Consider the following 57,239-nt stretch of genomic DNA (forward strand, 5'->3'; position numbering starts at 1 on the left):
GTTTCGGGCGTTTCCATGATGCTGCCGACATGGGCATGCCGCCCTTTCGGCACGTCGCGGGTGAACTCGCGCACATAATCGTCGACCGGATTCAAGAGAATCTCTTCCGGCGTGCCGATCTGCACCACCATCCCGTCGCGCAGGATGGCAATGCGGTCGGCAATCTTCATCGCCTCGTCGATGTCATGGGTGATGAACACCGCGGTCTTTTTCAGATCGGCCTGAAGCCGCAGGAATTCATCCTGCAACTGGCGCTTGATCAGCGGGTCCAGCGCCGAAAAGGGTTCGTCCAGAAACCACAGGTCGGGGTTCACGGCCAGAGACCGGGCGATGCCGACGCGCTGCCGCTGCCCCCCCGACAGCTGGCGCGGATAGGCGCCCTCGCGGCCTTTCAGGCCCACCAGCTCCAGCACCTCCAGCGCGCGGGTCCGACGTTCGGCCGCAGGTTTGCCCTGCATCTTCAGGGGGAAGCTGACATTGTCGGTCACCGTCATGTGGGGAAACAGCCCGAAATGCTGGAACACCATGCCCAGCTTGTCACGCCGAAGCGCAATCAGGCGCTGGGGATCGGCGGCCAGGATATCCTCGCCGTCGATGCTGATCCTGCCCGCCGTGCCGTCGATCAGCCGCGACAGGGTGCGGATCAGGGTCGATTTCCCCGACCCGGACAGACCCATGATGACAAAGACCTCGCCCTCGCGCACGTCAAAGGTAACGTCCTGCACCGCGACGATCAGCCCGGCCGCCCGCAACAGCGCTGCCGCCCGGCGCGCATCGCCACCGGTGCTGGCCAAAGCCTCGGCCAGCCGTTCCGGAGCCTTGGCACCGAAAACCTGCCAGACGTTCTGGCAGGAAATCGCGGCAGAGGGGGAGAGGTCTGTTGCCATCGTCAGGGGTCTCACTTGGTTGCGGCCTCGACGACAGGGCGCCAGATGGCCTCATTTGCGGCCAGCCATGCGTCGGTCACCGCCCCCACATCCTTGCCGTCCACGTCGACCGCGCCCATCATCGGCTGCTGCATCTCGGTCGAAAGCGTCAGGTTCGACAGGATCTCATGCGCCGCCGGCCACTTGTCCTTGACCCCCGGCCAGGTCGCCTTGAACACACGAGTCGGCAGAAAGTCGCAGTCGCCGGTGACATCGGGGTTCGGGCCGGCCGCCGGATCGGCATAGCAGGCGTCGGTGCCTTCGGGCAAAGCCACGAAGTGCAGATCAAAGGCCGACATGGCCCAGTGCGGTTGCCAGAACACCGCAACCAAGGGCGTCTTGCGCTCGACCGAGGCACGGATCTCGGCAATCAGTGCGCCTTCGGAGCCGGCCGGAATGGCCTTGAAGCCCAGACCAAGCGCGGCAGAGCGGTCCGCCCCCGGCGTGCCCCATTCGCCCGGATAGTCCACCAGACGGCCCTCGGGCAGAGTTTCGGGCGTGGCAAACAGGGCTGCGCAGTCTTTCAGCGCCTCATAGGCTGGCAGGCCGGGGCACAGCTCGGCGACATGGGCGGGATAGACAAAGCCCTCCCGCGCTTCCAGCCCCAGTGCGCCGACATCCTCCAGCTTTCCGGCGTCGTGCAACTGGTGCCAGGTGTCCGGCACATTCGAGGCCCAGACCTCGACCGCGGCGTGCAGCTCGCCCTCGGCCATGGCTTCCCACATGTTCTGATAGCCCGCGGTGACGTATTCCACCTTGTAGCCCGCCGCCTCCAGCATCCGGCCCGCGATATGGGTGCTGATGTGCTGGCCGGTCCATTCGTTGATGGCCAGTTTGATGGGCTCATCCACGGCCCCAAGGTCGGCGGCACTGACCGAAGATGCCATCAGGCAAAGCGCGGTCGTGGCCAGAAATCTGCTGTGCAGTCCGGTCATTGTCGTCTCCGTGTCGGGTTGGTTGTTCTTGGTCCTGCGCAAAGTGTTGCAGGAAGCCCGGGCAAGATTTACAAATATTCGCCGCCTTTTTGCCCAAGATGGACCCATGCGCACTCCCAGCGACCAGATCATCCACCTGCTTGTCATCGTGACGCCCAACTTCAACCTGCTGGCCACGACGGGGCTGATCGACCCGCTGCGCGCCGCCAACTATCTGGACGGCACGGCGCGGTTTCGCTGGTCGGTCGCCTCTTCCGAGGGGGGAATGACCATGGCAAGCAATGGCTTGGGACTTGCCACCCAGCGCCTTGGCGATCTGGTGAACGAGCCCTTCGACATGGTTGTGGTGTCGTCAAGCTGGGCGCCAGAGGCACATGATTCTCCCGCGCTTCTGGCGGCGCTGCGCAAGTTTGCCCGCAACGGCTGTGCCATGGGCGCGCTGGATACCGGCGCGTTTCTTCTGGCCAAGGCGGGGCTTCTGGCGGGGCGGCGGGCCACGGTCCATTACGAACACATCGATTCCCTGCGCGAATTGCGCGAAGAAACCGACGTGACCGAAGACCTCTATGTCTTTGACGACAATCGCTTTACCTGCTGCGGTGGGACGGCCTCGGTCGATCTGGGCCTGCACATCCTGCGCGGCACCTGCGGCGATTCGCTGGCCAATGCCGCAGCGCGCTACATCTTCCATCCCGGCGCCCGCCCTCCCGGCACGCCGCAAAATCCTGCGGGGGTTGAACCCCTTGGCCATGCCACGCCTGATTCGGTGCGTCGGGTGATTGCCGAGATGGAACGGCATCTGGAAGAGCCGCTTACCATCCCGGAGCTGTGCGACAAGGCCAGGATCTCGCAGCGCCAGATCAACCGGCTGTTCACCCGTTATGTCGGCAAGACGCCGCAGCTTTACTATCGCGACATCCGGCTTGACCGGGCGCGCGGATTGGTCACGCAGACCGAACTGCCGATGTCGGAGATTGCGGTGGCCTCGGGCTTTGCCAGCCAGGCGCATTTCTCGAAGGCCTATCACGAACGCTTTGGCATCCAGCCCCGTGTTGACCGGGTGGAGGGCCGGATTCCCTTCGAATTCCGCGCCTGGCCCATGCACCGCAAGCCCGGCCAACAAGGGAAAACTGATGGCGAATAGGCGATAGTTGCCAGTCGGATTCTCCACGAACCTTTGGGCAGCGAACAGCACAGGCTGGGGTGATGCCCAACCGCGCTCATGGAGGTGCCGCGATGACCGAACTGCCAAGCCAAAAGGAATTCAAAGAGATTTCAAAGGGTTTCGACCCGAACCCCTCGCGCTCTCTGTCGCTGCGCAAAGAGGCCTATGTCGATCCGCGCTGGCATGGCGTCGATCTGGAGGCGATCATCGCCAAGACCTGGCAGTGGGTCTGCCATGTCGAGAAACTGCGCGAGCCGGGCGCCTATGTGACGATCGACATCGCGGGCAAGCCGATTGCCGTGGTGCGCGACAAGGAAGGCACGCTGCGCGCCTTCTACAACGTCTGCAAGCACCGCGCGCATGAGCTTTTGTCGGGCGAGGGCAACGTCAACCGCATCATGTGCCCCTACCATGCCTGGGTCTACAAGCTGGACGGCAAGCTGGTGCGCGCGCCCCACACCGAGACGCTGGAAGACTTCTCGACCGGCGACATCTGCCTTGACGAGGTGCAGGTCGAGGAATTTGCGGGCTTCGTCTATGTGAACCTTGACGGCAAGGCCGCATCGCTGAAGTCGCAGACCGGCAATCTGGAAACCGAAATCCGCCACTGGGCGCCGGATATCGAAAACCTGACCTTCGGCCATCGCTTGACCTATGACATCAAGTCGAACTGGAAGAACGTCGTCGACAATTTCCTTGAATGCTACCACTGCCCCACGGCGCACAAGGATTTCTGCACGCTGGTTGACATGGACACCTACAAGGTGACGACCTACGGCATCTATTCCAGCCATATGGCCGATGCGGGCACGTCGTCGAACAGCGCCTATGACGTATCGAATGCCACGGTGAAAACCCATGCCGTCTGGTGGCTGTGGCCCAATACCTGCCTGATGCGCTATCCGGGGCGGTCCTCGATGATCGTCCTGAACATCATCCCCGCCGGGCCGGACCGCACCTTTGAAACCTATGATTTCTTCCTTGAGACCAAGGAGGTGACCGAGGCGGAAAAGGAAACCATCCGTTATCTCGACGAGGTCTTGCAGGTCGAGGACATCGCCATCGTCGAAAGCGTGCAGAAGGGCATGAAGACGCCCGCCTTCCTGCAAGGCCGCATCGTCAATGACCCGGAAGGCTCGGGCAAGTCGGAGCATGCCGTGCATCACTTCCACGGTCTTGTGCTGGAGGCCTACGCCCGCGCCGCGGGTTGAGGCCTTGCGGCCGGTGCATGGCTCCCGCACCGGCGGCACATTTCGCTTCTGAAAGGATCACAGGATGAACGGCAGGTTGTCGGGCAAGATTGCCCTTGTGACGGGCGGGCGCGGCGGGATTGGCCGGGCGATCTGCGACCGGTTCCAGCGCGAAGGCGCCACAGTCTATGCCGCCGACCTTTCGGAAGGCGGCAGTCTGTCGGGCGCCGGCGCCGGCCGCTTCCTGCGGCTGGACGTCACCAGCGAGGACGAGACTCGCGCCGCAATGGACCGGGTCATGGGGGAAGAAGGGCGTCTCGACGTTCTGGTCAATGCCGCCGGGATCGAGATTGAACACACGATCGAACACACCAGCCTTGCCGACTGGAACCGCATCTTTGCGATCAATGTCACCGGCACCTTCCTGCCGTCGAAATACGCCCTGCCGCTGCTGCGGCGCGGCGCTGCGGCGGGCGGGAATGGGCAGGCCTCGATCATCAACTTCGGCTCTTATGACGGTTTCATTGCCGATCCCGGTCTGGCGGCCTATTGCGCGTCCAAGGGCGCTGTCCATGCCCTGACCCGCGCCATGGCCTGCGACCACGGGTCGGAAGGCATCCGGGTGAACGCGATCTGCCCCGGCTATGTCGACACGCCCATGCTGCGAAGTTTCTTCGGTGGGGCAGGGTCAGGCGCGGGCGGCGGAGCGCTGGACACGGTGTTGGATCAGGTCAAGGCCATTCACCCCACCCGCACCTGCGGCACGCCGGAAGACATCGCCAATCTGGTCAACTGGCTGGCCTCGGACGAGGCGCGCTATGCCTCGGGCCAGCTTTGGGTTCTCGACGGCGGTCTGTCCGCCCAAGTCCAGCAGATGAGGTTCTGAAGTGGCGAAGTCCGTCATCATCACCTGCGCGCCGACCGGCGGCATTCACACCCCCACGATGTCACCCCACCTGCCGATCACTCCGGCCGAAATCGCCACGGCCAGCATCGAGGCGGCCGACGCTGGGGCCTCGATCATCCACCTGCATGCGCGCGACCCAGAAACCGGCAAGCCCGACCCGCGGCCGGAGATTTTCGCGCAATTCCTGCCGGTCATCAAACAGGCCACCGATGCGGTCATCAACGTCTCGACCGGCGGGGGCTTGGGCATGACGATGGATCAGCGGCTCTTGGCAGCGACCACGGCCAGCCCGGAAATGGCCAGCCTGAACATGGGCTCGATGAACTTCGGCATCTTCCCGCTTTTGTCGAAATACACCGACTGGAAACACGACTGGGAGCCGAAATTCCTGGAGATGACGCGGGATTTCATCTTCCCCAACACTTTCGCCACCATCGAATATGCGCTGAAGACGCTGGGCGACGGGCATGGCACCAAGTTCGAATTCGAATGCTATGACCTGAGCCACCTCTACAACATCAAATGGTTCATCGACCAAGGGCTGATCAAGCCGCCGTTCTTCATCCAGATCGTGTTCGGCATTCTGGGCGGCGTCGGCGCCGACCTTGATAACCTCATGCACATGCACAAGGTCGCCGACCGGCTGTTCGGGGCCGAGAATTACGAATGGTCGGTGCTGGCCGCCGGACGCCACCAGATGCCCTTTGCCACGCAAAGCGCGCTTCTGGGCGGCAATCTGCGCGTCGGGCTGGAGGACAGCCTGTTCATCGGCAAGGGAGAGCTTGCGACCTCGAACGCGCAGCAGGTCCGCCGCATCCGCACCATCATCGAAAGCCTTGGCCTGACCGTCGCTACCCCCGCCGAAGCCCGCGAAAGGCTGGGGTTGAAGGGCGGCGACAAGGTGGCCTTCTGATGCAGACCAAGCTTCTCATCAATGGCGAGATGGTGGCGGGGGAGGGTGCGGCGCTGCCCATCCTGAACCCCGCAACCGGCGACGAGGTTGCCCGCGTGGCCGAGGCCAGCCCCGAACAGGTGGATAGCGCCATGCGGGCCGCCGATGCGGCGTTCGAAGAGTTTCGCACCGCCCCGCCATCGCGCCGGGCCGGTCTGCTTCAAGACATCGCCAATGTGATCGAGGCCCATGCCGAAGACCTGGCAAGTCTGGAAAGCCTTGATGTCGGCAAGCCCTGGCCCTCGGCGCTGAATGACGAGATGCCGCTGACCATCGACACCTTCCGCTTTTTCGCCGGTGCCGCGCGCACTATGGGCGGGCTGGCGGCGGGGGAATATGTGGCGGGCCATACTTCGATGATCCGGCGCGATCCGGTGGGGCCGGTGGCGGCGATTGCACCGTGGAACTATCCGCTGATGATGGCGGCCTGGAAGCTGGCCGCACCTCTGGCGGCGGGCTGCCCGGTGGTGCTGAAACCGTCGGAACTGACGCCGCTGTCCACTCTGCGGCTGGCCGAGCTTCTGGCCGATGTGGTGCCTGCGGGGCTGGTGCAGGTGCTGCACGGCCGCGGGCCGACCATCGGCGAGCGGATGATCAACGCCCCCGAGGTCGAGGCGATTTCCATCACCGGCTCTCCTGGCACCGGTCAGGTAGCAATGCGGGCGGCGGCGACCCAGATCCGCCATGTGCATCTGGAGCTGGGCGGCAAAGCGCCGGTGATCGTGTTCGACGATGCCGACCTTGAGACCCTGGTCGCCACCATCCGCGCGGGCGGCTTCTTCAACGCGGGGCAGGACTGCGCCCAACCCTGCCGCCTGCTAGTGCAAGCGGGCATCCATGACCGGCTGGTGGCCGATCTGGCGGCGGCGGTGTCCAGCATCCGCATCGGCGCCCCGCGCGCGGCGGGCACCGAGATGGGGCCGATCGTCTCGGCCGCGCAGCGCGACCGGGTGGCGGGCTTCGTCGACCGCGCCCGCGCTGTGGCCGAGGTGGTCGCGGGCGGCGAGGCCCCGGCTGGCGCCGGATACTTCTACCGCCCGACCGTGCTGGCGAATGTCGCCCATGATGCAGAAATCGCCCGGAATGAGGTCTTCGGCCCGGTCGTCACCGTTTCGCGCTTTGCCGATGCGGATGAGGCGCTGCGGATCGCCAACAAGGGGCGCTACGGCCTCGCCTCCTCGGTCTGGACCCGGGATACGGGGCGGGCGATGGCCATGACGTCGCGGCTGCGCTACGGCTTTACCTGGGTCAATACCCACGGGGTCGCCACCCCGGAAATGCCCTGGGCGGCGATGAAAGGCTCGGGCACCGGCTGCGACATGTCAGTCTTTGCGCTGGAAGCCTTTACGGCGGTGCGCCATGTCATGATGGCCCACGCATGACCCGCGCCATCATCACCGGCGGCTCGCGCGGGATCGGCCGCGCCATCGTGGACCGGCTTTTGGCCGACGGCGCGCAGGTGCTGACCTGCGGTCGCGGCGACAGACCGAGTGACCTGCCCGCCGCCGTGCTGTGGGCGCAGGCCGATGTCGCCAACCCCGCCGAGGCGGCGGCGCTGTTTGCCAAGGCACGGGCGGCGTTCGGCCCGGTCGATGTGCTGGTGAACAACGCAGGCGTGCAGATCGAAAAGACGGTTGCCGAGACCACCGATGCCGATTGGGACCAGCTGATCGGCATCAACTGCCGGGGCAGCTTCAACATGTGCCGGGCTTTCCTGAACCAACCGGATGCGCGCGGCGCCATCGTCAACATCGGTTCGATTTCCGGCGATGTGGCCGATCCTTCGATGGCAATCTACAATGCCTCGAAGGCCTTCGTGCATGGGCTGACCCGGTCTATCGCCGTCGATCACGGGCCGCATGTGCGCTGCAACGCCATCCGCCCCGGCTGGATTCAGACCGGGATGCTGGAGGCGGGGTTCGCGCTGGCCACCGATCCCGCCCGCGCGCGTGCCGATGCGCTGGCCCGCCATGCCGCCCGCCGTTTCGGCACGCCCGCAGACATCGCCAACACCGTGGCCTGGCTGGTCTCGGACCAGTCCGGCTTTGTCACCGGGCAATGCTTTACCATCGACGGCGGGCTGACCGCTGCCTCTCCGCTTCAACCGGGCCTCATCTTCAACCAGGACTAAGTGCATGACCGAATTTCCCAAAATCGCCGTAATCGGCGCCGGTGTCATCGGCGCCAGCTGGGCGGCGCTGTTTCTTGCCTCGGGCCGCGAGGTCGCGGTGCATGATCCGGTGGCGACCGAGGCTTCGGTGCGCGACTATATCGACCGCGCCTGGCCCACCCTGACCGAGCTGGGGCTGGTCAAGGGCAGGGGCGTGCTGACGTTCCACGCCACCACCGCCGAGGCCGTGCGCGACGCCGATTTCATTCAGGAAAGCGTGCCGGAACGCATCGCCCTCAAGCACGCGCTTTATGCCGAAATCGAACCGGCGCTGAAGCCGGGCGCGGTGGTGGCGTCGTCGGCTTCGGGCCTGACTCTGAGCGAGATGCAGGCCGGATGGCGCAACCCCGGCCCTCTCGTGCTGGGCCATCCGTTCAACCCGCCGCATCTGATCCCGCTGGTCGAGGTCATGGGCAATGCCCGGACCGCCGCCGGCATGGTCGAGGCTGCCGAGCGGTTCTACAAGGCGGTGGGCAAGGTCACGATCCGCGTCCACCGCGAGGTTCCCGGCCATGTGGCCAACCGCCTGCAAGCGGCGCTCTGGCGCGAGGCGATCCATCTGGTGCAAAGCGGCGTGGCCTCGGTCGAGGATGTGGATACCGCGGTCTGGGCCGGGCCGGGCCTGCGCTGGGCGGCCATGGGGCCGACGATGCTGTTCCATCTGGGCGCCGGCGAAGGCGGGCTGGCGGCCTTTTGCGACCGCTATGCCGACAGCTTCAACCGCTGGTGGGACGATCTGGGCAAGTTGCACCTGAACCCCGAACTGTCCTCGCGGCTGGTTGCGGGCGTGCAGGAGGCGACCGGTACCGTGCCGACGATCGAGCTGGCCGCCAAGCGCGATGCGCTGATCGCCGCCATGCAAAAGGCGGCAGCCGCCCTGCGAACGGCCTGACCCATCATGGCGCACCCCAAACCGACACCCGGCCCGATCATCATCATCGGGGCCGGACAGGCGGGTTTTTCCGCCGCCGACAAATTGCGCGATCTCGGCCATGCCGGCCCGATCACCCTGATTGGCGCCGAAGCCCAACTGCCCTACCAGCGCCCGCCCCTGTCGAAAGCCTATCTCCTGGGCGCGCTTGGCCGCGAACGGCTGTTTCTGCGACCGGCCGAGCATTTTGCCCGGCGCGAGATAGATCTCAGGCTTGGCGTCCGGGCGACGGCGATCCGGCCCGGCGCGCGTGCTGTCGTGCTGAGCGATGGCACCTCCGTGCCGTATGACCGCCTGTTGCTGGCCACCGGCGCCATGCCTCGGCGGCTGCCCGAGGCGATTGGCGGCACTCTGGCGGGCGTCATGACGATGCGCAATCTGGCCGATGCGGATGGCTTTGCCGCAGCTATCCGCGCGGCCCGGCGGTTGCTGGTGGTGGGCGGCGGCTATGTCGGTCTGGAAGCCGCGGCCAGCGCGCGCAAGCTGGGCGTGGCTGTCACCCTGATCGAAGCGGCGGACCGCATCCTCAAACGTGTGGCAGCGCCAGAAACCGCGGCCTATTTCCGCAAGCTGCATCAGGATCACGGCGTGGACCTTCGCGAAGGCGTGGCGCTGTCACGGCTTGAAGGACAGGGCGGGCGGGTCACCTCGGCGGTGCTGGGCGATGGCCAAAGGCTGGAGGCTGACCTCGTGCTGGTCGGGATCGGCGTCGAGCCGGAAACCGGGCTGGCCGAAGCGGCCGGGATTGCCGCCGACGGCGGAATTGTGGTCGATGCCTTCTGCGAGACCTCGCATGCAGGCATCTATGCCGCCGGTGATTGCGCCGCCTTTCCGTGGCAAGGTGAACGGCTGCGGCTGGAAAGCGTGGGCAATGCGATAGATCAGGCCGAGGTGGCCGCCGCCAACATGCTGGGTCACGCCGTGACCTATCAGGCCCGGCCGTGGTTCTGGTCGGACCAGTACGACACCAAATTGCAGATCGCCGGCCTGTCGCGACGCTTCGATCAGGTGGTGGTCCGGGCGGGTGGGTCGGAACAGGCCCGGTCCATCTGGTATTTTGCCGCCGGGAAGCTGCAGGCGGTCGACGCCATCAACAAACCACGGGTCTTCATGATCGCCAAGCGGCTGCTGGAAGGCGGCTTGCCGGTCGATCCCGCTGGCGTTGCCAAGCCCGGAACCGACCTGCGCGCGCTGCTGGCGGATCAAGGCGAAAAGGCGCCGGCGCACAACACGGATTCACGGGGCAGCGGCCTTGTGGCTGTGCCGGGCCGGCGCGGAACGAGTTGACGGAGCGGCCCGCATCGAATATGCCGCACCTGCGAAATCCGTCGTCCCGTCGTGCGCTTCCGACCCCCTCTGCCGAAGAAAGCTCCCCCATTGCTCGACCTGTCGCCGATGCGCGCCGAACTGGCGGCGCAATATGATCTGTCTCCCTCGCTTGACGCGGCCGAGGCAACCCGTTCGATCTGGGAAAAGGCGGCCCGCGTCATTCCCTTTGCCGAATGGGCGGTTCATGCCCCCTATGTCGTGGCCATCAACCGCCTTAAGCGTGAGCGTGACGCGGTGATCCTGGGCCATAACTACATGACACCCCAGGTGTTTCACGGGGTCTGCGACGTGGTGGGCGACAGTCTGCAGCTGGCGATGGCAGCGCGCGAGGTTGCCGCTTCGGTCATCGTGCAGGGCGGTGTGCATTTCATGGCGGAAACCTCGAAAGTCCTCAACCCGGGCAAGACCGTGTTGATGCCCGACATGGCGGCGGGGTGTTCGCTGGCGTCCTCGATCACCGCAGAGGGTGTTGCAGAGATGCGCCGTCGCTATCCCGGGGCGCCGGTGGTGGCTTATGTCAACACGTCGGCCGAGGTGAAGGCGGCGGCCGATGTCTGCTGCACCTCGGCCAATGCCGCGCAGATCGTGCGGGGGATGGACAGCGAAACCGTCATCATGCTGCCCGACAAGTATCTGGCGCAGAACGTCGCCCGGCAAGTGCCGGAAAAGCAGGTGGTCTGGTGGGATGGTGCCTGCATCGTGCATGAACAGTTCACCCCCGCCGACCTGCGCGAGTTCCGCAGCTTTCATCCCGGCACGCGGATCATCGCCCATCCCGAATGCCCGCCCGATGTGGTGGCCGAGGCGGATTTCACCGGCTCGACCGCCGGAATCATCGCCTATGTCGGGCAAGAGAAGCCGGCATCGGCGTTGCTAGTCACCGAATGTTCGATGGCCTCGAACATTGCCGATGCGCACCCGTCGGTAGAGTTTGTCGGCCCCTGCACCATGTGCCCCTACATGAAGATGATCACGCTGGAAAAGATCCTGTGGTCGCTGCACACCATGACCACCCCGGTCGAGGTTCCCGCCCATCTTGCCGAAGGCGCGCGCGCTTCGGTGCAGCGGATGATCGACCTGTCGGGCCGGCGCTGATGCAGGTTGCCCGGATGCAGACCGACCGCGTGCTGATCATCGGCGGCGGTATCGCGGCGCTTTATGCCGCGCTGGCGCTGGCCCCCCGCCCCGTACTGATCATCGCGCCAGAGCCGCTTGGCCATGGCGCCAGTTCAGCCTGGGCGCAGGGTGGGGTTGCGGCAGCGATGGGGCCGGGGGACCGGCCGTCGGATCATCTGGCCGATACGATCCGGGCGGGCGCGGGGCTGGTGGATGCGGCTGTGGCGGCCCGTATCACTGCCGAGGCCGCCGAGCATGTCGCCCGGTTGTCCGATCTGGGCGCCCCCTTCGACCGCGATCTGCATGGCAATTACCTGCTCTCGCGCGAGGCGGCCCATGGCGCGGCGCGGGTGGTGCGGGTTGGCGGTGACCGCGCGGGGCAGGCGATCATGGCAACGCTGATCCGCGCCGTGCAGGCAGCACCGCATATCCAGCTGCAGACCGCCCTGTCGGTCACCGGGCTGATCGTCGAGGCCGGGCAGGTGGTCGGCGTCGAGGTCGAGGGTGACGGGACGGGGGAAATCCGGGGCCCGGCCGTGCTGTTTGCCGGCGGTGGCGCGGCGGGGCTTTACGCAGTGACCACCAATCCGAACCGCATTCGCGGCCAGATGCTGGGAATGGCCGCGCGGGCCGGCGCCCTGATCCGTGATGCCGAGTTCGTGCAGTTCCACCCCACCGCCATCGACATCGGCGAAGACCCGGCGCCGCTTGCGACCGAGGCCTTGCGCGGCGAAGGCGCCGTTCTCATCAATGCCATGGGGACCCGCTTCATGCCGGCGCTTGCCCCCGAGGCCGAGCTTGCCCCGCGCGACATCGTTGCGCGCGGTGTCTTTGCCGAATGGCAGGCCGGTCGGCGGCCGATGCTTGATGCCCGCGCTCTGGGCGCGCAGATTGCCAGCCATTTTCCCACCGTTCATGCCGCCTGCCAGCGCGCCGGGATCGACCCGGCGCAAGAGCCGATTCCGGTGACGGCGGCGGCGCATTACCACATGGGCGGCATTGCCGTGTCGGCGGATGGGCGATGCAGCCTGCCCGGCCTTTGGGTGGCGGGCGAGGCGGCCTGCACGGGGCTGCACGGCGGCAACCGGCTGGCCTCGAACGGTCTGCTCGAAGCCCTTGTTACGGGCCGCGCCGCCGGTCTCGACATCGCTGCGGCGATGCCGACGGGCGCGGCGCCCGAGGCAAAGGTGGCACTCGCCGGCACGGCCCCGGTCGCCGACCCGGCCAAGGTCGCCCGGCTGCGCGGACTCATGACCACCCATGTCGGTGTCATCCGCGAGGAAACCGGGCTGCGTGCGGCACTGGCGGGCCTCGCTGATCTGGAACCCGATGCGCCCCCGGCATTGGCGAACATGCTGGCGGCGGCGCGGATGATTGCCACGGCGGCGCTCTTGCGGCGCGAAAGCCGCGGCGCGCATTGTCGCAGCGATTTCCCGGGCGAGCTGCCGCCAAAGCCCTCACACCTGACGCTGGCCGATGCCCTTGCCCTGAAGGAACCCGCATGACCGACCTGCCCGATTTCCTGCTCGAGCCGCTGGTTCGCGCTGCGCTGGCCGAAGATCTGGCGCCTTGGGGCGATGCGACGTCGCGCGCCGTGATTCCGTCTGGCACCCGCGGCGGTGTGGTGATGCGGTCACGCGGGGCTGGCCGGGTCTCGGGCATGCAGGCCGCGGCGATGGCCTTTCGGCTGATCGACGCGCAGCTTTCGGTTCAGACGCTGACCCCCGATGGCGCCGCCTGCGCCGCCGGTCAGGTGCTGATGCGGGTGTCGGGCGATATGGCGGCCATTCTGATGGCCGAGCGGGTGGCACTGAACTTTGCCGGACGGATGAGCGGCATTGCCACGTTGACGGCGGCCTTTGTGAACGCGGCGTCCGGCCGGGCGCAGATCACCTGCACCCGCAAGACCACGCCCGGGCTGCGGCTGGTCGAAAAGGCGGCCGTGCGCCATGGTGGCGGGGCCAATCACCGCTATGGCTTGGGCGATGCCATCCTGATCAAGGACAACCATATCGCCGCCGCAGGGGGCGTTCGCGCCGTGCTGGAGCGGGTCAAGGCTGCGCGGTCGCACATGATGCGGGTCGAGATCGAGGTGGACCGCCTGGATCAGCTTGCCGAGGTTCTGGCCACCGGCGGGGCGGATTGCGTCCTGCTCGACAACATGGACAACGCGACACTGACGCGCGCCGTCGAGATGGTGGCCGGGCGGCTGGTGACGGAAGCCTCGGGCAACATGAGCCTGCCGCGCATTCCCGAAGTCGCCGCCACGGGGGTCGATTACATCAGCGTCGGCGCCCTGACCCATTCCGCCCCGGTTCTGGACCTCGGGCTGGACTATGCCGACGCCTGAGGCTTTCGGTCACGCGGTCGGCTCTGCGGGGATGGTCTTGCCCAGAACCATGTCGATCATCCGGGCCACGACGCGCGGCAGAGACGAGCCCGCGCGGGTGATCAGACCAAAGGGCTCGACCTCGATGCCAAGGTCGATCGGCAGCGTCACATAGGGCGCGTCGGGGCCGTTGGCGAAGGTTTCGGCCACGGCGCGGGCGATGGGGGCGACGGCATTGGATTGCTGCATCATCGCCAGCGTCAGCAGGAAGGACGAGGTGGACAGCCGCTGCGGCGGCATCGGCAGGCCCAGTTCGGCCAGCCGTGCCTTCACCGCGCGGCCCAGAATGGCGTCCTGTCCCGGCATCACCCAGTCGAATTGCAGCAGATCTTCGGGCGTGATCTGCGGCAACCCCGCCAGATGATGCCCGCGCCGCACCAGCAGCGACACCGGCTCGGTTTCCAGCATGCGGATGGAAAACAGGTCCGCGCTTTGACCGGCGGGCAGGCGGCCGATGACGAAGTCCAGTCGTCCGTTCAGGAGTTGCTCGCACAGAAGGTCCGAGGGCGCGACATAAACCTCGGCGGTGACATCAGGCAGGGCCAGGCGGGCGTGACGCAGCACGGGCAGCACGCGATCCATCGCCGGGCCGGTCACCGAACCGATGCGGATATGGCCCCGCGTGCCGGTGGTGATGCCGGAAATCTCGCGCTCGGCATCGCGCAACTCGATCAGCACGCGGGCGGCGCGGCGGGCAAGGCTGGCTCCGACATCGGTCAGCGCAAGGCCACGGCCGACGCGCGCATGCACGCTGTGGCCAACGATGGCCTCGATCTCGACCAGAAGGCGCGAAGCGGCGGGCTGGGCAATGCCCAGTGCTTCGGCGCTGTGGCTCAGCTGCCCGGTTTCCTGCAGGCTGACCAAAAGCTGCAAATGGCGCAGTTTAAGCCCGCGCTTCAGGAAGGCGTCCATCATGACATCCCAAATATGTTATGAATAGTTCATATAACATTATTTGACCGATATGTAATGACCTGACAATCCTGTTTCTCGTCAGCCCGCCGGATGCGAACTCTGGCGAAGTGGCTGGTTAGACGCCGCCAAACTGCGGCCATGGGGAGGAAAACCATGAACCTTTCAAGACGCGCCCTTCTGGCGCTTGCTGCGGCCACGTCGATCATCGCGGCCCCGAATTTTGCGCTTGCCGAAGGCAAGGGCATGGTGGGCATCGCCATGCCGACGAAATCCTCGTCGCGCTGGATTTCGGACGGCGAATCGATGGTGAAGCAGTTCACCGAAGCCGGCTATGAAACCGACCTGCAATATGCCGAAGACGATATCCCGAACCAACTCGCCCAGATCGAGAACATGATCACCAAGGGCGCCAAGGTTCTGGTCATCGCGGCCATCGACGGCACCACCCTGTCGAACGCTTTGGACAACGCCGCCGCCGCCGGCATCAAGGTGATCGCCTATGACCGCCTGATCCGCGACTCGGGCAGCGTCGACTATTACGCCACCTTCGACAACTTCAAGGTCGGCGTGCTGCAGGCCAACAGCCTTGTGCAATGCCTGAAAGAGCGTTTCCCCGACCAGAAGCCCTTCAACGTCGAACTTTTCGGCGGCTCGCCCGACGACAACAACGCCTTCTTCTTCTACGACGGCGCGATGTCGGTGCTGCAACCGATGATCGACGCCGGCGAGATCGCCATCGGCTCGGGTCAGGTCGGCATGGACGTGGTCGGCACCCTGCGCTGGGATGGCGCCGTGGCGCAGGCCCGCATGGACAACCTTCTGTCGGCGAACTACGGCGACAAGGCCCTGCACGGCGCGCTCAGCCCCTATGACGGGTTGTCGATCGGCATTCTGTCCTCGGTCAAGGGCGTCGGCTATGGCTCGGGCGATCTGGCGATGCCCTGCGTTACCGGTCAGGACGCCGAAATCCCGAGCGTGAAGTCGATGATGGCGGGCGAGCAGTATTCGACCGTGTTCAAGGACACCCGCGCGCTGGCCGGCGTGACCGTGAAGATGGTGGACGCGATCATGCAGGGCGCCGAGCCCGAGATCAACGACACCGCCACCTACAACAATGGCGTCAAGGTCGTGCCGTCCTACCTCCTGGAGCCGAACGCGCTGGGCGTGAACGACATCCAGTCGATGCTGGTGGATTCCGGCTACTATACTGCCGACCAGCTCAAGTAAGCTGACGGCAATCGGGCCCGCCCCGGAGACGCGGGGCGGGCTTGTTCATCCGGGGGAGGGATGATGACAGTGCTTCTGGAAATGAGGGGGATCGGCAAGTCCTTTCCCGGTGTGCGCGCGCTGGATCAGGTGAACCTGACGGTTGAGGCGGGCGAAATTCATGCGATCTGCGGCGAGAACGGGGCGGGCAAGTCGACGCTGATGAAGGTGCTTTCGGGGGTCTACCCGGCGGGCAGCTACGAGGGCGAGATCCGCTATGACGGCGCCGTGCTGGAGAACCGCTCGATCCGCGACAGCGAGGCCAAGGGCATCATCATCATCCATCAGGAACTGGCGCTGGTGCCGCTTCTGTCGATCGCCGAGAACCTGTTCATCGGCAACGAGATTGCCCGGCGCGGCGTGATCAACTGGCAGGCGGCCTTCAAGAAGACCGAGGGCCTGCTGAAGAAGGTCGGGCTGAACGAGGCCCCCGGCACGCAGGTCGGCAAGCTGGGCGTCGGCAAGCAGCAACTGATTGAAATTGCGAAAGCCTTGGCCAAGGACGTGCGGCTGCTGATCCTTGATGAGCCGACGGCGGCCTTGCAGGAGAACGACAGCCAGAAGCTTCTGGACCTGATGCTGGAGCTGAAAGCCCACGGCGTCACCCAGATCATCATCAGCCACAAGCTGAACGAGATTTCCCGCGTTGCCGACCGGATCACCGTGATCCGCGACGGCTCGACCGTATCGACCATCGACCGCGCCGAGATTTCCGAAGACCGCATCATCCGCGACATGGTCGGCCGCGACATGGCGCACCGCTATCCCGACCGCGTGCCGAATCCCGGCGAGACCTTGCTGGAGGTCGAGGGCTGGAACGTCTGGCACCCCGAACAGAAGGACCGCCAGACCATCCACAACGCCGCCTTCCATGTGAGGAAGGGCGAGATCGTCGGGATTGCCGGGCTGATGGGCACTGGCCGCACCGAGCTTGCCATGAGCCTCTTTGGCCGCAGCTACGGGCGCGGGCATCGCGGCAAGGTGCGGATGAACGGCCGCGAGGTGGATGTCACGACCGTCGACAAGGCGATTGCGGCGGGGGTGTCCTATGTCACCGAGGATCGCAAGGCGCTGGGGCTGATCCTTGAGGAACCTATTCTGAAGAACATCAGCCTTGCCAATCTGGCGGGCATCGCGATGCGTGGCGTGCTGGACAAGCGGCGCGAGGCAAAGGTGGCGGAAGAATACCGCAAGGCGCTGGCAATCCGCACGCCGGGGGTGCAGCAGAAGGTGCTGAACCTGTCGGGCGGCAACCAGCAGAAGGTGGTGCTGTCGAAATGGCTGTTCACCGATCCGCAGGTGCTGATCCTCGACGAGCCGACCCGCGGCATCGACGTGGGGGCGAAATATGAAATCTACACCATCATGAACGACCTCGCGGCCCAGGGCCGGGGCGTGGTGATGATCTCGTCGGAAATGCCGGAGCTTCTGGGTATGTGCGACCGGATCTATGTGATGAACGAAGGCCGGATCGTGGGCGAACTCTCGCGCGCCGAAGCCACACAGGAACGGATCATGGCGATGATCCTCAAGACGACAGGGAGGGCCGCGTGATGGCTGAAGGCAAGGGCCAAAAAACAAATCTCGGCGCGCATCTGGGCGGGCACCTCAGGGAAAACGGCATGCTGGTGGCGCTGGTCGCCATCGTGTTCTTCTTCACGCTGGTCGTGCGGGTCAGCATCGACGTCGACTTCCTGTCGGCGCAGAACATCACCAACCTGTTCCTGCAGAATTCCTACGTCATCATCATGGCGCTGGGGATGCTCCTGGTGATCGTCGCCGGCCATATCGACCTTTCCGTCGGCTCGGTTGCCGCCTTTACCGGCGCGGTGGCGGCGACGCTGACCGTGACGCTGGGCTGGCCAGTGCTGGCGGTGATCCCGACCGTTCTGGTCGTGGGCGGGCTGATCGGCGCGGCGCAGGGCTATTGGGTGGCCTATTGGCGCATTCCGTCCTTCATCGTCACCCTGGCAGGGATGCTGGTGTTTCGCGGTCTGACGCTGTGGCTGCTGGGCGGGCAGAACATCGGGCCTTTCCCGAAGTCCTTCCAGTCGCTGTCCACCGGCTTCATCCCCGACTTGTTCATGGTCGGCAAGCCCAACGTGACGGCCATTCTCGTCGTGACCCTTGCCGCGCTGATCCTGATCTTCCTTGCCTGGCGGTCGCGGCAGTGCGACGCCGAATTCGGAATCGAGCAGGAACCGATGGGGCTTTTCGTGGCCCGCAGCATGGTGATCGCCGCGGCGCTGATCTTTGTCGGCTACAAGCTCGCCAGCTTTCGCGGTCTGCCGAATGTGGTGGTGGTGCTGACCATCCTGACCGTCCTTTACGCCTTCTTCACCGAGAACACGACGACCGGGCGGCGGATCTATGCCCTTGGCGGCAATGAGAAAGCCGCGAAGCTTTCGGGCATCAACACCAACCGGCTGGTCTTCCTGTGCTTCATCAACATGGGGGTTCTGGCCTCTCTGGCCGGCATGATCGTCACGGCGCGGCTCAACTCGGCCACGCCCAAGGCGGGCACGGGGTTCGAGCTGGATGTGATCGCCGCCGTGTTCATCGGTGGGGCCTCGATGACCGGCGGGTCGGGCAAGATCATCGGGGTGGTGGTCGGCGCGCTGATCATGGGGGTGATGAACAACGGCATGTCCATTCTGGGCATCGGCATTGATTACCAGCAGGTGATCAAGGGGCTGGTGCTGCTCGCCGCCGTCATCTTCGACGTCTACAACAAGAACAAGTAAGGCCAGACCATGCTGATTTCGCAAATCCTGCAACCGGATGGCCGCTTGGCCGTGGTGGTGCGCGACGGCACCGAGGCGGCGATTGTCCGCGGTGCCACCAGCACCTATGCGCTGGCCGAGGAGGCGATTGCCAAGGGGCAAGGCCTTGCCGCCACCATCGCCGCGCATGGGTTGGGCGAGGCGGTGGACCTGCCCGCGCTTCTGGCCGCGGGCCGGGTGACGCTGCCGATCACCCATCCCGACGCCGCCCACATGCACCTGACCGGCACCGGGTTGACCCATCTCGGCTCTGCCGCGGCGCGCGATGCGATGCACACGAAACTGGCGGGCGCCGAAACGCTGACCGACAGCATGAAGATGTTCCGCATGGGCCTTGAAGGCGGCAAGCCCGCCGCCGGCGCGGTCGGGGTGCAGCCCGAATGGTTCTACAAGGGCAACGGCACGCAGGCCGTCGCCCCCGGCGCGGCGCTGACGGCCCCCGGCTTTGCCGAGGACGGCGGCGAGGAGCCGGAAATCGCCGGCATCTACCTGATCGGGCCGGATGGCACGCCGCACCGCATCGGCTGGGCCTTGGCCAACGAGTTTTCCGACCATGTGACGGAACGGGTGAATTACCTGTGGCTGGCGCATTCCAAGCTGCGCCCGGCGGCCTTCGGCCCGGAAATTCTGGTGGGCGATCTGCCGGTCGACATTCGCGGCACCAGCCGGGTGCGGCGGGCTGGTGCGGTGATCTGGGAAAAGCCGTTCCTGTCGGGCGAGGCGAACATGTCGCATTCCTTCGCCAATCTGGAACACCATCATTTCAAATACGGCCTGTTCCGCCAGCCCGGCGATCTGCATGTGCATATGTTCGGCACCGCCACCCTGTCTTTCGCCGATGGCATCAAGACCGAAGCCGGCGATGTCTTTGAAATCGAGGCGGCCCCGTTCGGGCTCTCCCTGACCAACCCCCTGGCCTTTGATCCGGCGGAAGCCGGGCCAACCGCCGTGCATCCCCTGTGAGGCAAAGATGACCTTCAAACCCGCCCCCTGGCCCCGCCACTTGCGCTCGCAGGAATGGTTCGGCGGCAATGGCCGCGACCAGATCTATCACCGGGGCTGGATGAAGAATCAGGGCTTCCCGCATGACATGTTCGACGGCCGCCCGGTCATCGGCATCCTGAACACCTGGTCGGAACTGACGCCCTGCAACGCGCACCTGAACGTGCTGGCCGAGTTCGTGAAACGCGGGGTTTATGAGGCGGGCGGCTTCCCGGTGGAAGTGCCGGTGTTTTCTGCCAGCGAAAGCGCCTTCCGCCCGACCGCGATGATGTTCCGCAACCTTGCCGCCATGGCGGTCGAAGAACAGATGCGCGGTCAGCCGATGGATGGCTGCGTGCTGCTGGTCGGCTGTGACAAGACCACGCCCAGCCTCCTCATGGCCGCCGCCTCCACCGACCTGCCGTCGATCATCGTCACCGGCGGGCCGATGCTGAACGGCTATTTCAAGGGCGAGCGGGTGGGGTCTGGTACCCATCTGTGGAAATTCTCCGAAGCCGTGAAGGCGGGCGAGATGAGTCAGGAAGAATTTGCCGAGGCCGAAGCCTCGATGAGCCGCTCTGCCGGATCGTGCAACACCATGGGCACCGCTTCCACCATGGCCAGCATGGCCGAGGCCTTGGGCATGGCGCTGTCGGGCAATGCCGCGATTCCGGCGGTGGACTCGCGTCGCCGTGTCATGGCGCAGATGTCGGGCCGCCGCATCGTGCAGATGGTGAAGGACGATCTGAAGCCGTCGGATGTTCTGAAGAAAGAGGCCTTTGAAAATGCCATCCGCACCAATGCCGCGATTGGCGGGTCAACGAACGCGGTGATTCACCTGCTGGCCATCGCCGGCCGGGTCGGCGTGGACCTGACGCTCGACGACTGGGACCGCTGCGGCCGCGAGGTGCCGACCATCGTGAACCTGATGCCCTCGGGCAAATACCTGATGGAGGAATTCTTCTACGCCGGCGGCCTGCCGGTGGTCATCAAGCGGCTGGGCGAGGCAGGACTTCTGCACAAGGACGCGCTGACCGTGTCGGGCCAGACGGCGTGGGAGCAGGTCAAGGACGTGACCAACCACAACGAAGATGTCATCCTGCCTGCCGACAAGGCGCTGGCGAAATCGGGCGGCGTGGTGGTGCTGAAGGGCAACCTTGCGCCGAAAGGGGCGGTGCTGAAACCCTCCGCCGCCTCGCCGCAGCTGATGGTGCATCGCGGCCGCGCCGTGGTGTTCGAGGACATCGACGACTACAAGGCCAAGATCAATGACGAGGCTTTGGACATCGACGAAACCTGCGTTATGGTGCTGAAGAACTGCGGGCCAAAGGGCTATCCCGGCATGGCCGAGGTGGGCAACATGGGCCTGCCGCCGAAGGTGCTGCGCAAGGGCATCACCGATATGGTGCGGATTTCCGACGCGCGCATGTCCGGCACCGCCTATGGCACGGTCTGCCTGCATACCTCGCCCGAAGCTGCCGCCGGCGGGCCGCTGGCCGTGGTGCAGAACGGCGATTTCATCGAACTCGACGTGCCGAACCGCCGCCTGCATCTGGACATTTCCGAGGCCGAACTGGCCGAGCGGCTGGCGGCATGGAAGCCGCTGCACCCGCAATATGACTCCGGCTATGCCTGGCTGCATCAACAGCATGTGCAAGGGGCCGATACCGGGGCCGATCTCGATTTCCTGAAAGGCTGCCGCGGGGCGCCGGTCGGGCGGGATTCGCACTGATGCCGACCAAGATCGCCCTTGTGGGCATCGGCAAGATCGCCGTCGATCAACACGTTCCGGCGCTGGCGGCGAGCCCCGATTTCACCCTCGCCGCCACCATCAGCCGCAAGGGCGAGGTGGCGGGCGTGCCTTCCTTCACCGATTTCCACGCCTTCCTTGAGGCCTGCCCCGATGTGCCGGTGGTCTCGCTCTGCCTGCCGCCGGTGCCGCGCTTTGACTATGCCGAAGCGGCGCTGCTGGCGGGCCGTCATGTCATGCTGGAAAAGCCCCCCGGCGCCACCCTGGCCGAGGTGCATGAGTTGCAGGCCCTGGCTGCATCCCGCGGCCTGACGCTTTACGCCACATGGCACAGCCGCATGGCCCGCGCGGTGGCCGCCGCCAAGGCCTGGCTGGCCGACAAGGCGGTGCATGAGGCGCATATCACCTGGCGCGAAGATGTGCGCAAATGGCACCCTGGTCAGGACTGGGTGTTCGAACCCGGTGGCATGGGGGTGTTTGACCCCGGCATCAACGCGCTGTCGATCCTGACCGAAATCCTGCCGCAGCCGGTGCATCTGACCGAGGCCACGCTGGAGGTTCCCGCAAACCGCCAGACCCCGATTGCCGCGCAGCTTCGCTTTACCGGCCATGTCACCGCCGATTTCGACTGGCGCCAGACCGGCCCGCAGACCTGGGACATCACCGTCGAAACCGACCGTGGCCCGATGGCGCTACGCATGGGCGGCAATGTGCTGGAAATCGCGGGCAAGCCGGTGGCGGGCGATGCCGACATCATGGGCGAATACCCGGCACTCTACGCCCGCATGGCAGACCTCTTGCGCACGCGCGCCTCTGATGTAGACCTTGCCCCCATGGTCCATGTGGCCGATGCGCTTTCCCTTGGTCGCCGCCAGACGGTCGCGGCCTTCGATTTCTAGGATACCGAGATGAGCTTCACCCCGCACGGCCGCCACCTGATCGTTGGTGAGTGGGTCGCCAGCCCGCAAACCTTCCTGTCCGAACCGGCGCATGGGCCGGCCCATGCCTTCGGCGTCGGCACGGTCGATCTGGTGAACCGCGCCGCCGAGGCCGCCGAGGAAGCGTTCTGGAGCTATTCGGCCACCACCCGCGAAGAGCGGGCGGTGTTTCTGGAAACGATTGCCGATGCGATCGAGGCGCGGGCCGAGGCGATCACCGAAATCGGCACGCAGGAAACCGGCCTGCCGGTCGCCCGCCTGCAAGGCGAGCGCGGCCGCACCACCGGCCAGTTGCGCCTGTTCGCCTCGCATATCCGCGCGGGCGCCTATCTCGACCGCCGCAGCGATGCCGCCCTGCCGGACCGCGCGCCCCTGCCGCGCCCGGAGATCCGGCTGATGCAGCAGCCCATCGGCCCGGTGGCGGTGTTCGGCGCCTCGAACTTTCCGCTGGCCTTCTCGACCGCCGGCGGCGACACCGCTTCTGCCTTGGCCGCCGGTTGCCCGGTGGTGGTCAAGGGTCATTCGGCCCATCCCGGCACTGGCGAGATCATTGCCGAAGCCGTGGCCGAGGCGATTGGCAAGTGCAAGCTGCACCCCGGCGTGTTCTCGCTGGTGCAGGGCGGGCGGCGCGATGTCGGCGCGGCGCTGGTCACCCACCCGCTGATCAAGGCCGTCGGCTTTACCGGCTCGCTTGCTGGCGGCCGCGCGCTGTTTGATCTTTGCGCCAGCCGCCCCGAGCCGATCCCGTTCTTTGGCGAGCTTGGTTCCGTCAACCCGATGTTCCTGTTGCCGAACGCGGTCGCCGCGCGGATGGACAAGATCGTGGTCGGCTGGGCCGGCTCGCTGACGCAAGGTGCCGGTCAGTTCTGCACCAACCCCGGCATCGCCGTGGTGCGCGCCGATCAGGCTGAGGCTTTGGGCGCGGCCATGGTGACGGCGCTGCAGGCCGTCGGCAGCCAGACCATGCTGACCGAAGGCATCGCGGCGGCCTATGTGCAGGGCCGCGACCGGATTGCCGCCAGTCCCGCCGTGCGCGACCTGCTGACCCAGATGTGCGACCGCCGTCAGGCCACGCCGCAGCTTTTCATGGTCAAGGGTTCCGACTGGATCGGCAATCACCCCTTGCAGGAAGAGGTGTTCGGCCCGCTCGGCCTGATCATTGCCGCCGAAAGCGAAGATCAGATGCTGGAGATCGCCCGCGCCTTCGAGGGCCAGTTGACCGCCACCCTGCATGTCGACGATGCCGACACCGCGCTGGCCCGCCGCCTGCTGCCGATCCTGCAACGCAAGGCCGGCCGGGTTCTGGCCAATGGCTTCCCGACCGGGGTCGAGGTTTGCGATGCCATGGTGCATGGCGGCCCCTATCCGGCCTCCACCAACTTTGGCGCGACAAGCGTGGGCACCATGGCCATCCGCCGCTTCCTGCGTCCGGTCAGCTATCAGAACCTGCCGGAAGCCCTGCTTCCGGGCGACCTGCGCTAGGCCATGGCACCCGACTGGATTGCCGTTGACTGGGGGTCCTCGAACCTGAGGGCCTGGGCGATGGGGCCTGAAGGCATTCTGGCCGAGGCGCAGTCGGGTGAAGGTGCGGGCGGGCTGACCCGCGCCGAGTTCGAGCCTGCGCTCTTGCGGCTGATCGCGCATTGGCTGCAGCCGGGTCGGCAGACGCCGGTTCTGGCCTGCGGCATGGTCGGCAGCCGGCAGGGTTGGGTCGAGGCCGCCTACCGCGCCACGCCCTGCACTCCGGTCAGTTCCGCAGGGCTGGTTGCCGTGGCCACCCACGATCCCCGCCTTGGCGTGCAGATCGTTCCCGGCCTGTCGCAAGCCCGGCCCGCCGATGTGATGCGGGGCGAGGAATCGCAGATTGCCGGGGCGCTCCTGCTCACCCCCGGCTTTGACGGCGTGTTCTGCCTGCCCGGCACCCATTCGAAATGGGCCCATGTCAGCGCCGGCGAGGTGGTGTCGTTCCAGACCTTCATGACGGGCGAGTTGTTCTCGCTGCTGTCCAGCCAGTCCGTGCTGCGCCATGGCATGGGCGAGGGCTGGGACGAGGCCGCCTTTGACGAGGGCGTGGCCGATGCCCTGTCGCGCCCCGAGCGGATCGCGGCGCGGCTGTTCTCGCTGCGCGCCGAAGGGCTGCTGAACGGCCTTGCCCCCGCCGCCGCCCGGTCGCGGTTGTCGGGCCTGCTGATCGGCAGCGAACTTGCCGGGGCCAAGCCCTATTGGCTGGGCCAGCCGATCCGCCTGATCGGGGCCGCGGGTCTTTCCGCCAGCTATGCCCGCGCGCTCGCCGCCCAAGGGGTGGTGGCCGAAATCCTTGACGCCACCGCCTGCACACTGGCGGGCCTTGTCGCTGCAAAGGGAAACCCATGACCCAGCATCGCAACCTGATCGCCATCCTGCGCGGTCTGACCCCGGACGAGGCGCTGCCCGTGGCCGAGGCGCTGATCGCGGCGGGCATCACCCGCATCGAGGTGCCGCTGAACTCGCCGCATCCGATGACCTCGATCGCGTCCATGGTCCGGCATTTCGGCCAGCACGCCCAGATCGGCGCCGGCACGGTGCTGACCGTGGCGGATGTCGGCGAAGTGGCCGATGCCGGCGGCACGCTGATCGTCTCGCCCAACATGGACGCCGAGGTGATCCGCGCCACCAAGGCCAGGGGGCTGCAAAGCTGGCCCGGCGTGATGACCCCGACCGAGTGCTTCGCCGCGCTGAAGGCCGGGGCGGACGGGCTGAAGATCTTCCCGGCTTCGCTGATCGGCCCCGAGGGGCTGAAGGCCATCCGCGCCGTTCTGCCCCAGGCCACGCAGGTCTATGCCGTGGGCGGCGCCGGGCCGGATAATTTCGCAAGCTGGGTCAAGGCGGGCGCTAGCGGCTTCGGCATCGGCACCGCGCTTTACGCGCCCGGCCTGACCGCCGCCGAGGTTGCCGCCCGCGCCGCCGCGATAGTCGCCGCCCATGACGCCGCCTTTGCCGGGGGACAGTGATGATCTTCGATTCCCGCCTGTGCGAGTTGGGCGAGGGCGCGCTCTGGCACCCGATCCGCCGCCAGTTGTTCTGGTTCGACATTCTGGGCAAGCGCCTGCATACGGTCGAGGAGGGCGAACCGCGGCACTGGTCGTTCGTGGAGCTGGTTTCCGCCGCAGGCTGGCTGTCGCGTGATCATCTGCTCATCGCGGGCGAGCGCGACCTGTTCCTGTTCGATCTGGAAACCGAGGACATCGAGACGCTGGCGGAGCTTGAGGCCGACAAGCCCGGCAATCGCTCCAACGATGGCCGGGCCGACCGGCAGGGCGGCTTCTGGATCGGCACCATGTCGAAGCGCGGCGAGGCAGAGCCCGGCGCGGGCGCCATCTATCGCTGGTATCGCGGCGAGCTGCGCCTGCTTTTCCCCGGCCTGACCATTCCGAACTCGATCTGCTTTTCCCCCGATGGCCGCACCGCCTATTTCGCCGATACCGTGACGCAAGTCATCCAGAAGGTCGCGCTGGACGCCGCCGGCTGGCCCTGCGCCGCGCCGGAAGTCTTTGTCGACCTGTCGGCCGAGGGGCTGTTTCCCGACGGCTCCACCATCGACGCCGAGGGCAATCTGTGGAACGCGCAATGGGGCGCGGGGCGGGTGGCCTGCTATTCGCCGCAGGGCCGGTTCCTGAGGGCGGTTCCGCTAGATGCCCCTCACACGACTTGCCCGGCCTTTGGCAGCGAAGGCTTGGCCACGCTGTTCTGCACTTCCGCGCTGGAAGGGTTGGACGCTGCGGCTCGCGCCGCCCATCCGCTGTCCGGGACCACCTTCGCCGTGCAAGGCGTCGCTCGCGGCCTGCCGGAACCACGCGTCGAGATCGGCATGGTCGACGGCGTGGCTCGCTGAAGACAGACTTCTTGCGCAGTCCGTTGAGCAAACCGTGGCAGGGAGATGCTGCGTCAGCGCGCCTGCGCCGCGTCGGTCGCCTCGGCGTCCGCCACGCCCTGCGCCAGAGATTGCCCGATCAGAATGACACAGGGCGGAGTGACCTTCGGGTCCGAGCCAAGGCTTTGCGCCATGCCCGACAGGCGGCAGCGATGGATATGCTCGTCCGGCTGACTGGCACGGCAGACGGCGACGACCTCGGCATCGGGGTCCGCCCCCTGACCGAGAAGCGCCGCTTCGATCTCGGCGGCCTTGCGGCTGGCCATGTAAAGCGCCAGCGTCGTGCCTTCGGGCAAGGGCAGGTTCGTCACCCTGTCGGCTTCATCGGTGGCGGTGACGAACAGCAGGCGCTGCGCCGTTCCGCGGGCGGTGAGTGGCCGGCCCAGACTTGCCGCGGCCGCCGAAGCTGCGGTGATACCGGGGACGATCTCGACCGCGATGCCCAGAGCGCTGGCTGCGTCGATCTCTTCGGCGGCGCGCGCAAAGATCGCGGGATCGCCGGACTTCAGCCGCACGACATGGCGTCCTTCGACCGCCTCGGTCAGCATCAGCGCGGTGATCCGGTCCTGCGGCCAGGCATTGGCGCCTACCTCCTTGCCAACCGGGATGCGCCGGGTTGCGGGTGGGATCAGCGCCAACACCTCTTCCGTAACCAGCCGGTCATGCAGCACCACATCCGCAGCCTGCAGGCAGCGCAGTGCCCGGACGGTCAACAGGTCTGCAGCCCCCGGCCCGGCCCCGACCAGCGAAATGCGGCCCGAGGCGCGCGGAAACCGGGCAGAGAGATCTGTCATTCTGCGGCCTCCAGCCGGGGTTCATGCCGCGCGATCAGCGCCGCGAGTTCAGGCCGGCAGGCGCCGCAATTGCTGCCCGCCTTCACCGCCTGCCCCAGTGCCTCGAGGGTCAGGCAGCCGCCTTGGGCAATGGCGCTGACAATGGTGTTCACGCCGACCGAGAAGCAGGCGCAAACGGTGGGGCCGGGGTCCGGCATGTCAGCCCCCGCCTGCCCGGCAAGCACGGTTTCCGGCGGGGCAAGGCCCAAGAGGCCAGCGACATGGCTGCGCGACACGGCGACGGGCACACGGTCGGCAAAGAGCGCCGCGACGAGGCGCCCCGCTTCGACGAAAGCCAGCCGATGGCGCGCCCGCGCCGGATCGGAAAGGGTTTGCACTTCGGCCGCCCCGGTCAGGCCGAACAGGCGACGCCCGAAGGCCAGCCAGTCGTCGGGTTCCGCAAGGCCCGCCAGTTCGGCGGTCATGCCGCGCGCATGGGTGGCCGTGGCCCAATAGTCGGTGTCGGGGCGGAAAGGCCGGGCCGCGATGGCATAGGCATAGAAGGCGGGCGTGAAGGGCCGCACCGCAACGGCCGCCGCCTTCAGCGCCGGTTGGCCGGAAATCCGGTCGGTGCGCCCGTCGGCCAGCGCGCTGACCCGTCCTGCCGCACTGGTCTCGCCCGTCCAGTGGATCGGCGCGAAGGGGTGGCCCGGCGGAACCCGATCGCTCACCGTCACTCGCAGAAGGGCGCGGCCCCCCTGTCCGGTCACTTCGGCCAGCCCGTCGGCGGCAAGGCCGATCCGGCGGGCATCATCGGGGTGAATTTCCAGATAGGGTTCGGCCATATGCGCCGACAGGCGCGGCGACAGGCCGGTGCGGCTGGCGGTGTGCCAATGGTCGCGCACCCGGCCGGTGTTCAGGATCAGCGGTGCAGCCACCGGCCGGGGCGTGACGGCAATGAGCCTTGCCTTGCCATCGGCATGATGGAACTGCCCGGTCGAGAAGAACCGCCCGCCCCGCTGGCGCGCATTTGCGGGCCAGAGGAACGGCGTCAGCGCGTCATAGTCGGCGATGGAGATACCTGCATGGTCCGAGATGTCGAAATCGCTGCCCAGCGACCCCGCCACCCCGGACAGCGCCGCATGTTCGGCAAAGATCTGCGCGGGGTGGGTCCAGTCGAACCCGGCAAAGCCCATGCGTCGCGCCGCCTGCGCCAGCTGCCACCAATCGGCCCGCGCCTGACCCATCGGCGCGCGGAACGGGCGCTGCCGGCTGATCCGGCGCTCGGAGTTCGTGACGGTGCCGTCCTTTTCGCCCCAGCCCGTCGCGGGCAGCTTCACATGTGCAAGCCGCAGGGTGTCGGTCTCGGCCATCATGTCGCTGACCACCACGAACTCGCATCCGGCAATGGCGCGGGCCACGCGGTCGGCCTCGGGCATCGACACGGCGGGGTTGGTGCAGATGATCCACAGCGCCTTGATCTTGCCGGCCTCGACTGCGCGGAACATGTCCACCGCCTTCAGCCCGGGTTTCTCGGCCATGCGGGGAGCGGCCCAGAAGTCCTGCACTGCGGCGCGGTGGGCCGGGTCTTCGATGTTCAGGTGGCAGGCGAGCATGTTGGCCAGCCCGCCCACCTCGCGCCCGCCCATGGCATTCGGCTGTCCGGTCAGGGAAAACGGCCCCATGCCGGGCTTGCCGATCCGGCCCGTCGCCAGATGCAGGTTCAGGATGGCATTGACCTTGTCGGTGCCGGAATCCGATTGGTTGATGCCCATCGACCACGCGGTCACAGTCTTTTCGCTGGCAAACCACAGGTCATAGAGCGCCTGAATCTCCTGCACCGACAGCCCGCTGGCCGCAGGATCGGTGGCTTCTGCCGCGTGCAGCGCCGCCTCCAGCCCCTCGCAGGGGACCGGCTTCAGCCCGCGTCGCGCCGCTTCGGCCAGAAGCAGGTTGAACAGCGCCGCATCCGCCCCGGCGGCGATGGGCAGGTGCAAGTCGGCAATCTCGCAAGTGGAGGTGCGGCGCGGGTCGATGACCACGACTTTCGTTCCCCGCGCGCGGGCCTCGGTCAGCCGCTGGAACAGCACGGGATGACACCACGCGAGGTTTGATCCGACCAGCAAGACCAGATCGGCAAGCTCGAAATCCTCGTAAAGCCCCGGCACCGTGTCGGTGCCGAAGGCGCGGCGATGGCCTGCCACGGCCGAGGCCATGCACAGCCGCGAGTTGGTGTCGATGTTGGCCGAGCCGATGAAGCCCTTCATCAGCTTGTTGGCGACATAGTAATCCTCGGTCAGCAACTGGCCCGAGACGTAAAGCGCCACCGACTCCGGCCCGTGGTCGCGGATGGCCATGCTGAACTTGTCGGCCACCAGATCCAGCGCCTGATCCCAACTGGCCGCCTGCCCACCGATTTCCGGCTGCAGGAGCCGCCCGCGCGGGCCGACGGTTTCGCCAAGTGCGCTGCCCTTGGAACACAGCCGCCCGCGGTTGGCCGGATGGTCGGGATCGCCTTTCACCGCGCCATCGGGGCCGACCAGCACGCCGCAGCCCGTGCCGCAATAGGGGCAGGTAGACCGGATCATGGCGCAAGGCCCAGATAGACCACCCCGTCGCGGACATGGGCCGGATAGGTGGCCACCTGTCCCACATCCGCCCCCTGCGCCGCGCCCGAATTCAGATCGAACACCCAGGAATGCAGCGGACAGGTGACCGAAGCGCCATGCACGATGCCTTCGGACAGCGGGCCGCCCTTGTGGGGACAGCGGTCGTTCAAGGCAAAGACTTCGTCGGTTGCGGTGCGAAAGACGGCGATGCATCCGGCAGGGGTGCGGACCACCCGCGCCCCTTGCGGCGGAATGTCGGCCAGGGGGCCGACTTCGATCCAGCGTTGCGTGACGGCGTTCATTCTGCGGCCTCCAGCGAGATGGTTTTCATCGGCGCCCAATCGGCAGGACGCTCGGCCAGTTCCGCCCAAGGGTCGGTCTGATAGACCGACTGGCTTTGCAGGAAACGGTCATAAAGCGCCCGGCGGGTTGTCAGGTCGGCCATCTGGTCCTTGCACCAGTCAAGCCCCACCTTCGCCACCCATTTGTAGATGCGGTGCAGATAGCGGGCATTCTCGCGGTAAAGCTGGGTAAAGGCGGCGATGATCTCCAGCGCCTCTGCCTCGGTCGCCACGGTCATCAGGAGTTCGGTCTCCTTCACCTCCATGCCTGCCGCGCCCGCAACGCTGATCTGATAGCCCGAATCGACGCAGATCACGCCGATGTCCTTGCAAGTCGCCTCGGCACAGTTGCGCGGGCAGCCCGACACGCCAAGCTTGACCTTGGCAGGCGTCCACGACCCCCAGAGCAGCTTTTCCAGCTTGATGCCAAGGCCCGTGCTGTCCTGCGTGCCAAAGCGGCAGAATTCAGAGCCGACGCAGGTCTTCACCGTCCGCAGCCCCTTGGAATAGGCGTGGCCCGACACCATGCCGGCGGCGTTCAGGTCTGACCACATCGCGGGCAGATCCTCTTTCTTCACGCCAAGAAGGTCGATCCTCTGGCCGCCCGTCACCTTGACCATCGGTACGTTGAACTTGTCCGCTGCGTCGGCAATGGCGCGCAATTCATCGGGGGTCGTGACGCCCCCCCACATCCGCGGCACCACCGAATAGGTGCCGTCCTTCTGGATGTTGGCGTGGTTGCGTTCGTTCACAAAGCGCGACTGGCGGTCATCGCGATAGTCCAGCGGCCAATCGGCGAGCAGGTAGTAGTTCAGGGCCGGTCGACAGGAGGCGCAGCCGCCGACCGTCTTCCAGCCCAATTCCTGCATCACGGCGGGGATGGATTTCAACCCGCCCGCCTTGATCATCCGCCGCACATCCTCATGGGTGTGGTCGGTGCATTTGCACATCGCCGGATTGGCATTGGCGGCAAAGCCGTCGCCCAAGGTCAGCGCCATGACCTTTTCCACCAGCCCGGTGCAGGTGCCGCAAGAGGCGCTGGCCTTGGTCTGGGCGCGCACGGCGTCCAGCGTCAGGGCGCCGCCCTGCACGGCGGCTTCGATCTTTCCCTTGCAGACGCCGTTGCAGCCACAGATTTCCGCTTCAGGCGGCAAGGCTGCAACGGCGGCCAAAGGGTCCGCCTTGGTCCCCCCGGCGGCAAAGGCAGGGCCGAAGATCAGCGTGTCGCGCATGTCGGACACATCCTTGCCGGTCTTGATCAGGTCAAAGAACCACGACCCGTCGGCAGTATCGCCATACAGGACCGCGCCGATCAGACGCTCGCCCTCAAGGATCAGCCGCTTGTAGATGCCGCGGCCCGGATCGCGGAACACGATGTCCTCGCGCCCCGGCGCCTCGGCAAAATCCCCGGCGGAAAACAGGTCGACACCCGTGACTTTCAGCTTGGTCGCGGTCTGCACCGGCTGGAAGCGGCCGGTCTCGCCGTTCAGCACGGCGGCCAGCACCTTGGCCTGGTCGTAAAGCGGCGCGACAAGGCCGAACAATTGGCTGTCATGCTCCACACATTCGCCAAGCGCAAAGACGGCGGGGTCCGAGGTCTGCATCTGGTCGTTGACCACCACACCGCGCGCCACTTCGAGCCCGCAGTCATTGGCCAGCCGGGTTTCGGGGCGGATCCCGACGGCCATGCAGACCAGATCGGCCGGATAGACTGTGCCGTCCTCCAGCAGCACTGCCTCGACCCGGTCATTGCCCAGAATGGCCTTGGTCGCACCCTTGCAATGCACCCGGATGCCGCGGCGTTCGAGATCCTTTTGCAGCAGATAGCCGGCGGACGGGTCAAGCTGCCGCTCCATCAGGTGGCCCATCAGGTGAATGACCGTCACTTCGGCCCCGCGCGCGGCCATGCCTGCCGCCGCTTCCAGCCCCAGCAGCCCGCCGCCGATGACCACGGCCCGGGCGCCCGGGCGCGAAGCCGCGATCATGGTGTTGGTGTCTTCCAGATCGCGGTAGGTGACCACGCCCGGCAGCTTGTGGCCCGGCACCGGAATGATGAACGGGGCCGAACCGGTGGCGATCACCAGCGCATCGTAAGGCGTTTCGCCCCCGGCCGAGACCACCACCCGGGCGTTGCGGTCGATCTTCGTCACCGTCTCGCCAAAGCGGGTGTCGATCCGTTGCGCACCATACCAGTCGGCGTCGTGGGTGATGATTTCGGCATAGGTCTTTTCGCCCGACAGGACTGGCGACAGCATCAGACGGTTGTAATTGCCGCGCGGTTCGGCATTGAACAGCGTGACCTGCCAATCCGGGCCAAGGTTTTCCAGCATCCGCCCCGAAGCCATGCCGGCCCCGATGACCACCAGTTTCTTCGCCATCACGCGGCCTCCTTCTTTTTGGCTGGACCATGGGCATGATCGTGCAGGAAGTTCAGGATCTCGGCCCGGTAGGACCAGTAGTCGGGATGGTCGAGCATGGCGCGGCGCGAGCGCGGGCGCGGCAGGTCGACCTGGGTGATCTGGCCGATGGTGGCGCGCGGGCCGTTGGTCATCATCACCACCCGGTCGGCCAGAAGGATCGCCTCATCGACGTCATGGGTCACGCAGACGGCGGTGACCTGCGTGCGGCTCCAGACCTCCATCAGCACGTCCTGCAATTCCCAGCGCGTCAGGCTGTCAAGCATGCCGAACGGTTCATCGAGCAGCAGGAGCTTGGGCGACAGGGCAAAGGCCCGCGCGATGCCGACCCTCTGGCGCATGCCGTTCGACATGTCGGCAGCCAGCTTGTGCATCGCATCACCCAAGCCCACCCGTTCAAGGTAGTATTCCACCACCTCCTGCCGTTCGGCCTGACTGGCATTCGGGTAAACCCGGTCTACCCCGATCGCCACGTTTTCACGCGCGGTCAGCCAAGGGAACAGGCTGGGCGACTGGAAGACCACGGCGCGTTCGGGGTCGGCGCCTTCGACCGCATAGCCGTCAAGCTTGATCGCCCCGCCCGAGATCGAGGTCAGCCCGGCGGTCATCGACAGCACAGTCGACTTGCCGCAGCCGGAATGGCCGATCAGGCTGATGAACTCGCCCTTCTTCAGCTTCAGATCGACGTTTTCCACCACGGTCAGCGGGCCTTTCTGCGTGTCGTAGACTTTGGAAAGCTGCGAATATTGCAGATAGCGGTCGTCAATCGGGCTGCGCGCGGCGGCGGCATAGGCCTTGGGCAAGGCGTGGCGCGGGGTCAGTGCGGGCAGGATGCGGGTGCTTTCCAGCCTGACCGACAGCCCGACCTCCATCAGCTCGGCCGTCACCGCCCCGCGCAGGCGCTGAAACTCGGCGTCGTTGTTCAGCGCGCCCCGGTCGCGCGGGCGGGCCAGCGACACCGGAAACTCGCGGCCAAGGCTGCCGTCTGGGTTCAGGATGACAATGCGGTCGGCCAGAACCAGCGCCTCATCCACGTCATTGGTGATGAGGACCGCCGTCTTGCGGTCGCGCCGCCAGATGCCTTCGATCTCGTCGGCCAGATCGGCGCGCGTCATCGCATCCAGCGCTGACAGGGGTTCGTCCATCAGAAGAACCTCGGGCTCCATCGCCAGCGCCCGCGCCACAGAAACCCGCTGCCGCATGCCGCCCGACAATTCGGCGGGACGGCGGGCGGCGGCATGGGACAGCCCCACCATGCCGACATATTTCTCGACCATTGCCGCGCGCTCGGCCCTGGGCTTCGCGCCGTGGATCGCGTCGACCGCAAGGCCGACATTCCCGGCCACCGTCAGCCAGGGCATCAGCGAATAGGACTGGAACACCAGCCCCCGCTCCGGCCCCGGCCCGGTGATCGGCTGGCCCTTGAACAGCACGCGGCCACGGTCCGGCGCGGCAAGCCCGGCCATCAGGTTGACAAGCGTGGTCTTGCCGGTGCCGGAAAAGCCGAGGATCGCCAGAAACTCGCCTTCTTCAACCTGCAGCGAGACATTCTTCAGGATCTCGGACCGCGAGGGGCCGATCCCGTAACCCTTGAAGACGTGATGAAATTCGAGGATTGCCATGGGTCACCGCCGCCCGTCAAAGGTCAGAAGGGTTTGCGCCGTGACCATCACCCGGTCCAGAACCACGCCAATCAACCCGATGGTCAGGACCGCGACCATGATCCGCGCGAGGCTGTCTGAACTGCCGTTCTGGAACTCGTCCCAGACGAACTTGCCAAGGCCGGGGTTCTGGCTGAGCATCTCGGCGGCAATCAGCACCATCCAGCCCACGCCCAGCGACAGCCGCAGGCCGGTGAAGATCAGCGGCAGCGCGGAGGGCAGCACCAGCTTGGTGATCCGCGTCCAGAGCGAAAGCTTCAGCACGCGCCCGACATTGACCAGATCGCGGTCGATGGTGGCTACGCCAAGCGCGGTGTTGATGAGCGTCGGCCACAGGGAGCACAGCGTCACCGTGATGGCCGAGATCAGGAAGCTTTTCGACATGCCCTCGTCGCCCGCGGCATAAAGCGCCGAAACGGTCATGGTGACGATGGGCAGCCAGGCCAGAGGTGAGACGGGTTTGAACACCTGCACAATCGGAGCAAGGGCTGCGTTGGCAGTGGGCGACAGACCGGCAAGGATGCCCAGCGGAATGGCCACCAGCGAAGCCAGCACAAAGCCCATGAACACGGTTTTCAGCGAAGTCAGGATCTGGTCGACATAGGTGGGCTTGCCGGCATAGACCCGCTCCTTGACCTCGTCGCTTTTGCCTTGGGCGACCAGTGCCGCGTTCTTTTCCGCCTGCTTGGCGTAGAACTCGGTCTCCTTGGCGCGTTCCGTCATGGCATCGGCCTGCAAGACCCCGACCTGCGCCCAGACCTGGGCCGGGCCGGGAATGGCGCCGAGCGAGGTTTCGACCTTGGGCGCAAGCCAACCCCACATGCCAAGGAAGGCGGCAATCGCCAGAAGCGGCACGAAAAGCGTGCGCCACAGGTCGCGCATCTGTTGGCGTGGCGCTTCGCCGATCAGCAGGCGCCAAAGGGGCGCAAGCCAGGGCAGCCCCACCATCTTGAACCAGACCTCGGCGCGCGCGATCAGCGACAACAGCCGGGCAATGCGCGCCGCCTTCAGGGTTGCATCTTCTTCGGGCAGGGCTGCGGGATCAATCGACGTCATGGCTGTGGTCCGTTGTTGAAGCGATGGGGCAGGATCGGCGGGCAGGGTCAGTTGGTGACCTCACCGCCCTGCACGGTTTGCGAGGCCTTCAGACCGATGGTCAGGCTGTCGATGTAGGTGTTCGGGGTCGTGCCATCGAAGGCCACGCCGTCGATGAAGGCGCTGGTCGGCTCGCGGTAGCCGTCGGCGTCGAAGTCGAACATGTCGGCACTTGCCTTGCCTTCGGCAATCAGCGCCTCGGCAGCGGTCTGGAACAGGTCGGGGCGATAGACCGCCTTGGCGGTCTCGTCATACCAGCTGTCCGGCCTGGCCTCGGCAATCTGGCCCCAGCGGCGCATCTGGGTCAGCGTCCAGACCGCGTCCGAGTAATAGGGGAAGGCGGCATTGCCGCGGAAGAACACGTTGAAGTCGGGTTCATCGCGCTTGTCGCCTGCCTCATACTCGAAGGTCCCGGTCATCGAATTGGCGATGATCGCGGCGTCGGCCCCGACGTAATCCGGCGAGGACAGGATGGCGACCGCCTCGGCGCGGTTGGCGTTGCTGTTCTCGTCAAGCCAGATCTGTGCCCGGATCAGCGCCTTGGTCAGCGCCAGCACGGTGTTGGGGTTTTCCTCGGCAAAGGCCTTGGTCAGACCAAAGACCTTTTCCGGGTTCATCTTGAAGATCGCATCATCCGAGATCACCGGCACGCCGATGCCCTTGGCGACGGCCGCCTGATTCCAGGGCTCGCCTACGGAATAGCCGTCGATGGTGCCGGCCTCGAGCGTGGCGGGCATCTGCGGCGGCGGGGTGACAGACAGCAGAACCTCGGCTCCGATCTGGCCCGAGGTGTCATCGGCGGAATAGAGCCCGGGGTTGATGCCGCCTGCCGCCAGCCAGTAGCGCAGTTCATAGTTGTGGGGCGAAACCGGGAACACCATGCCCATGCTGAAGGCCTTGCCCTGATCGGCCCAGGCTTCAAGCGCGGGTTTCAGCGCGGCGGCGGAAATCGGGTGGGCAGGCTTGCCGTTTGCATCCAGCGCAAGGCCGGGCTTCATCAGCTCCCACACCGCGTTCGAAACGGTGATGGCATTGCCGTTCAGGTCCAGCGACAAGGGCGTGACCATTTCGGCCTTGGTGCCATAGCCGATGGTCGCGGCCAGGGCCTGCCCGGCCAGCATATGCGCGCCGTCAATCTCGCCCGCGGCAACCCGGTCCAGCAGCACCTTCCAGTTCGACTGCGCTTCCAGCGTGACGTTCAGGCCCTCCTCCTCGAAAAAGCCTTTCTCCTTGGCAATTGCGAGCGGGGCCATGTCGGTGAGCTTGATGAAGCCCAGGGTCAGGCTGTCCTTTTCGATGCCTTGGGTCTCGGCAAGGGCAGGAGCGGCGATCAGGGCGACGGAGAGAAGAAGGGCGGCTCGGGTCATCTGGGGTTCCTGTGCATGGAATTGAAAAAGGCCACTCGACGCGCGGAACACGATCTGTGTCAGCGGTCAGGCGGCCTTGCCTGGGGTCCCGATTGTGGGAGAGACGGAACCTCGTTGCTCCGTTGGATCAAAGGTGCGCGCCTGCCGGTCTTGCGTCAATCTGCGATTTGCAGATGCAGAAAAGGCGAGTGGCAGATTCTGCCGCATTGCAGCAAAATGCCCAAACTTTGGTCAGTTTTCCGGTTCCGGGTCGAAAACCGCGTCATCGAAGAAACGGTTGCAAGCCAGAATCAGGCGGCCGTTGACCGCCGGAAGCGCCTCTGCCGCCGGAAGCGCGCCCTCCAGCTTGTCAGAGCTGCGCGGCATCGGGGCCAGCGCGCCAAGGTGGCGGCGGTAAAGGTCGCTGCGGAAGCAGGCGCGCGCAGCGGTGACCGCGGGGGCAAGCGGAAGGCCGCAGGACCGCGCCAGTTCGGCTCCGATCCAGCTGGCCTGACTGCGCCACGGAAAATTGGCCACCCCGTCGTGAAACGTCAGAAGCTGCGGCACCTGATGGGCGCCAAGCCGTCCGAACAGGGCCGGTTCCAGATAGGTCGCGGCCACGTCCAGATAGGCGGGCCGCGCAAGGATATCGGCCAGCGTCGCGCGGTTGCCGGGCGCCTCGGCCCATCTGCCCGCGCGCCAGACCGCCCGCATCAAGGGGCCGGCCTCCTCGCCTTGTCCCGCCCGCACGGCCAGCACCTTTTCCGGCGCCTGACTCCAGATCTGGCTGCCGGTCAGCACCAGCCGCGCCCCGGCCTCGGTCGCGGCCGCGCTGCCCCAGGGTTCGCCGACGCAAAAGCCGTCGATGTCGCCTGCGCGCAGGGCTTCGGCCATGCGCGACGGGGGGACGGTCACGATCCGCGGCTGCAGCCCCGGCGCCGCCCGCTGCAACCAATAACGCAGCAACAGCGCCTGCATCGAAAAGGGAAACGGCACGCCAAGGCGCAGGTCTTGCCCGGCCAGCGCGGCACCCAGCGCCATGGGATCGCCAAAGCCGACCCCGGCCTGGGCGGCGCACTCTGCCGAAAGGCCGATGACCTGACCGCCCAGCGACAGCACCATCAGGACTTCGGTCGCCCCTGCGCCGCCGCCCAGGCCCAAGGCGCGGGCGACGGGCATCACCGACAGCATATGCGCCGCCTGAACCCGGCCGGATTCCAGCATGTCGCGCAGCTGCGACCAGCTCGCCGCCTTGACCAGCGACAGGGACAGGCCTTCTTCCTCGGCAAAGCCCAGTTCCTTGGCCACGATGACCGGCGCGGCATCGACAAGCGGCACATATCCAATCGCAACCGGTGTCATCGGAGCAGGTCCGCCGCCGTGACGATGGCCTGCGCCAGATCGGCAAGCCGCTTGCCCTGATCCATCGCGGTCTTGCGCAACAGCGCATAGGCCTCTTCCTCGCCAATGCCTTTTGCCCGCATCAACAGCCCCTTCGCCCGGTCGATGACCTTGCGCTCTTCCAGCGCAGCCTTGGTGGCGGCAAGTTCGGCCCGCATCCGGGCAAAGAGGTGAAACCGGGCGATGGCCGCGTCCAGAATGGGATGGATGCGGGCGGGTTGCAGGCCGCCAACCACATAGGCCGAGACCCCCGCCTCGATCGCGGCGCGCGTCAGGCCCTGATCGGCCCGGTCGACGAACATCGCCACCGGCCGTTCCATCGGCCCGGCGGCAAGCGTCAGCTCTTCCAGCACATCGCGCGACGGGTCGCCCGCATCGATCAGCACAAGGTCGGGCCGGGTTTCGGCCACCCGCCGCGCCAGCCCCACGCCCGAACCGATCACCTGAATGCGCATCTGTCCGGCCTCGCGCAGCGCGTCCACGATCAGCATGGCGCGTTCGCGGTCCTGTTCGACGACGATGATGTTCAAGGCGCTGTCCATCGCATTACCTAGCGAGCCGGACGGGACCATCGCCAGAGATTTGCGGGAACGGCGGCGAGGGCGGCCCGAGAATGCCGAATAACCGGGCAAACAGGCGGCTCAGGCCTGATTCATGGGCAAATCGGAAATTGCATTGCGGTTGAGCTCAGACGAGCCGCGCCTGCATGCGGGCCAGTTCGACCGAGTTTCGGGCGCCGGTCTTTTGCAGGACGCGGGCGCGGTGGACCTCGACCGTGCGCATGGCAATACCCAGACGGTCGGCGATCTGCTTGTTCAGTCGGCCTTCGACGATCAGGCGCATCACCTCGACTTCGCGGTCCGAAAGCGAGGCGAAGCGGGCAGCCAGATCGGCGCGGCTGGTGTGTTCCGCGGCGCGGCTTTGATGCAGCGCCATGGCCTGCAACGCCAGATCCACGATCTGATTGTCGTTGAAAGGCTTTTCCAGAAAATCGAAGGCCCCGCGCTTCAGGCTTTGCACGGCAAGCGGCACATCGGCATGGCCGGTCAGGAAGATGATCGGCGGCAGGGCCGCAGCGCCGCCTTCGGCGTCAGACAGGGCGTCCGCGACCTGCGGCCCGGAAATCCCCTCCATCCGGACATCAAGGATGACACAGCCGCAATCGGGTTGCGGCCAGGCGGCCAGAAACGCCTCGCCGCTGGGCCAGGTCCGGGTGGCAATCCCGCGCGACGCGAAAAGGAAGGCAAGACCATCGCGCAGTGCCTCTTCATCATCGACGATGTGAACGGAAAATCCGGGGTCTGGGGTCATGACGGCTGGCTTTCGGTCAGGGGAGCGGTCGATGGCTGGGCCACGAAGGGCAGGCGAACGACAAAGATCGTGCCGCCGCCGGGGTTCGGCTGATGCGACAGGCTGCCGTGAAGCAGTTCGATGATCGACCGGCAGATATTGAGCCCCATGCCCATGCCGTGGCTCTTGGTGCTGGTGAACGGGTCGTAAAGCCGATCGGCCAGATCATCGGAGATGCCCGGCCCCTGGTCGGCCACGTCCAGCCGCACCATTCCGTCTTCGGGACGCAGCCGGATGGTCAGCCGGTTGCCGCTGCGCGGACCCTCGGCCATGGCCTCCATGCCGTTGCGGATCAGGTTGACAAGGACTTGTTCGATCAGGATGCGGTCGGCAAGAACTGCAGGCAGGGCGGCGCGCGGGGCGTCCAGCACCAGGTCGGCCCGCAACTCCTTTGCCTCGGCCGCCATCAGGCCCATGGCGTCGCCCACCACCTCGGAGAGATCCAGCGCGACAACGCGCGGTTCGCGTTTCTTCACGAAATCCTGGATCCGGCGGATGATCAGCCCGGCCCGCCGCGCCTGCACCGCGAGCTTTTCCAAGGCGGTCCGCAGCATCGGCGTCTGCGCCTGTCCGGCGTCGATCAGGTTGAGCCCGCCTGCCGCATAAGAGGCAATCGCGCCAAGGGGCTGGTTCAGTTCATGCGCCAGCGTCGAGGCCATCTCGCCCAGCGTCACCAGCCGCGCCGTGCGGGCCAGGCTTTCGTCCTGCGCCCGCGCCAGCCGGGCCGCCGCCTTGGCCTCGGTGATGTCGATGATCGAGCCGAGCCAGCCCTGATGCCGCCCCGAGGCGTCGATCAGCGGTGCCTCATAGACCTGCACGTCGATCTCGGAGCCATCGGCCCGCCGGAACCGGGTTTCAAAGCTTTGTGGCGCCTTCGCGCCTTCGGAAAGCTGGCGCTGGCGGGCGAGTGTGTCCTCGATCCGGTCGGGCGACCAATAGGGCATGGGCGGCGTCTGCCCGATCAGGTCGCGCGCCTCCAGTCCGACCAGCTTGCAGAAGGCCGCGTTGACATAGAGGATGCGCCCGGCGTGGTCCTTGGCGCGCAGGCCGACCGTCAGGCTTTCCTCCATCGAGCGGCGAAAAGCCATCTCGGCGCGCAACCGCGCTTCGGCACGGCGACGGTGCTGGGCGTTGCGCTGCAAGACCAGCAGCGCCAGCACGGCAAAGGCCGCAAGCCCGACGATCGCGCCAAGCAGGGCGGCATTGCCCAAGGCCGCAGATCGGTCATAGGCGGTGATCCTCAACGAGGTGCCGGCCAGCGGTGGGTCAAAGCTGATGGTGTGGAAAGGCGCGGCATCGGCCACCGGACGGCGTGCCCGGTCGGCGTGCGTCGTTGTGCTGTCGAAGACCCGGACGGCATATTGCTCGGCGATCCACCAGGGGATGTGACGGTCCAGCATGAGCGGCAGCGAGATCGTGGCCACCACCACGCCGCCATCGCCGCCCGATCGGCGCAGCGCCATCGCGGCCACTCCGTCGGCCGGCGCACCGTAAACCGGGCGCGCCGTACTGGTGGCGCTGCGCAGCAGCGTTGCGACAAGGGGCCGGGCAGCGGGACCCATGCCCTCCGGCACCGAGGCGACGAGGGCGCCGCTCTGGTCGAACCATTGCACCGCGAGGGTTTCGGGATTGGCCGAGATATGCAGCCGCGCCCGCGCCTGCAGGATTTCCAGCGCCGTGCCACTGGCCGCGTCCAGCGCCAGCCGCACCAGCATGTCCTCATCCACCGCCAGCTGGAACCGCAGCGTCTGCTCGACCCAGAGCGCATCGGTCGCCAGTTTTGCCCGCGCCCTTTCCTCATCGGAGCGGGCCACGACCCAGACCAGCGTGGCAACAAGGGCCACCAGCGCGACAATGGCAACCAGAGGAATGAAGGACAGCAGATCCCAGCGCCGGGAAGCCATCAGGCTTTCGGTCAGCCCGAAATCCGGGCCTGCGCCGCCGGGGTCCTGCCGGGATTCCGGGTCGGGCGATAGGGCGTTTCGATCCTGCGTGTGCGCACCCTCCCCGATGAACACCCCTGCAGCTTGTCACCCGCGGCCCCGGCTTGTCCATTGCGGAAACCCACAATAGCGGCGCAGACTGGCTTTTGGCATGACAGGGCCCAATCCGCCGAGGAGGGCGGACAACGAGGAGGATGACCCATGCTGACCCGCCGCACGCTTGCCACTCTGGCCGGCGCCACCGCCCTTGCCTTCAGCCTTGCCGTGCCCGCCGTGGCGCAGGACAAGATCATCATCAAGTTCAGCCATGTCGTCGCCCCCGACACCCCCAAGGGCAAGGCGGCGGCCAAGTTCGAAGAGCTGGCCGAGGCCTATACCAACGGTGCAGTGGATGTTGAGGTCTACCCCAACAGCCAGCTTTACAAGGACAAGGAAGAGATGGAGGCGCTGCAACTGGGCGCGGTCCAGATGCTGGCCCCGTCGCTGGCCAAGTTCGGCCCCCTCGGCGTGCAGGATTTCGAAGTCTTCGACCTGCCGTTCATCTTCACCGACTATGACGCCCTGCGCAAAGTGACCCAGGGCGACGTGGGCAAGATGCTTTTGGCGAAGCTTCAGGACAAGGGCATCACCGGCCTTGCCTATTGGGACAACGGCTTCAAGATCATGTCGGCCAACAGCCCGCTGAAGACGCCGGATGATTTCCTTGGCCTGAAGCTGCGCATCCAGTCCTCGAAGGTGATCGAGGCCTATATGAACGCGCTTGGCGCCGTGCCGCAGGTCATGGCGTTTTCCGAGGTCTATCAGGCGTTGCAGACCGGCGTTGTCGATGGCACCGAAAACCCGCCGTCGAACATGTATACCCAGAAGATGCACGAGGTGCAGAAGCACGCCACCGTGTCGAACCACGGATATCTGGGCTATGCGGTGATCGTGAACAAGACCTTCTGGGACGGCCTGCCCGAAGAGGTGCGCGCCGGTCTCGACAAGGCGATGGTCGAGGCGACCGATTATGCCAACACCATTGCGAAGGAAGAAAATGAAGCCGCCCTTGCCGCAATGAGGGCCGCCGGAACGACCGAGTTCTACGACCTCTCGCCCGAGGAACGCGCCGCATGGGCCGAAGCCCTTGCCCCCGTGCATGAGGCCATGGCCGAACGCATCGGCGCCGAGACCCTTGCCGCCGTGAAAGGCGCGCTCGGTCAGTAAGCCCTCTGCGGGGCGGTCCCGCGGCCGCCCCACCTTTCCCCCATCGCCCTTAACCGTCTGAGGTGTGCCATGCTGCGCCTGCTCGACCGGCTTGAGGAAGTGTTGATCGCCGCGCTGATCGCGGCGGCGACCGTTCTCATCTTCCTTGCCGTCACCCACCGTTTCGCCATCGGCTTTGCCGCCGATCTGGTCGCCTTCGCCCGCTCGGGCGAGATGGAGACATTGAGCGGCTTTGCCAAATCCCTGTTCAAGGTCGTCAACGGGCTGAAGATGACCTGGGCGCAAGAGGCCTGCATCTATCTCTTCGTCTGGATGGCCAAGTTCGGCGCCGCCTACGGAGTGCGGACCGGGATCCATGTCGGCGTGGATGTTCTGGTCGAACGCCTGTCCGGCAACAGCCGCCGGCTCATCACCATCATCGCCATGTCGGGTGGCGTGATCTTTACCGCGATCCTGGCCTGGATCGGGGCGGATTTCGTTTTGCATATCCGCGCCGGCGGGCAGATCTCGGCCGACCTCGAACTGCCGATGTGGCTGGTCTACCTGGCTGTGCCGCTTGGCTCGGCGCTGATGTGCTTTCGCTTCATGCAGGCGCTCTATCGTTTCCTGACCACGGGCGAGGTTGCACATCACGACCACGGCGCTGTCGACGGGCTGGACGACGAGGCCGAAGATCTTGCCAAGGGGGGCCACGCATGACCGCGCTCATCATCTTCCTGATCCTGGCGCTGCTGCTTGTCACCGGCATGCCGGTTTCCATCGCGCTGGGCCTGACGGTCTTTACCTTTCTCTTCGGCTTTTCCGACGTGCCGATGGACGCCATCGCGCTGAAGCTGTTCACCGGCATCGAGAAATTCGAGATCATGGCGATCCCGTTCTTCGTCCTTGCCGGCAACTTCCTGACCCATGGCGGGGTGGCCCGCCGGATGATCCGCTTTGCCTCTTCCATGGTCGGCCACTGGTATGGCGGGCTTGGGCTGGCCTCGGTTCTGTCTTGCGCGCTGTTCGCGGCCATCTCGGGCTCCAGCCCGGCGACTGTCATGGCGGTGGGGTCGATCCTTCTGCCGGCCATGGTGAAACAGGGCTACCCGCCGCAATTCGGTGTCGGCACGGTCACAAGCGCGGGCGGGCTTGGCATCCTGATTCCGCCGTCGATCGTGATGGTGATGTATGCGGTGGCGACCTCTGGCATGGTGGTGACCGGCCCCGAAGGTCAGCCGGTCATGTCCGCCTCGATCGGCGATCTGTTCATCGCCGGGGTGATTCCGGGGCTGATGCTGGCGCTGATGCTGGCCGGAACCACCACCTGGCGGGCCTGGAAGAACGACTACCCGCGTCAGCCCTGCGCTTCCTTTGCCGCGCGCTGGAAGGCGTTCCGCGAAAGCGTCTGGGGCCTGATGCTGATCGTCATCATCATGGGCGGGATCTATGGCGGCATCTTCACGCCCACCGAGGCCGCCGCCGTCAGCGCTGTCTATGCCTTCGTCGTCGCTGTTTATGTCTACAAGGACATCAAGCTCCGCGATGTGCCGAAGGTGCTGCTGAACTCGGCCGCAATGTCGGCGATGCTGCTGTACATCATCACCAATGCCGTGATGTTCGCCTTCATCCTGACCTCCGAGCAGATTCCGCAGGCGCTGTCGGAATGGATCGTCTCGCTGGGGCTGGGCAAGATCGGGTTCCTTCTGGTGGTGAACGTCCTGCTGCTGGCGATCGGCATGGTGATGGAGCCTTCCGCCATCGTCCTGATCATGGCCCCCATCCTGTATCCGGTCGCCATGGCGCTTGGGGTGGACCCGGTGCATTTCGGGATCATCCTGGTGGTCAACATGGAGATCGGCCTGTGCACGCCGCCAGTGGGGTTGAACCTCTACGTCGCCTCCTCGCTGTCGCGGCTGGGCTTGACCGAGGTCACGCGGGCGACCTGGCCCTGGCTGCTGACCATGCTCGGCTTCCTGATCCTCGTCACCTATGTGCCGGCCATCACCCTGGTCTTGCCGAGGCTTCTCGGGATGTGACGGGCCCGGGATACGAGCCCGCACCGGCAAACGACGGCCCGCCCCTGCGCATTGGGGCGGGCTGCAGCTTGCGCTGTCGCAGAATGTCGGCTCGCCGCCCGAGGGGCAGGGTCGCCGTGGCAGCCGGGCAGCACCACAAGCCGGGCGTTTGCAGCGGATCAGCCCGCCGCCCGGGCAAATTTTTCTCGCGGGAAGTCATAGGCGCCGATCTTCGAGGTCAGGTAGCGCCCGCCCACCAGCCCTTCGGCCAGTTTCACGGCCGCACTCACCCCGTCGATCACGGGCACGCCCGTCTGGGCCTGCAAGCGTTCGCACAGGTCGGACATCCCGGCGCAGCCCAACAGAACCGCCTCGGCGCCATCCTCGTCGCGTGCGGCGCGGATCTCGTGCAACAGGCGCAATTCGCAGGTTTCCGGCTCCTGTTCCAGCGCCAGCACCGGCATGTTCACCGCGCGCACATTGCGGCACCGTCCCGCTGCGCCGTAACCCGCCACCAGGTCCTCGATGATCGGCACCGAACGGGGCAGGGTGGTCACGACGGAAAAGCGGCTGGCGATGGTGCAGGCCACCTGCACCCCGGCCTGACAGATGCCGATGACCGGGCCGCGTGCCACCTCGCGGGCCGCCGCCAGCCCCGGATCGTCGAAACAGGCGATGACATAGGCGTCGACCCCCCGCGCTTCGCCTGCGCGGATCAGTTCAAGCATGGCGGGCACGGCCAGCGCCTCATCGGCATGGCCCTCGATGCTGACGGGGGTGCCCCGCGGGTTCGCCGCCTCGATCACCGTGCCGGCAAAGGCGGCGCGACGTGCGCTTTCGCCGATCTGGGCGGTCATCGAGGCGGTGGAATTCGGGTTGATGACCAGAATGCGCATCATTTCACCTCGGCGGCGGGGCGGAGATGCGCGGGCATCGGCGGCGCGGGCAGCACGAACTGCCGGTCGGAGGTGATGTAATTGTCGGCATGAAGCCGCGCGATGGGCTGATAGACTTCGGGGTTCACATAGCGCCCGGCAGCGTCAAGGCAGTCGCGCTGCACATGCATCTGCACCACCTCGCCGATGATCAGGAGCCGCCGCCCGTATTCCAGCAGCCGGTCGACCCGGCATTCCATGGCGCAGGGGCTTTCGACGATGCGTCGGGCGCGGATATGCGCGCAGGGCGCCGTGGTCAGCCCGGCCAGCGCCACCTCATCCACCTCTTCGGCAACGGCCAGTCCGCAGACCAGCATGGCCTGAGACAAGGCCATGTCGACCATGTTGATCACGAATTCGCCATCGCGGCGGATGTTGCGCACTGTATCCTTCTCTTGCCCGTCGGGGCGGGTCTGGATGCCCAGCACCACAAGCGCGGGGTCATGCGAGAAGACGTTGAAAAAGCTCATCGGGGCGGCATTGTTCCGACCGGTGGCCGATCGGGTGGAAACCAGCGCGATGGGGCGCGGCCCGATGAAATTGGTCAGCAGCCGGTACCGGTCCTGCGCCTCCATCCGGGTGAAGTCGAATTCCATGTTCTGCGCCCTCATCGTCTTGTCCCTCTGGATTACGGGCGGAGAACCCGCTATCATGCTCAACATGATTGTCGACATTTTTGTTGTCAATAAAAACCTGCGCCCGGTTGACATTCGGGTGAACCCGGCAAGAATGCCGAAGGAATAGGGGGTTCGGATGTATCAAAGCAAGGAAGCCATGCCCGGACCGGCCGCGGAAATCTGCGAAAGGATCTGGCTGTCCATCGCCGAACGCAAGCTTCGCCCCGGCACCCGCCTGAAAGAGGAACAGCTGGCCGAGGTGTTCGAGGTCAGCCGCGCGCGGGTGCGGCAGGCGCTGGCCATGCTGGAAAGCGACGGGCTGGTGACCATCCTGCCGAATCGCGGGGCCTTCGTGTCAGAGCCGGGGGTGGACGAAGCGCGCGACGTCTTTCACTTTCGTCGTCAGGTCGAGGCGCGGGTGATGGAACGGCTGATCTCCAGCATTGACGATGCCGCAATCCCCCAGCTTGAGGCGCATCTGGCGCTGGAACGCGAGGCCGACGCCCGCGGCGACACCACGGCCACGATCCGGCTGTCGGGCGGCTTCCACCTGCTGCTGGCCGAGCTTTCGGGGTCGACCTTCCTGACCGCCACATTGCGCGACCTGATTTCCCGGTCAAGCCTGATCACCACGATGTATCGCCGGCACTCCAATCACAATTGCGGCCCTGACGAGCATGCCGGCCTGATCGCGCGCATCCGTGCCCGCGACCTGCACGGTGCGTTGCAGTTGATGGACGATCATCTGCGGCATGTCGAAGAAGACCTGGACCTGACCGAAGACGTCCCGGTGGTGCGCGACTTGCGCGACGCCCTGGTCTGACCACCCCTCAATCCCCCCTGCCAGTCCTGCCCGCCCGGAGGCGAAACCGGTGCTGCTTCCTGCTGAAAGGCCGGTGGTGCAGCGGGGTTTCGGTGTTGGAAAAATGTTTGACAAAATTGTCGACAAAAAGATTGACAGAAAAGTCGTCAAGTCGCAGTCTCAGGTTGTCGCCACGCCGGAATCGTCCGGCCGACCGTTGCAACTGCCGGCAAGACCCGCATCAGACGGGTCATCCCCGGCCTCTGACAGGGAATAACCATGACCAGCCTCAAAGCCTCGCTTCTTTCCTGCGTCGCCCTTGCCTGCATCGCGGGCGATGCCTCGGCGCAAACGCTCCGCTGGGGAGCGGCGCGCGACATCAACTCGCTCGACCCCTATTCCTATGGTTCGACCTTCACCATCAGCTTCCTGAACCATGTCTACGAAGGGCTGGTGCGCTATAACGACAAGCTGGAGATCGAACCTGCACTGGCCACCGAATGGGAGGTGCTGCCGGGCAACGTCTGGCGCTTCAAGCTGCGCGAAGGGGTGAAGTTCCACGATGGTGCCGATTTCACCGCCGATGACGTGGTCGCCTCGCTGACCCGGGTCAGCCATCCGGATTCGCCTCTGCGCGGCAACCTGCCGGCCTATGTCTCTTCGGCCAAGGTCGATGATTACACCGTGGATATCACGGTGAACGGCAGCTACCCGCTGCTGCTCAATGACCTGACGAATATCCACATGTTCGATGGCGGTTGGCTGACGGAGCACAAGGCCGAAGTGCCGACCGACGTGGCGAAAAAGGTCGAAGGGTATCCGACCTTCAATGCCAACGGCACCGGCCCGTTCAGCGTGGAAAGCCGCGTGCCCGACAGCAAGACGGTGCTTGTGGTGAACGAAGGCTGGTGGGACACGCCGCGCCACAACCTGACGCGGATCGAATTCACGCCCATCGCTTCGGACGCAACCCGCGTGGCGGCCCTTCTGTCGGGCGAGATCGACTTTACCGAGAAGGCCCCGATCCAGGACCTGCCGCGCCTGCAGGAAACCCCGAGCGTCAAGGTGCTGGAGGGCAGCGAGCTGCGCACCATCATGTTCGGCTTCACCTTCGCCGACAAGCTGCACAACGGCCAGCCCAACCTGTTCAAGGACAAGAAGATGCGCGAGGCGGTGGCGGCGGCCATCGACCTGGACCTGATCCAGAAAAAGGTGATGCGCGGCAAGTCGCGCAATGCCGGCACTGTGGTTGCACCGGCGATCCCCGGTTATGACGCGGCGCTGGACACGCCTTCGGCCTATGATCCGGACAAGGCCGCCGCGCTGATCAAGGAGCTGGGCGCCGAGGGCTATGAGTTCGAGATCGTCTGTGCCAACGACGTCTGGCTGAACGAAGAGGAAATCTGCAACGCGCTCGTCTCAATGCTGACCCGCGCCGGGCTGAAGCCCACGCTTTCCATCGGTCCCAACGCGGTGCAGCAGATCAAGCAGACCAATGGCGAGGCCGACATGTTCAGCTTCGGCTGGGCGAACGAGCCGATGCTCGACAGCTATTCGATCCTGTTGCAGGTCTTCCATTCGAAATCCGACAATGCAGGCGTGTTCAACTGGGGTGGCTGGGTCTATCCTGAGGTGGACAAACTGGTCGACGCCGCCGCGACCGAACTTGATCGGGCCAAGCGCCTCGGGATGCAGTCCGAGGCCCTGAAGATCGTGAAGGATGAGCTTGTGATGCTTCCCTTCCACCAGCAGCCCATGGCCTGGGCCACCTCGGAAAAGGTCGAAGGCGTGGTGCAGCTGTCGGACAACAAGGGCCGTCACTGGATGACCCGCATGGTGGAATGATCCGGGTGGCCCGGCCCCGACACCGGGGCCGGGCCTTGCCGCGCAATCCGCAACAGGGGGGGACCCGCCTTGATCGTATTCCTCATCAAACGTCTGGCCAATGCGGCGCTGGTCATGCTGGCCGTGGCGCTGATGGCTTTCCTGATCTTCCGCTTCGTCGGCGATCCCGTGCAACTCATGGTCAATGAACAGACAACCCAGGCCGAAAAGGACGCGCTGCGGGAAAACCTTGGCCTGAACGATCCGGTCGCGGTGCAGTTCCTGCGCTTTGTGGGCGACGCGGTGCAGGGCGATTTCGGCGTGTCCTACCGCAACCAGCAAGAGGTGATGAGCCTGATTGCCGAACGCTTCCCCGCCACGATCGAGCTGGTCCTGCTGGCCACGATCATCTCGCTTGTGGTGGGGGTGCCGCTGGGGGTCTATACCGCCATCCATCGCGGCAGCTGGGTCAGCGAGGGGCTGCAGTTCCTTTCGATCATTGGCGTGTCGCTGCCCAGCTTCGTGATCGGCATCCTGCTGATCCTGGTGTTTTCGGTCATGCTCAACATCGCGCCGGCTTTCGGGCGCGGCGATGTGGTCAGCCTCGGCTGGTGGACCACGGGCCTTCTGACCCCGTCGGGCCGGGCCGCGCTGATCCTGCCGTCGGTCGCACTGTCGCTTTACCAGATCACCCTTGTCATGCGGCTGGTGCGCGCCGAGATGATGGAAGTGCTGCGCTCCGATTTCATCAAGTTCGCCCGGGCCCGCGGCGTGCCGCGCTGGCGCATCCACTATGTCCACGCGCTGCGCAATTGCCTGATGCCGGTCGTGACGATGACCGCCATGAACATCGGCTCGCTCATCGCCTTCGCCCTGATTACCGAGACGGTGTTCCAGTGGCCCGGCATGGGGATGCTGTTCATCCAGGCCGTCACCTTTGTCGATATTCCGGTGATGGCGGCCTATCTCTGCATCGTTTCCTTCATCTTCGTGGCGCTGAACACGCTGGTCGACATCACCTATGCGCTGATCGACCCGCGGCTGCGCATGGCAAGAGGTTAAGCCCATGACTGCGCTTCCCCGTCCCCTCTCGCGCCTCGCCCGCCTGCGTCAGAGCGACCTGTGGTGGTCCTTCACCCACAATCGCGGCGCCATGGCGGCGGCTGGGCTTTTGCTCGTGCTGATCCTCAGCGCCTTCACCGCGCCGCTTTATGTGCCGCAAAACCCGTTCGATCCGGCACAACTTGACCTGCTGAACGCCGAATATCCGCCGATCTGGGCCGAGGGCGGGCAGTGGCCCTATATCCTTGGCACCGATACCCAGGGCCGCGACATCCTGTCGGCGATCCTTTACGGCTCGCGCATTTCCATCCTGATCGGCCTGGCCTCGGTGGTGCTTGCGCTGGTCGTGGGCATCGGCACCGGGCTGGTGGCGGGCTATTACGGCGGGCTGATCGAGAACCTGCTGATGCGCTTTGGCGATATCCTGCTGTCGATCCCCACCATCCTGATTGCCATTCTCGTCAGCGCCATCGTGCGCGAATTGCTGCCACCCGCCCTGCGCGAAGTGGGGGCCGGCGGGGTGCTGGTGCTGGCCATCGTGCTGTCGGGCTGGGTGCAATATGCGCGCACCGTGCGGGCGCAGACGGCGGTGGAGCGGGGCAAGGAATATGTGCAGGCGGCGCAGCTCTTGAAGGTGCCGGCGCGGCGCATCATGTTTCGCCACATCCTGCCCAATACGCTGACCCCGATCCTGGTGGCCGCCACGCTGAATTTCGGCATGGCCATCCTGACCGAGGCGACGCTGTCCTTCCTTGGCATCGGGATGCCCGCCAGCCAACCCAGCCTTGGCACGCTGATCCGGCTGGGCAACCAGTTCCTGTTCTCCGGCATGTGGTGGATCACGGTCTTTCCCGTGCTGCAACTGTGCCTGTTGGTCGTCGCCGTCAACATCCTTGGCGACTGGCTGCGCGACGCGCTGAATCCGAAACTGAGGTAATCATGTCTGACCTGCTGATCCGCAACATCCGCCCGATGGGGGCCGAGCCACAGGACATCCTGATCCGCGCTGGCCGGATTGCCGCGATGGGCCCGGGCCTTGCCGCCGAGGGCCTGCCGGTCGAGGACGGCGCGGGGGCCATCGCAATCCCGACGCTGGTCGACGCCCATACCCATCTCGACAAGACCACCTGGGGCATGCCGTGGTATCAAGGCCGCAAGGGCGGCGAGTTGCAGGCGCTGATCGACAACGAGCGCAACAGCCGCATCCCGCTTGGCCTTGACGTGCATCGCCAGTCGATGCGCCACGCGATCCAGCTGATCGAGACCGGCACAGGCCATATCCGCAGCCATGTCGACATCGACACCGACCACGGGCTGAAACTGCTGGAGGGCAAGCTTGCCACCCGCGCCGCGCTGGCCGGTGGCGTCGACATCCAGATCGTCGCCTTCCCGCAGTCGGGCCTGATGAAACGCCCCGGCACCTATGAGCTGATGGACAAGGCGCTTGCGATGGGGGCCGATGTGGTGGGCGGGCTTGATCCCAGCTCGATGGACCGCGACCCCAGAGGGTCGCTGGATGCCATCTTCCGGCTGGCAGAAAAGCACGGCAAGCCGATCGACATTCACCTGCACGAATATGGCGAACTTGGCGCCTTCACGCTGGAGGAGATCATCGCCCGCACGCAGACCCTTGGGATGCAGGGCCTTGTCGGTGTGTCGCATTGCTTCTGCCTTGGCATGCCCGATCCCCTGCGGGTCGGACCGCTGATGGATGAGGTGGCCCGCGCCGATATCCGCATCTTCACCACCGGCCACCCCTCGGCCGAGGTGCCCAGCCTGCAAGCGATGCGGGCTGCGGGGATCAAGGTCGGCATGGGCTGCGACGGCATCCGGGACACCTGGGGGCCCTGGGGCCAGCCCGACATGCTGCACCGCGCCCGCATCGTCGGCATGAAGAACCGGATGCGCCGCGATGACGAGCTGGAGCTGCTGCTGGATGTCGCCTCGCGTGGCGGGGCCGAGGCCATGGGGCTGGACGCGCCGGGGCTGGTGCCGGGCGGTCCGGGCGACCTGACGCTGGTCGCCGGCGAGACCTTGGCGCATGCCGTGGTCGAGGAAACGCCGCGCCCGCTGGTGGTCAAGCGTGGTCGCGTGGTGGCGCGGGGGGGCAAGCTCACCCTGCCCGGCGTGGTGATGCCATGACCGCGCTTTCAGACCTGCCGCTCGGGGCCGCGCTGCCGGGCCGCACCGCGCTGAGCGCAGACTGGGTGCTGGGCCATGCCGACGGAAGGCATTGCCTGATCCCCGGCGGCGAGGTGGTGATCGAAGGCGGCACCATCCTGCATGTCGGCCCGCGCTTCGAAGGCGAGGTGGCGCGGCGCATCGAATTTGGCCGGGCGCTGATCTCGCCGGGGCTGATCGACCTTGATGCCCTTGCGGATCTGGACACCACCCTCCTTGCCATCGACCACCAACCCGGCTGGGCCAAGGGCCGGGTCTGGCCGCGCGGCTATGTCGAGCGCGGCCCCTACGAGATGTATTCCCCCGAGGAACTGGCCTTCCAGAAACGCTTTGCCTTCGCACAGCTTCTTGTGAACGGCATCACGACCGCCGCGCCGATCGCCTCGCTGTTCTACCGCGCATGGGGCGAGACGGTGGCAGAATTTACCGCCGCGGCCGATGCCGCGGGCGAAATGGGCCTGCGCGTCTATCTGTCGCCCGCCTATCGGTCGGGCGGGATGGTGCTGGAAGGTCCGGGCCAGATGGAGCCGGTCTTTGACGAACCGCGCGGGATGGCGGGGCTTGAGGCGGCGATCCGCTTCATCACCGACCAGAACGGCCGCCATGGCGGGCTGGTGCGCGGCATGCTGGCACCCGACCGCGTGGAAACCTGCACCCTGCCGCTCTTGCGCCGCACCATGGATGCCGCGCGCGATCTTGGCTGCAAGGTGCGTCTGCACATGGCGCAAGGCGAAATGGAGGTGCAGACCGTGCAGCGCCTGCACGGCACCACCGCGCCCGACTGGCTGGCGCGCGAGGGGCTTCTGAGCGACCGGCTGATAGCGCCCCATGCCACCAATGCCACCGACACCGATCTTGCGCATTACGCCAGCCATGGTGTCAGCGTCGTGCATTGCCCGCTGGTCTCGGCCAGATTCGGCGCAGCCCTGCGCAGCTTCGGGCGGCTGAAGGCGGCGGGAATTGCCCTGTGCATGGGCACCGATACCGCCCCTGCCGACATGCTGATGAACCTGATGACCGGGCTTCTGGCTGCCCGCATCGCCGATCCGCAGGCGCCGCATCAGTCCAGCGCGGATTTCTGGGATGCGGCAACGCTGGGCGGCGCACAAGCACTTGGGCGCGACGACCTGGGCCGGCTGGCTCCGCGCGCCCGCGCCGACATCGCCGTTTTCCGCCTGGATGACGCCGTGATGACCCCGGCCATCGACCCGATCACCACGCTGGTCGCCGGTGGTTCGGGCCGGGTGACACAAGCCACCTTTGTCGAAGGCCGGCTCTCGATGCGCGAGGGCCGGGTGGCGGGCCTCGACCTGACCGCGGCGCAGGCCCGCGCGCAGGCGCAGTTTGACGGCCTTGTCGCCAGATACCCCGAGCGCAGCTGGCAACATCCGCCAGTGTCGACGCTGTTCCCCCCGAGCTATCCCATCCGTCAGGAGGCCCTCGCATGACCGATCAGCCCACGCTTGATGTCCGCAACCTGCGGGTGGAATTTCCAGGTCGCCATGGCACGGTGACGGCGCTGGATGATGTCAGCCTCTCGGTCCTTCCCGGCGAAATTCTGGGCGTGGTGGGTGAATCCGGCGCCGGCAAGTCGATGACCGGCCTGGCCGTGCAGCGCCTGCTGGAGCCGCCGGGCCATATTGCGGGCGGGCAGGTCTGGCTGAACGGTCGCCGCATCGACAGCCTGTCGGAACCCGAGATGGAAAAGATTCGCGGCCGCGAGATCGGCGCGATCTTTCAGGACCCGCTGACCTCGCTGAACCCGCTGTTTTCGGTCGGGCGGCAACTGGTGGAAACCATTCGCCTGCACGGTGATCTGTCCAGAACCGCAGCCAAGGCGCGCGCGGTGGAGTTGCTGGCCGAAGTCGGCATCCCTGCGCCCGCCGACCGGATAGAGCATTACCCCCACCAGTTCTCCGGCGGCATGCGGCAGCGCGTGGTGATCGCGCTGGCGCTGGCGGCCCGGCCGAAACTGGTGATCGCGGATGAGCCGACCACCGCGCTTGACGTGTCAATCCAGGCGCAGATCACCGCGTTGTTGCGCAAGCTGTGCAAGGAGCATGGCACGGCGGTGATGCTGGTCACGCATGACATGGGCGTGATCGCCGAAACCGCGGATCGGGTGGCGGTGATGTATGCGGGCCGTCTGGTTGAAATCGGACCGGTGGCCGAGGTGGTCGCGCGGCCCTGTCACCCTTACACGCGCGGTCTCATGGGCTCGATCCCGACGCTGGGCGCGCGCGTGCCGCGCCTTGCGCAGATCGACGGCGCCATGCCCCGGCTGGATGCCATTCCGCAGGGCTGCGCCTTCAACCCGCGCTGCCCGCTGGTGCAGGACCGCTGCCTGCGCGAACGCCCCGAGCTACGCCCCATGGGCGCAGGCCACGCCGCCTGCTGGATTGACGCCGCCGCCACGGAGAAAGCCGCATGACCGCCCCCGCCCATACCGCCCCTTCTGCGCTGACCGTCAGCGCCATGACCCGGCGCTTTGATGTTTCGGCGCCCTGGCTCAACCGGCTGCTGGAGCGCAAGCCCCGGCTCTATGTCCGCGCTGTCGACGATGTCAGCTTCGAGGTTCCGCGCGGCGGCTGTCTCAGCCTTGTGGGCGAATCCGGCTGCGGCAAATCCACTGTGGCGCGGCTGGTGACAGGGCTGCATACCCCGTCGGAGGGCAGCATTCGCTTTGCCCCGGGCGCCGGAGAAAAACCCCTGTCGGTGCAGATGATCTTTCAGGACCCCTATGCCAGCCTCAACCCGCGCTGGCGGGTGTTCGACATCATCGCCGAACCCTTGCGCGAGTTGAAGCTGCGCGCGACCGAACCCGAGATCGCGGCCCGCGTGGCCGAGTTGCTGAAGACGGTCGGCCTTGCCGCCAGCGATGGCCGCAAGTTCCCGCACGAATTCTCGGGTGGCCAGCGGCAGCGCATCTCCATCGCCCGGGCGCTGGCCTCCGAGCCGGATTTTCTGGTCTGCGACGAACCGACCTCGGCGCTGGATGTTTCAGTGCAGGCCCAGATCCTGAACCTGATGCGGCGGTTGCAGGACGAGATGGGCCTGACCTACCTGTTCATCAGCCATGACATGAGCGTCGTGCGCCACATGTCGGACCAGATCGCGGTGATGTATCTGGGGCGCATCGTCGAACAGGCACCGACCGAGGTGCTGTTTGCCCAGCCGCGTCACCCCTATACGCAGCTTCTGCTGGATACGATCCCGAATGTCACCCATCCGCGCCGCAACCGCGAACCGCAGGCGGGTGAGGTGCCCAGCCCGCTGAAGCCACCCCCGGGATGCACCTTCCACCCCCGCTGCCCGCAGGCCGACAGCCGCTGCGTGGCCGAACGCCCCGAGATGACCGCCATGCCGGATGGCAGCCGTGTCGCTTGTCACCGCGTGGCGGAGATGCTGGCGCGCATGGCCTGATCCGCAAGGCGGCGGCCCCGGCGGCGTCACGACCGACGTCGGAACCCTGCAGACCCCGCCGGCGCTGTCGGGGGCTGCAGATCGTCTGACGGTGCTGAAAGTCGATCCGGTGGATGACGTGGCGGTCGTCGCGTCGGTCCAACAGGCTGTGCAGGCGTTGGCGTCTTTGGCCCCAGTGAAAAACGCGACCGATGCCGAGCTGCGCGATCTCTTCAACGTCGACGTCTTTGCCCCATTCGCCTGACGCGCGGCGCAATTCCCTATCTGTGGGCGCAGGGCAGCGGCCACAGCACCTCGATTGCCGGGCAGGCACCGGGAGACGGCGGCGCACTTTACGCGGCGGCCAAATTCGCGCTTGAGGGGTTTTCCGCCGCACTGGCACAGGAACTGGCGCAGGATGCTGTGGGGTCTCGCGCCACGGAGACGCGCGCGGTCAGTCGCCCTCCTGCCAGATCGCCGAGGCCCACAAAAGGCCCGCCCCGAAAGAAGACAGCAACAAAGGCCCGGCAAGGCCATGGCCGGCATGGTGGTGCAGCGAAAGGCTCAGCGCGATGGTGGCCGCCGAGGAATTCCCGTAATCGGCCAGCGAGCCGATCTGGGTGGCATGGTGCAGCTTCAGCTTCTCGGCCAGCGCGCTCAGGATACGGCCATTGGCCTGATGCGGCGCCCAATGAGTGATCTGCGCCGCCGTCAGCCCGGCTTCGGTCATGACCTTGCGGGCAGAGCGGTCCATCGTTTCGACCGCCCGGACAAAAACGCCGCGACCGTCGGGCATCTCCATCGTCAGGCCGTCGGTCCGACCGGGCTCCCAGGGCAGGCGGCTGCCGCCGCGCGGCATGCGGATCGCGGCATGGCCCGTGCCGTCCGAGCCGAGGTCGCAGGCGAGAAGCCCCTGACTCGGGTCCGGGGAGGGCGCCAGCAGCACCGCCCCCGCCGCATCGGCAAACAGCGCGGCGGTGCCCGGGTCGTCGGCCCTGATCCGGCGCGACAGGAGGTTGGCGCCGATGACCAGCACGGCCTGTCCCGTCATGCGCACATGGCCTGTGCCCAGAACCAGCGCCTGCACGAAGCCGGTGCAGGCCCCCGCGACATCCAGTGCCCCACAGGCCAGCCCCAGGCGCTGCGCCACCAGGGGAGCTGTCGGTGGCAAGAGATGGTCGGGGGTCGAGGTCGCCAGCAGCACAAGCCCGACCCCTTCGGTCCACCCCCGCAAGGCCATCTGTCCCGCCGGGATCGCCAGATCGCTCAGCGCCTGATCCGGGGCGGCATGGCGGCGGGCACGAATGCCGGTGCGGGCCAGAATCCAGCCGGGCGAGAGACCCAGACGCGCCTCAATCTCGGCGTTCTCGATGCGGCGCTCGGGCACATAGTGGCCGAAGCCCGCCATGCGCACGCCCCTAGCCGAACGCATCGGCGGCCTCGAGGATCGCATCGTGGCACAGGCTCAGCTCTGCCGCCGTGCTGCAATAGGGCGGCAAGAGGTAGACCGTGTTGCCCAAGGGCCGGATCAGCAGGTTGCGGTCGGCAAAGAACTGCAACAGCCGGGGGCCGAGGGCGGAAAGATAGCCCCCCGCCCCGATCTCGGCAGCCAGGATGGTGCCCATGGCGCGCACGCCGGTCAGTCCGGGGTGACGGGCCAGCCGCGCGGCCCCCGCCGCCTGCAGGGCCGTTATGGCGTCGATCCGCGGTTGCACCGGCTCATC

At 66.2% G+C, this 57,239-nt stretch carries 51 protein-coding genes and 1 pseudogene (2 of these 52 cut by a window edge); 34 read left to right on the forward strand and 18 right to left on the reverse strand.

What is annotated here, in order from left to right:
* Both G4Z14_RS04335 and G4Z14_RS04340 read right to left on the reverse strand, forming a co-directional pair.
* Positions 1-887: the 5' portion of a quaternary amine ABC transporter ATP-binding protein gene (locus G4Z14_RS04335; protein WP_164623564.1), read on the reverse strand. It extends 175 nt beyond the left edge of the window; the window shows 887 of its 1,062 coding nt (coding positions 1-887); the start codon lies at positions 885-887; the stop codon falls past the left edge of the window.
* Between the two features lie 11 nt (positions 888-898).
* A complete protein-coding gene (locus tag G4Z14_RS04340; protein ID WP_227751534.1) occupies positions 899-1,861 on the reverse strand; it encodes an ABC transporter substrate-binding protein in 963 nt (320 codons plus the stop codon).
* Between the two features lie 106 nt (positions 1,862-1,967).
* On the opposite strand from G4Z14_RS04340, the gene G4Z14_RS04345 reads away from it, so the two are divergent.
* The 11 genes from G4Z14_RS04345 to nadC all read left to right on the forward strand — a co-directional run bounded on the left by G4Z14_RS04345 (position 1,968) and on the right by nadC (position 13,971).
* The gene (locus G4Z14_RS04345) at positions 1,968-3,005 is read left to right on the forward strand and encodes a GlxA family transcriptional regulator (protein ID WP_164623565.1); all 1,038 of its coding nucleotides are present in this window, start codon (positions 1,968-1,970) and stop codon (positions 3,003-3,005) included.
* Between the two features lie 92 nt (positions 3,006-3,097).
* Positions 3,098-4,237, forward strand: coding sequence for an aromatic ring-hydroxylating oxygenase subunit alpha (locus G4Z14_RS04350; protein WP_164623566.1), 1,140 nt, complete (start codon positions 3,098-3,100; stop codon positions 4,235-4,237).
* Between the two features lie 64 nt (positions 4,238-4,301).
* On the forward strand, positions 4,302-5,102 hold the full coding sequence (locus G4Z14_RS04355) for an SDR family NAD(P)-dependent oxidoreductase (protein WP_164623567.1): 801 nt from the start codon (positions 4,302-4,304) through the stop codon (positions 5,100-5,102).
* 1 nt (position 5,103) lies between these two features.
* Positions 5,104-6,036, forward strand: a complete 933-nt coding sequence (locus G4Z14_RS04360; RefSeq protein ID WP_164623568.1) for a BKACE family enzyme — start codon at positions 5,104-5,106, stop codon at positions 6,034-6,036.
* A complete protein-coding gene (locus tag G4Z14_RS04365; RefSeq protein ID WP_164623569.1) occupies positions 6,036-7,457 on the forward strand; it encodes an aminobutyraldehyde dehydrogenase in 1,422 nt (473 codons plus the stop codon). The genes G4Z14_RS04360 and G4Z14_RS04365 overlap by 1 nt, the downstream gene beginning before the upstream one ends.
* Positions 7,454-8,206 carry an SDR family NAD(P)-dependent oxidoreductase gene (locus tag G4Z14_RS04370; RefSeq protein ID WP_164623570.1) on the forward strand — a complete coding sequence of 251 codons (753 nt, stop codon included), beginning with the start codon at positions 7,454-7,456 and terminating at the stop codon, positions 8,204-8,206. Before G4Z14_RS04365 ends, G4Z14_RS04370 begins: the two co-directional genes overlap by 4 nt.
* Before the next feature lie 4 nt (positions 8,207-8,210).
* Positions 8,211-9,137, forward strand: coding sequence for a 3-hydroxyacyl-CoA dehydrogenase NAD-binding domain-containing protein (locus G4Z14_RS04375; protein ID WP_164623571.1), 927 nt, complete (start codon positions 8,211-8,213; stop codon positions 9,135-9,137).
* 6 nt (positions 9,138-9,143) lie between these two features.
* Complete coding sequence (locus G4Z14_RS04380) at positions 9,144-10,463, forward strand: NAD(P)/FAD-dependent oxidoreductase (protein ID WP_164623572.1); 1,320 nt, start codon at positions 9,144-9,146, stop codon at positions 10,461-10,463.
* A gap of 90 nt (positions 10,464-10,553) precedes the next feature.
* Positions 10,554-11,600, forward strand: a complete 1,047-nt coding sequence (gene nadA / locus G4Z14_RS04385) for a quinolinate synthase NadA (RefSeq protein WP_164623573.1) — start codon at positions 10,554-10,556, stop codon at positions 11,598-11,600.
* Between the two features lie 14 nt (positions 11,601-11,614).
* Positions 11,615-13,126, forward strand: a complete 1,512-nt coding sequence (locus G4Z14_RS04390) for an L-aspartate oxidase (RefSeq protein WP_265331846.1) — start codon at positions 11,615-11,617, stop codon at positions 13,124-13,126.
* Positions 13,123-13,971 carry a carboxylating nicotinate-nucleotide diphosphorylase gene (nadC, locus tag G4Z14_RS04395; protein WP_164623575.1) on the forward strand — a complete coding sequence of 283 codons (849 nt, stop codon included), beginning with the start codon at positions 13,123-13,125 and terminating at the stop codon, positions 13,969-13,971. Before G4Z14_RS04390 ends, nadC begins: the two co-directional genes overlap by 4 nt.
* Positions 13,972-13,980: 9 nt before the next feature.
* On the opposite strand, the gene G4Z14_RS04400 is transcribed toward nadC, so the two are convergent.
* Positions 13,981-14,922 carry a LysR substrate-binding domain-containing protein gene (locus tag G4Z14_RS04400; protein WP_164623576.1) on the reverse strand — a complete coding sequence of 314 codons (942 nt, stop codon included), beginning with the start codon at positions 14,920-14,922 and terminating at the stop codon, positions 13,981-13,983.
* A gap of 156 nt (positions 14,923-15,078) precedes the next feature.
* Between G4Z14_RS04400 and chvE the strand changes: the two genes are divergently transcribed.
* The 10 genes from chvE (at position 15,079) to G4Z14_RS04450 (ending at position 26,514) form a co-directional block, all read left to right on the forward strand.
* Positions 15,079-16,152 (forward strand): multiple monosaccharide ABC transporter substrate-binding protein, encoded by a 1,074-nt coding sequence (gene chvE / locus G4Z14_RS04405; protein ID WP_164623577.1) that lies wholly within the window; start codon positions 15,079-15,081, stop codon positions 16,150-16,152.
* 63 nt (positions 16,153-16,215) lie between these two features.
* The gene (gene mmsA / locus G4Z14_RS04410; protein WP_164623578.1) at positions 16,216-17,745 is read left to right on the forward strand and encodes a multiple monosaccharide ABC transporter ATP-binding protein; all 1,530 of its coding nucleotides are present in this window, start codon (positions 16,216-16,218) and stop codon (positions 17,743-17,745) included.
* Positions 17,745-18,935 carry a multiple monosaccharide ABC transporter permease gene (gene mmsB, locus G4Z14_RS04415; RefSeq protein ID WP_164623579.1) on the forward strand — a complete coding sequence of 397 codons (1,191 nt, stop codon included), beginning with the start codon at positions 17,745-17,747 and terminating at the stop codon, positions 18,933-18,935. The genes mmsA and mmsB overlap by 1 nt, the downstream gene beginning before the upstream one ends.
* 9 nt (positions 18,936-18,944) lie before the next feature.
* A complete protein-coding gene (gene araD1 / locus G4Z14_RS04420) occupies positions 18,945-19,937 on the forward strand; it encodes an AraD1 family protein (RefSeq protein WP_164623580.1) in 993 nt (330 codons plus the stop codon).
* Positions 19,938-19,944: 7 nt separating this feature from the next.
* Complete coding sequence (gene araD / locus G4Z14_RS04425; protein ID WP_164623581.1) at positions 19,945-21,687, forward strand: L-arabinonate dehydratase; 1,743 nt, start codon at positions 19,945-19,947, stop codon at positions 21,685-21,687.
* Positions 21,687-22,604 carry a Gfo/Idh/MocA family protein gene (locus G4Z14_RS04430; protein WP_164623582.1) on the forward strand — a complete coding sequence of 306 codons (918 nt, stop codon included), beginning with the start codon at positions 21,687-21,689 and terminating at the stop codon, positions 22,602-22,604. The genes araD and G4Z14_RS04430 overlap by 1 nt, the downstream gene beginning before the upstream one ends.
* A 9-nt stretch (positions 22,605-22,613) precedes the next feature.
* Positions 22,614-24,125, forward strand: coding sequence for an aldehyde dehydrogenase (NADP(+)) (locus tag G4Z14_RS04435; RefSeq protein WP_164623583.1), 1,512 nt, complete (start codon positions 22,614-22,616; stop codon positions 24,123-24,125).
* 3 nt (positions 24,126-24,128) lie between these two features.
* Positions 24,129-25,016: a 2-dehydro-3-deoxygalactonokinase gene (locus tag G4Z14_RS04440; RefSeq protein WP_164623584.1), complete on the forward strand. Its 888-nt coding sequence runs from the start codon at positions 24,129-24,131 to the stop codon at positions 25,014-25,016.
* Complete coding sequence (locus G4Z14_RS04445; protein WP_164623585.1) at positions 25,013-25,633, forward strand: 2-dehydro-3-deoxy-6-phosphogalactonate aldolase; 621 nt, start codon at positions 25,013-25,015, stop codon at positions 25,631-25,633. Before G4Z14_RS04440 ends, G4Z14_RS04445 begins: the two co-directional genes overlap by 4 nt.
* Complete coding sequence (locus G4Z14_RS04450) at positions 25,633-26,514, forward strand: SMP-30/gluconolactonase/LRE family protein (RefSeq protein ID WP_164623586.1); 882 nt, start codon at positions 25,633-25,635, stop codon at positions 26,512-26,514. Before G4Z14_RS04445 ends, G4Z14_RS04450 begins: the two co-directional genes overlap by 1 nt.
* A gap of 53 nt (positions 26,515-26,567) precedes the next feature.
* Here G4Z14_RS04450 and cobA read toward each other — a convergent pair whose 3' ends face one another.
* The 11 genes from cobA to G4Z14_RS04505 form a co-directional block, all read right to left on the reverse strand.
* On the reverse strand, positions 26,568-27,347 hold the full coding sequence (gene cobA / locus G4Z14_RS04455; protein ID WP_164623587.1) for a uroporphyrinogen-III C-methyltransferase: 780 nt from the start codon (positions 27,345-27,347) through the stop codon (positions 26,568-26,570).
* Positions 27,344-29,914, reverse strand: a complete 2,571-nt coding sequence (locus G4Z14_RS04460; protein WP_164623588.1) for a nitrate reductase — start codon at positions 29,912-29,914, stop codon at positions 27,344-27,346. The genes cobA and G4Z14_RS04460 overlap by 4 nt, the downstream gene beginning before the upstream one ends.
* Positions 29,911-30,237: a nitrite reductase small subunit NirD gene (gene nirD / locus G4Z14_RS04465; RefSeq protein WP_164623589.1), complete on the reverse strand. Its 327-nt coding sequence runs from the start codon at positions 30,235-30,237 to the stop codon at positions 29,911-29,913. The genes G4Z14_RS04460 and nirD overlap by 4 nt, the downstream gene beginning before the upstream one ends.
* Positions 30,234-32,654, reverse strand: a complete 2,421-nt coding sequence (gene nirB, locus G4Z14_RS04470) for a nitrite reductase large subunit NirB (RefSeq protein WP_164623590.1) — start codon at positions 32,652-32,654, stop codon at positions 30,234-30,236. The genes nirD and nirB overlap by 4 nt, the downstream gene beginning before the upstream one ends.
* A complete protein-coding gene (locus G4Z14_RS04475) occupies positions 32,654-34,315 on the reverse strand; it encodes an ABC transporter ATP-binding protein (protein WP_164623591.1) in 1,662 nt (553 codons plus the stop codon). The genes nirB and G4Z14_RS04475 overlap by 1 nt, the downstream gene beginning before the upstream one ends.
* A 3-nt stretch (positions 34,316-34,318) precedes the next feature.
* On the reverse strand, positions 34,319-35,410 hold the full coding sequence (locus tag G4Z14_RS04480) for an ABC transporter permease (protein ID WP_164623592.1): 1,092 nt from the start codon (positions 35,408-35,410) through the stop codon (positions 34,319-34,321).
* Positions 35,411-35,457: 47 nt separating this feature from the next.
* The gene (locus tag G4Z14_RS04485; RefSeq protein ID WP_164623593.1) at positions 35,458-36,816 is read right to left on the reverse strand and encodes a CmpA/NrtA family ABC transporter substrate-binding protein; all 1,359 of its coding nucleotides are present in this window, start codon (positions 36,814-36,816) and stop codon (positions 35,458-35,460) included.
* Positions 36,817-37,047: 231 nt separating this feature from the next.
* Positions 37,048-38,157 carry a CmpA/NrtA family ABC transporter substrate-binding protein gene (locus G4Z14_RS04490; protein WP_164623594.1) on the reverse strand — a complete coding sequence of 370 codons (1,110 nt, stop codon included), beginning with the start codon at positions 38,155-38,157 and terminating at the stop codon, positions 37,048-37,050.
* A complete protein-coding gene (locus tag G4Z14_RS04495) occupies positions 38,154-38,738 on the reverse strand; it encodes an ANTAR domain-containing response regulator (RefSeq protein ID WP_164623595.1) in 585 nt (194 codons plus the stop codon). Before G4Z14_RS04495 ends, G4Z14_RS04490 begins: the two co-directional genes overlap by 4 nt.
* A 145-nt stretch (positions 38,739-38,883) precedes the next feature.
* Positions 38,884-39,507 (reverse strand): response regulator transcription factor, encoded by a 624-nt coding sequence (locus G4Z14_RS04500; RefSeq protein ID WP_164623596.1) that lies wholly within the window; start codon positions 39,505-39,507, stop codon positions 38,884-38,886.
* The gene (locus G4Z14_RS04505; protein ID WP_321573004.1) at positions 39,504-41,564 is read right to left on the reverse strand and encodes a sensor histidine kinase; all 2,061 of its coding nucleotides are present in this window, start codon (positions 41,562-41,564) and stop codon (positions 39,504-39,506) included. Before G4Z14_RS04505 ends, G4Z14_RS04500 begins: the two co-directional genes overlap by 4 nt.
* Before the next feature lie 126 nt (positions 41,565-41,690).
* On the opposite strand from G4Z14_RS04505, the gene G4Z14_RS04510 reads away from it, so the two are divergent.
* From G4Z14_RS04510 to G4Z14_RS04520, 3 genes are all read left to right on the forward strand, one after another.
* Positions 41,691-42,695, forward strand: a complete 1,005-nt coding sequence (locus G4Z14_RS04510; protein WP_164623597.1) for a TRAP transporter substrate-binding protein — start codon at positions 41,691-41,693, stop codon at positions 42,693-42,695.
* Between the two features lie 69 nt (positions 42,696-42,764).
* Positions 42,765-43,394 (forward strand): TRAP transporter small permease, encoded by a 630-nt coding sequence (locus tag G4Z14_RS04515; RefSeq protein ID WP_164623598.1) that lies wholly within the window; start codon positions 42,765-42,767, stop codon positions 43,392-43,394.
* Positions 43,391-44,713 carry a TRAP transporter large permease gene (locus G4Z14_RS04520; RefSeq protein ID WP_164623599.1) on the forward strand — a complete coding sequence of 441 codons (1,323 nt, stop codon included), beginning with the start codon at positions 43,391-43,393 and terminating at the stop codon, positions 44,711-44,713. The genes G4Z14_RS04515 and G4Z14_RS04520 overlap by 4 nt, the downstream gene beginning before the upstream one ends.
* 158 nt (positions 44,714-44,871) lie before the next feature.
* Here the strand turns inward: G4Z14_RS04520 and G4Z14_RS04525 are convergent, their stop codons facing one another.
* Entirely contained in the window at positions 44,872-45,591 is a 720-nt protein-coding gene (locus G4Z14_RS04525) for an aspartate/glutamate racemase family protein (RefSeq protein WP_321573005.1), read from the reverse strand.
* Entirely contained in the window at positions 45,588-46,238 is a 651-nt protein-coding gene (locus tag G4Z14_RS04530; protein WP_227751536.1) for a flavin reductase family protein, read from the reverse strand. The genes G4Z14_RS04525 and G4Z14_RS04530 overlap by 4 nt, the downstream gene beginning before the upstream one ends.
* Positions 46,239-46,380: 142 nt before the next feature.
* Between G4Z14_RS04530 and G4Z14_RS04535 the strand changes: the two genes are divergently transcribed.
* The 10 genes and pseudogenes from G4Z14_RS04535 to G4Z14_RS19205 form a co-directional block, all read left to right on the forward strand.
* Positions 46,381-47,067 carry a GntR family transcriptional regulator gene (locus tag G4Z14_RS04535; RefSeq protein ID WP_227751537.1) on the forward strand — a complete coding sequence of 229 codons (687 nt, stop codon included), beginning with the start codon at positions 46,381-46,383 and terminating at the stop codon, positions 47,065-47,067.
* 258 nt (positions 47,068-47,325) lie between these two features.
* Positions 47,326-48,891 (forward strand): ABC transporter substrate-binding protein, encoded by a 1,566-nt coding sequence (locus tag G4Z14_RS04540; RefSeq protein ID WP_164623600.1) that lies wholly within the window; start codon positions 47,326-47,328, stop codon positions 48,889-48,891.
* 69 nt (positions 48,892-48,960) lie between these two features.
* On the forward strand, positions 48,961-49,932 hold the full coding sequence (locus G4Z14_RS04545) for an ABC transporter permease (protein WP_164623601.1): 972 nt from the start codon (positions 48,961-48,963) through the stop codon (positions 49,930-49,932).
* Positions 49,933-49,936: 4 nt separating this feature from the next.
* Positions 49,937-50,869 (forward strand): ABC transporter permease, encoded by a 933-nt coding sequence (locus tag G4Z14_RS04550; RefSeq protein WP_164623602.1) that lies wholly within the window; start codon positions 49,937-49,939, stop codon positions 50,867-50,869.
* A gap of 2 nt (positions 50,870-50,871) precedes the next feature.
* Entirely contained in the window at positions 50,872-52,074 is a 1,203-nt protein-coding gene (locus G4Z14_RS04555) for an amidohydrolase family protein (RefSeq protein ID WP_164623603.1), read from the forward strand.
* Positions 52,071-53,561: an amidohydrolase family protein gene (locus tag G4Z14_RS04560; protein ID WP_164623604.1), complete on the forward strand. Its 1,491-nt coding sequence runs from the start codon at positions 52,071-52,073 to the stop codon at positions 53,559-53,561. Before G4Z14_RS04555 ends, G4Z14_RS04560 begins: the two co-directional genes overlap by 4 nt.
* Positions 53,558-54,544, forward strand: a complete 987-nt coding sequence (locus G4Z14_RS04565; RefSeq protein WP_164623605.1) for an ABC transporter ATP-binding protein — start codon at positions 53,558-53,560, stop codon at positions 54,542-54,544. The genes G4Z14_RS04560 and G4Z14_RS04565 overlap by 4 nt, the downstream gene beginning before the upstream one ends.
* Complete coding sequence (locus G4Z14_RS04570; protein WP_164623606.1) at positions 54,541-55,536, forward strand: ABC transporter ATP-binding protein; 996 nt, start codon at positions 54,541-54,543, stop codon at positions 55,534-55,536. The genes G4Z14_RS04565 and G4Z14_RS04570 overlap by 4 nt, the downstream gene beginning before the upstream one ends.
* Positions 55,490-55,780 (forward strand): hypothetical protein, encoded by a 291-nt coding sequence (locus G4Z14_RS04575; protein WP_164623607.1) that lies wholly within the window; start codon positions 55,490-55,492, stop codon positions 55,778-55,780. Before G4Z14_RS04570 ends, G4Z14_RS04575 begins: the two co-directional genes overlap by 47 nt.
* Positions 55,744-55,881 (forward strand): annotated as a pseudogene (locus G4Z14_RS19205) (hypothetical protein); the annotation flags it as partial. The gene G4Z14_RS04575 and the pseudogene G4Z14_RS19205, both read left to right, overlap by 37 nt.
* 88 nt (positions 55,882-55,969) lie before the next feature.
* On the opposite strand, the gene G4Z14_RS04585 reads toward G4Z14_RS19205, so the two are convergent.
* Positions 55,970-56,923 (reverse strand): beta-ketoacyl-ACP synthase 3, encoded by a 954-nt coding sequence (locus G4Z14_RS04585; RefSeq protein ID WP_164623608.1) that lies wholly within the window; start codon positions 56,921-56,923, stop codon positions 55,970-55,972.
* A 10-nt stretch (positions 56,924-56,933) separates the two neighbouring features.
* A protein-coding gene (locus G4Z14_RS04590; RefSeq protein ID WP_164623609.1) for an adenosylmethionine--8-amino-7-oxononanoate transaminase crosses the window boundary here: on the reverse strand, positions 56,934-57,239 show its end. Its footprint extends 936 nt past the window's final position; only the last 306 of its 1,242 coding nucleotides appear in the window; the start codon falls outside the window, past its right edge; its stop codon occupies positions 56,934-56,936.

Origin of the sequence: Tabrizicola oligotrophica, from assembly GCF_011008935.1 — a bacterium.
In the GTDB taxonomy this organism is placed as follows: domain Bacteria; phylum Pseudomonadota; class Alphaproteobacteria; order Rhodobacterales; family Rhodobacteraceae; genus Tabrizicola_A; species Tabrizicola_A oligotrophica.

Coding starts and splice junctions, on each gene's coding strand:
- G4Z14_RS04460 (WP_164623588.1), bottom strand. CDS start 29,914: ATGATCCGGTCTACCTGCCCCTATTGCGGCACGGGCTGCGGCGTGCTG.
- G4Z14_RS04500 (WP_164623596.1), bottom strand. CDS start 39,507: ATGACCCCAGACCCCGGATTTTCCGTTCACATCGTCGATGATGAAGAG.
- G4Z14_RS04550 (WP_164623602.1), top strand. CDS start 49,937: ATGACTGCGCTTCCCCGTCCCCTCTCGCGCCTCGCCCGCCTGCGTCAG.
- G4Z14_RS04430 (WP_164623582.1), top strand. CDS start 21,687: ATGCCGACCAAGATCGCCCTTGTGGGCATCGGCAAGATCGCCGTCGAT.
- G4Z14_RS04520 (WP_164623599.1), top strand. CDS start 43,391: ATGACCGCGCTCATCATCTTCCTGATCCTGGCGCTGCTGCTTGTCACC.
- G4Z14_RS04495 (WP_164623595.1), bottom strand. CDS start 38,738: ATGGACAGCGCCTTGAACATCATCGTCGTCGAACAGGACCGCGAACGC.
- G4Z14_RS04370 (WP_164623570.1), top strand. CDS start 7,454: ATGACCCGCGCCATCATCACCGGCGGCTCGCGCGGGATCGGCCGCGCC.
- G4Z14_RS04400 (WP_164623576.1), bottom strand. CDS start 14,922: ATGGACGCCTTCCTGAAGCGCGGGCTTAAACTGCGCCATTTGCAGCTT.
- G4Z14_RS04535 (WP_227751537.1), top strand. CDS start 46,381: ATGTATCAAAGCAAGGAAGCCATGCCCGGACCGGCCGCGGAAATCTGC.
- mmsA (WP_164623578.1), top strand. CDS start 16,216: ATGACAGTGCTTCTGGAAATGAGGGGGATCGGCAAGTCCTTTCCCGGT.
- G4Z14_RS04350 (WP_164623566.1), top strand. CDS start 3,098: ATGACCGAACTGCCAAGCCAAAAGGAATTCAAAGAGATTTCAAAGGGT.
- G4Z14_RS04555 (WP_164623603.1), top strand. CDS start 50,872: ATGTCTGACCTGCTGATCCGCAACATCCGCCCGATGGGGGCCGAGCCA.
- G4Z14_RS04570 (WP_164623606.1), top strand. CDS start 54,541: ATGACCGCCCCCGCCCATACCGCCCCTTCTGCGCTGACCGTCAGCGCC.
- G4Z14_RS04585 (WP_164623608.1), bottom strand. CDS start 56,923: ATGGCGGGCTTCGGCCACTATGTGCCCGAGCGCCGCATCGAGAACGCC.
- araD1 (WP_164623580.1), top strand. CDS start 18,945: ATGCTGATTTCGCAAATCCTGCAACCGGATGGCCGCTTGGCCGTGGTG.
- G4Z14_RS04450 (WP_164623586.1), top strand. CDS start 25,633: ATGATCTTCGATTCCCGCCTGTGCGAGTTGGGCGAGGGCGCGCTCTGG.
- chvE (WP_164623577.1), top strand. CDS start 15,079: ATGAACCTTTCAAGACGCGCCCTTCTGGCGCTTGCTGCGGCCACGTCG.
- G4Z14_RS04540 (WP_164623600.1), top strand. CDS start 47,326: ATGACCAGCCTCAAAGCCTCGCTTCTTTCCTGCGTCGCCCTTGCCTGC.
- G4Z14_RS04440 (WP_164623584.1), top strand. CDS start 24,129: ATGGCACCCGACTGGATTGCCGTTGACTGGGGGTCCTCGAACCTGAGG.
- cobA (WP_164623587.1), bottom strand. CDS start 27,347: ATGACAGATCTCTCTGCCCGGTTTCCGCGCGCCTCGGGCCGCATTTCG.
- nadC (WP_164623575.1), top strand. CDS start 13,123: ATGACCGACCTGCCCGATTTCCTGCTCGAGCCGCTGGTTCGCGCTGCG.
- G4Z14_RS04365 (WP_164623569.1), top strand. CDS start 6,036: ATGCAGACCAAGCTTCTCATCAATGGCGAGATGGTGGCGGGGGAGGGT.
- G4Z14_RS04345 (WP_164623565.1), top strand. CDS start 1,968: ATGCGCACTCCCAGCGACCAGATCATCCACCTGCTTGTCATCGTGACG.
- G4Z14_RS04485 (WP_164623593.1), bottom strand. CDS start 36,816: ATGACCCGAGCCGCCCTTCTTCTCTCCGTCGCCCTGATCGCCGCTCCT.
- G4Z14_RS04490 (WP_164623594.1), bottom strand. CDS start 38,157: ATGACACCGGTTGCGATTGGATATGTGCCGCTTGTCGATGCCGCGCCG.
- G4Z14_RS04510 (WP_164623597.1), top strand. CDS start 41,691: ATGCTGACCCGCCGCACGCTTGCCACTCTGGCCGGCGCCACCGCCCTT.
- G4Z14_RS04375 (WP_164623571.1), top strand. CDS start 8,211: ATGACCGAATTTCCCAAAATCGCCGTAATCGGCGCCGGTGTCATCGGC.
- nirB (WP_164623590.1), bottom strand. CDS start 32,654: ATGGCGAAGAAACTGGTGGTCATCGGGGCCGGCATGGCTTCGGGGCGG.
- nirD (WP_164623589.1), bottom strand. CDS start 30,237: ATGAACGCCGTCACGCAACGCTGGATCGAAGTCGGCCCCCTGGCCGAC.
- G4Z14_RS04480 (WP_164623592.1), bottom strand. CDS start 35,410: ATGACGTCGATTGATCCCGCAGCCCTGCCCGAAGAAGATGCAACCCTG.
- G4Z14_RS04515 (WP_164623598.1), top strand. CDS start 42,765: ATGCTGCGCCTGCTCGACCGGCTTGAGGAAGTGTTGATCGCCGCGCTG.
- G4Z14_RS04340 (WP_227751534.1), bottom strand. CDS start 1,861: ATGACCGGACTGCACAGCAGATTTCTGGCCACGACCGCGCTTTGCCTG.
- mmsB (WP_164623579.1), top strand. CDS start 17,745: ATGGCTGAAGGCAAGGGCCAAAAAACAAATCTCGGCGCGCATCTGGGC.
- G4Z14_RS04475 (WP_164623591.1), bottom strand. CDS start 34,315: ATGGCAATCCTCGAATTTCATCACGTCTTCAAGGGTTACGGGATCGGC.
- G4Z14_RS04525 (WP_321573005.1), bottom strand. CDS start 45,591: ATGATGCGCATTCTGGTCATCAACCCGAATTCCACCGCCTCGATGACC.
- G4Z14_RS04380 (WP_164623572.1), top strand. CDS start 9,144: ATGGCGCACCCCAAACCGACACCCGGCCCGATCATCATCATCGGGGCC.
- G4Z14_RS04355 (WP_164623567.1), top strand. CDS start 4,302: ATGAACGGCAGGTTGTCGGGCAAGATTGCCCTTGTGACGGGCGGGCGC.
- G4Z14_RS04565 (WP_164623605.1), top strand. CDS start 53,558: ATGACCGATCAGCCCACGCTTGATGTCCGCAACCTGCGGGTGGAATTT.
- G4Z14_RS04435 (WP_164623583.1), top strand. CDS start 22,614: ATGAGCTTCACCCCGCACGGCCGCCACCTGATCGTTGGTGAGTGGGTC.
- G4Z14_RS04445 (WP_164623585.1), top strand. CDS start 25,013: ATGACCCAGCATCGCAACCTGATCGCCATCCTGCGCGGTCTGACCCCG.
- G4Z14_RS04530 (WP_227751536.1), bottom strand. CDS start 46,238: ATGAGGGCGCAGAACATGGAATTCGACTTCACCCGGATGGAGGCGCAG.
- G4Z14_RS04390 (WP_265331846.1), top strand. CDS start 11,615: ATGCAGACCGACCGCGTGCTGATCATCGGCGGCGGTATCGCGGCGCTT.
- G4Z14_RS04560 (WP_164623604.1), top strand. CDS start 52,071: ATGACCGCGCTTTCAGACCTGCCGCTCGGGGCCGCGCTGCCGGGCCGC.
- araD (WP_164623581.1), top strand. CDS start 19,945: ATGACCTTCAAACCCGCCCCCTGGCCCCGCCACTTGCGCTCGCAGGAA.